Origin of the sequence: Pseudonocardia humida (genome assembly GCF_023898865.1) — a bacterium.
Classification (GTDB): domain Bacteria; phylum Actinomycetota; class Actinomycetes; order Mycobacteriales; family Pseudonocardiaceae; genus Pseudonocardia; species Pseudonocardia humida.
The window spans coordinates 55,549-111,997 of sequence record NZ_JAGSOV010000015.1 but is presented as its reverse complement, the minus strand read 5'-3'; the positions used below and the strand labels follow the sequence as shown (position 1 = coordinate 111,997).

54 protein-coding genes (2 of these 54 running past the window's edge) are annotated in these 56,449 nt (G+C 75.0%); 24 read left to right on the top strand and 30 right to left on the bottom strand.

The features are described from left to right. The 3 genes from KDL28_RS07230 to KDL28_RS07220 all read left to right on the top strand — a co-directional run. Positions 1-17: the end of a sensor histidine kinase gene (locus KDL28_RS07230; protein WP_252436508.1), read on the top strand. The gene continues 1,195 nt to the left of window position 1, outside the view; the window shows 17 of its 1,212 coding nt (coding positions 1,196-1,212); its start codon lies off the left edge, out of view; the stop codon is at positions 15-17. Beyond that, positions 14-703, top strand: a complete 690-nt coding sequence (locus KDL28_RS07225) for a response regulator (protein WP_252436507.1) — start codon at positions 14-16, stop codon at positions 701-703. Before KDL28_RS07230 ends, KDL28_RS07225 begins: the two co-directional genes overlap by 4 nt. 112 nt (positions 704-815) lie before the next feature. After that, the gene (locus tag KDL28_RS07220) at positions 816-3,428 is read left to right on the top strand and encodes a bifunctional FO biosynthesis protein CofGH (protein WP_252436505.1); all 2,613 of its coding nucleotides are present in this window, start codon (positions 816-818) and stop codon (positions 3,426-3,428) included. Positions 3,429-3,536: 108 nt separating this feature from the next. Here KDL28_RS07220 and KDL28_RS07215 read toward each other — a convergent pair whose 3' ends face one another. Then, the gene (locus KDL28_RS07215) at positions 3,537-4,400 is read right to left on the bottom strand and encodes an alpha/beta fold hydrolase (protein WP_252436503.1); all 864 of its coding nucleotides are present in this window, start codon (positions 4,398-4,400) and stop codon (positions 3,537-3,539) included. A gap of 176 nt (positions 4,401-4,576) precedes the next feature. Here KDL28_RS07215 and KDL28_RS07210 point away from each other — a divergent pair, with 176 nt between their 5' ends. From KDL28_RS07210 to yhjD, 3 genes are all read left to right on the top strand, one after another. Beyond that, the gene (locus KDL28_RS07210) at positions 4,577-4,804 is read left to right on the top strand and encodes a hypothetical protein (protein ID WP_252436502.1); all 228 of its coding nucleotides are present in this window, start codon (positions 4,577-4,579) and stop codon (positions 4,802-4,804) included. A gap of 13 nt (positions 4,805-4,817) precedes the next feature. Beyond that, complete coding sequence (gene trpS / locus KDL28_RS07205) at positions 4,818-5,837, top strand: tryptophan--tRNA ligase (protein WP_252436500.1); 1,020 nt, start codon at positions 4,818-4,820, stop codon at positions 5,835-5,837. Between the two features lie 93 nt (positions 5,838-5,930). Next, the gene (gene yhjD, locus KDL28_RS07200) at positions 5,931-6,929 is read left to right on the top strand and encodes an inner membrane protein YhjD (RefSeq protein WP_256501043.1); all 999 of its coding nucleotides are present in this window, start codon (positions 5,931-5,933) and stop codon (positions 6,927-6,929) included. A 13-nt stretch (positions 6,930-6,942) separates the two neighbouring features. Here the strand turns inward: yhjD and KDL28_RS07195 are convergent, their stop codons facing one another. Beyond that, entirely contained in the window at positions 6,943-8,157 is a 1,215-nt protein-coding gene (locus tag KDL28_RS07195; protein ID WP_252436497.1) for a D-alanyl-D-alanine carboxypeptidase family protein, read from the bottom strand. A 255-nt stretch (positions 8,158-8,412) separates the two neighbouring features. Between KDL28_RS07195 and KDL28_RS07190 the strand changes: the two genes are divergently transcribed. The 7 genes from KDL28_RS07190 (at position 8,413) to KDL28_RS07160 (ending at position 16,337) form a co-directional block, all read left to right on the top strand. Next, the gene (locus tag KDL28_RS07190; RefSeq protein WP_252436495.1) at positions 8,413-9,561 is read left to right on the top strand and encodes a BMP family lipoprotein; all 1,149 of its coding nucleotides are present in this window, start codon (positions 8,413-8,415) and stop codon (positions 9,559-9,561) included. Between the two features lie 72 nt (positions 9,562-9,633). Then, a complete protein-coding gene (locus KDL28_RS07185; RefSeq protein WP_252436494.1) occupies positions 9,634-11,319 on the top strand; it encodes an ABC transporter ATP-binding protein in 1,686 nt (561 codons plus the stop codon). Then, complete coding sequence (locus KDL28_RS07180; RefSeq protein WP_252436492.1) at positions 11,316-12,407, top strand: ABC transporter permease; 1,092 nt, start codon at positions 11,316-11,318, stop codon at positions 12,405-12,407. The genes KDL28_RS07185 and KDL28_RS07180 overlap by 4 nt, the downstream gene beginning before the upstream one ends. A gap of 52 nt (positions 12,408-12,459) precedes the next feature. After that, on the top strand, positions 12,460-13,731 hold the full coding sequence (locus KDL28_RS07175; protein WP_252436491.1) for an ABC transporter permease: 1,272 nt from the start codon (positions 12,460-12,462) through the stop codon (positions 13,729-13,731). Further along, positions 13,724-14,119: a cytidine deaminase gene (locus KDL28_RS07170; RefSeq protein WP_372496903.1), complete on the top strand. Its 396-nt coding sequence runs from the start codon at positions 13,724-13,726 to the stop codon at positions 14,117-14,119. Before KDL28_RS07175 ends, KDL28_RS07170 begins: the two co-directional genes overlap by 8 nt. Positions 14,120-14,174: 55 nt before the next feature. Continuing rightward, complete coding sequence (locus tag KDL28_RS07165; RefSeq protein WP_252436487.1) at positions 14,175-15,452, top strand: thymidine phosphorylase; 1,278 nt, start codon at positions 14,175-14,177, stop codon at positions 15,450-15,452. Positions 15,453-15,527: 75 nt separating this feature from the next. Next, a complete protein-coding gene (locus KDL28_RS07160) occupies positions 15,528-16,337 on the top strand; it encodes an NmrA family NAD(P)-binding protein (protein ID WP_252436485.1) in 810 nt (269 codons plus the stop codon). 51 nt (positions 16,338-16,388) lie between these two features. Here KDL28_RS07160 and KDL28_RS07155 read toward each other — a convergent pair whose 3' ends face one another. Next, complete coding sequence (locus KDL28_RS07155) at positions 16,389-17,465, bottom strand: PA containing protein (RefSeq protein WP_252436484.1); 1,077 nt, start codon at positions 17,463-17,465, stop codon at positions 16,389-16,391. 203 nt (positions 17,466-17,668) lie between these two features. Here KDL28_RS07155 and KDL28_RS07150 point away from each other — a divergent pair, with 203 nt between their 5' ends. Continuing rightward, a complete protein-coding gene (locus KDL28_RS07150) occupies positions 17,669-18,757 on the top strand; it encodes an adenosine deaminase (protein ID WP_252436482.1) in 1,089 nt (362 codons plus the stop codon). 77 nt (positions 18,758-18,834) lie between these two features. Here KDL28_RS07150 and KDL28_RS07145 read toward each other — a convergent pair whose 3' ends face one another. Further along, the gene (locus KDL28_RS07145) at positions 18,835-20,067 is read right to left on the bottom strand and encodes a SatS C-terminal domain-containing protein (RefSeq protein WP_252436481.1); all 1,233 of its coding nucleotides are present in this window, start codon (positions 20,065-20,067) and stop codon (positions 18,835-18,837) included. Positions 20,068-20,219: 152 nt separating this feature from the next. On the opposite strand from KDL28_RS07145, the gene KDL28_RS07140 reads away from it, so the two are divergent. Together KDL28_RS07140 and KDL28_RS07135 are read left to right on the top strand one after the other, a co-directional pair. Next, positions 20,220-21,119, top strand: coding sequence for an alpha/beta hydrolase family protein (locus KDL28_RS07140; protein WP_252436479.1), 900 nt, complete (start codon positions 20,220-20,222; stop codon positions 21,117-21,119). A 197-nt stretch (positions 21,120-21,316) separates the two neighbouring features. Then, a complete protein-coding gene (locus KDL28_RS07135; protein WP_252436477.1) occupies positions 21,317-21,946 on the top strand; it encodes a TetR/AcrR family transcriptional regulator in 630 nt (209 codons plus the stop codon). On the opposite strand, the gene KDL28_RS07130 is transcribed toward KDL28_RS07135, so the two are convergent. The 6 genes from KDL28_RS07130 to KDL28_RS07105 form a co-directional block, all read right to left on the bottom strand. Beyond that, complete coding sequence (locus KDL28_RS07130) at positions 21,933-22,277, bottom strand: hypothetical protein (protein ID WP_252436475.1); 345 nt, start codon at positions 22,275-22,277, stop codon at positions 21,933-21,935. The genes KDL28_RS07135 and KDL28_RS07130 overlap by 14 nt on opposite strands. A gap of 11 nt (positions 22,278-22,288) precedes the next feature. Next, entirely contained in the window at positions 22,289-22,876 is a 588-nt protein-coding gene (locus KDL28_RS07125) for a DUF3558 domain-containing protein (protein WP_252436474.1), read from the bottom strand. A gap of 106 nt (positions 22,877-22,982) precedes the next feature. Then, a complete protein-coding gene (locus KDL28_RS07120; RefSeq protein ID WP_252436473.1) occupies positions 22,983-25,769 on the bottom strand; it encodes a helix-turn-helix transcriptional regulator in 2,787 nt (928 codons plus the stop codon). Between the two features lie 61 nt (positions 25,770-25,830). After that, positions 25,831-27,192 carry an MFS transporter gene (locus tag KDL28_RS07115; protein WP_252436471.1) on the bottom strand — a complete coding sequence of 454 codons (1,362 nt, stop codon included), beginning with the start codon at positions 27,190-27,192 and terminating at the stop codon, positions 25,831-25,833. A gap of 46 nt (positions 27,193-27,238) precedes the next feature. Continuing rightward, positions 27,239-27,820, bottom strand: a complete 582-nt coding sequence (locus tag KDL28_RS07110; RefSeq protein ID WP_252436469.1) for an NADPH-dependent FMN reductase — start codon at positions 27,818-27,820, stop codon at positions 27,239-27,241. Positions 27,821-28,005: 185 nt separating this feature from the next. Next, a complete protein-coding gene (locus KDL28_RS07105; protein ID WP_252436467.1) occupies positions 28,006-28,242 on the bottom strand; it encodes a hypothetical protein in 237 nt (78 codons plus the stop codon). Positions 28,243-28,717: 475 nt separating this feature from the next. Between KDL28_RS07105 and KDL28_RS07100 the strand changes: the two genes are divergently transcribed. After that, entirely contained in the window at positions 28,718-29,629 is a 912-nt protein-coding gene (locus KDL28_RS07100) for a haloalkane dehalogenase (RefSeq protein WP_252436466.1), read from the top strand. 80 nt (positions 29,630-29,709) lie between these two features. After that, complete coding sequence (gene upp, locus KDL28_RS07095; RefSeq protein WP_252436464.1) at positions 29,710-30,333, top strand: uracil phosphoribosyltransferase; 624 nt, start codon at positions 29,710-29,712, stop codon at positions 30,331-30,333. A 59-nt stretch (positions 30,334-30,392) separates the two neighbouring features. Here the strand turns inward: upp and KDL28_RS07090 are convergent, their stop codons facing one another. The 4 genes from KDL28_RS07090 to KDL28_RS07075 form a co-directional block, all read right to left on the bottom strand. Further along, positions 30,393-30,992 carry a TetR/AcrR family transcriptional regulator gene (locus tag KDL28_RS07090; RefSeq protein WP_252436462.1) on the bottom strand — a complete coding sequence of 200 codons (600 nt, stop codon included), beginning with the start codon at positions 30,990-30,992 and terminating at the stop codon, positions 30,393-30,395. Between the two features lie 40 nt (positions 30,993-31,032). Then, complete coding sequence (locus KDL28_RS07085; RefSeq protein ID WP_252436461.1) at positions 31,033-32,646, bottom strand: phospho-sugar mutase; 1,614 nt, start codon at positions 32,644-32,646, stop codon at positions 31,033-31,035. Beyond that, complete coding sequence (locus KDL28_RS07080; protein ID WP_252436459.1) at positions 32,643-33,473, bottom strand: purine-nucleoside phosphorylase; 831 nt, start codon at positions 33,471-33,473, stop codon at positions 32,643-32,645. Before KDL28_RS07080 ends, KDL28_RS07085 begins: the two co-directional genes overlap by 4 nt. A 69-nt stretch (positions 33,474-33,542) precedes the next feature. Continuing rightward, positions 33,543-35,258, bottom strand: coding sequence for a serine/threonine-protein kinase (locus KDL28_RS07075; RefSeq protein ID WP_252436458.1), 1,716 nt, complete (start codon positions 35,256-35,258; stop codon positions 33,543-33,545). A gap of 344 nt (positions 35,259-35,602) precedes the next feature. Between KDL28_RS07075 and KDL28_RS07070 the strand changes: the two genes are divergently transcribed. Next, positions 35,603-36,844, top strand: a complete 1,242-nt coding sequence (locus tag KDL28_RS07070; RefSeq protein WP_252436456.1) for an amidohydrolase — start codon at positions 35,603-35,605, stop codon at positions 36,842-36,844. A 16-nt stretch (positions 36,845-36,860) separates the two neighbouring features. On the opposite strand, the gene KDL28_RS07065 is transcribed toward KDL28_RS07070, so the two are convergent. Then, the gene (locus tag KDL28_RS07065) at positions 36,861-37,238 is read right to left on the bottom strand and encodes a LysR substrate-binding domain-containing protein (protein ID WP_252436455.1); all 378 of its coding nucleotides are present in this window, start codon (positions 37,236-37,238) and stop codon (positions 36,861-36,863) included. On the opposite strand from KDL28_RS07065, the gene KDL28_RS07060 reads away from it, so the two are divergent. Next, complete coding sequence (locus KDL28_RS07060; protein WP_252436453.1) at positions 37,238-37,462, top strand: Rossmann-fold NAD(P)-binding domain-containing protein; 225 nt, start codon at positions 37,238-37,240, stop codon at positions 37,460-37,462. The genes KDL28_RS07065 and KDL28_RS07060 overlap by 1 nt on opposite strands. A gap of 1,059 nt (positions 37,463-38,521) precedes the next feature. Here the strand turns inward: KDL28_RS07060 and KDL28_RS07055 are convergent. After that, positions 38,522-38,971, bottom strand: coding sequence for a gamma-glutamylcyclotransferase family protein (locus KDL28_RS07055; protein ID WP_252436452.1), 450 nt, complete (start codon positions 38,969-38,971; stop codon positions 38,522-38,524). A 73-nt stretch (positions 38,972-39,044) separates the two neighbouring features. Here KDL28_RS07055 and KDL28_RS07050 point away from each other — a divergent pair, with 73 nt between their 5' ends. Beyond that, positions 39,045-40,448 carry an NAD(P)H-quinone dehydrogenase gene (locus tag KDL28_RS07050; protein WP_252436451.1) on the top strand — a complete coding sequence of 468 codons (1,404 nt, stop codon included), beginning with the start codon at positions 39,045-39,047 and terminating at the stop codon, positions 40,446-40,448. A gap of 36 nt (positions 40,449-40,484) precedes the next feature. Here KDL28_RS07050 and KDL28_RS07045 read toward each other — a convergent pair whose 3' ends face one another. Further along, positions 40,485-41,252, bottom strand: a complete 768-nt coding sequence (locus KDL28_RS07045; protein WP_252436449.1) for an AraC family transcriptional regulator — start codon at positions 41,250-41,252, stop codon at positions 40,485-40,487. A gap of 63 nt (positions 41,253-41,315) precedes the next feature. Here KDL28_RS07045 and KDL28_RS07040 point away from each other — a divergent pair, with 63 nt between their 5' ends. Together KDL28_RS07040 and KDL28_RS07035 are read left to right on the top strand one after the other, a co-directional pair. Beyond that, positions 41,316-41,699, top strand: a complete 384-nt coding sequence (locus KDL28_RS07040) for a VOC family protein (protein ID WP_252436447.1) — start codon at positions 41,316-41,318, stop codon at positions 41,697-41,699. A 72-nt stretch (positions 41,700-41,771) separates the two neighbouring features. After that, positions 41,772-42,128: a hypothetical protein gene (locus KDL28_RS07035; RefSeq protein WP_252436446.1), complete on the top strand. Its 357-nt coding sequence runs from the start codon at positions 41,772-41,774 to the stop codon at positions 42,126-42,128. A gap of 235 nt (positions 42,129-42,363) precedes the next feature. Here the strand turns inward: KDL28_RS07035 and KDL28_RS07030 are convergent, their stop codons facing one another. The 13 genes from KDL28_RS07030 to KDL28_RS06970 all read right to left on the bottom strand — a co-directional run bounded on the left by KDL28_RS07030 (position 42,364) and on the right by KDL28_RS06970 (position 55,982). After that, positions 42,364-43,269 carry an ESX secretion-associated protein EspG gene (locus tag KDL28_RS07030; protein ID WP_252436444.1) on the bottom strand — a complete coding sequence of 302 codons (906 nt, stop codon included), beginning with the start codon at positions 43,267-43,269 and terminating at the stop codon, positions 42,364-42,366. A gap of 136 nt (positions 43,270-43,405) precedes the next feature. Continuing rightward, positions 43,406-43,879 carry a hypothetical protein gene (locus tag KDL28_RS07025; RefSeq protein WP_252436442.1) on the bottom strand — a complete coding sequence of 158 codons (474 nt, stop codon included), beginning with the start codon at positions 43,877-43,879 and terminating at the stop codon, positions 43,406-43,408. 270 nt (positions 43,880-44,149) lie between these two features. Then, the gene (locus tag KDL28_RS07020) at positions 44,150-45,922 is read right to left on the bottom strand and encodes an acetyl/propionyl/methylcrotonyl-CoA carboxylase subunit alpha (protein ID WP_252436441.1); all 1,773 of its coding nucleotides are present in this window, start codon (positions 45,920-45,922) and stop codon (positions 44,150-44,152) included. A gap of 145 nt (positions 45,923-46,067) precedes the next feature. After that, positions 46,068-46,478 carry an SCO6045 C-terminal-like domain-containing protein gene (locus KDL28_RS07015; RefSeq protein ID WP_252436439.1) on the bottom strand — a complete coding sequence of 137 codons (411 nt, stop codon included), beginning with the start codon at positions 46,476-46,478 and terminating at the stop codon, positions 46,068-46,070. Beyond that, positions 46,475-47,284, bottom strand: a complete 810-nt coding sequence (locus tag KDL28_RS07010; RefSeq protein ID WP_252436437.1) for an MbnB/TglH/ChrH family RiPP precursor modification enzyme — start codon at positions 47,282-47,284, stop codon at positions 46,475-46,477. Before KDL28_RS07010 ends, KDL28_RS07015 begins: the two co-directional genes overlap by 4 nt. Continuing rightward, on the bottom strand, positions 47,277-48,170 hold the full coding sequence (locus KDL28_RS07005) for a TIGR04222 domain-containing membrane protein (RefSeq protein WP_252436435.1): 894 nt from the start codon (positions 48,168-48,170) through the stop codon (positions 47,277-47,279). Before KDL28_RS07005 ends, KDL28_RS07010 begins: the two co-directional genes overlap by 8 nt. A gap of 146 nt (positions 48,171-48,316) precedes the next feature. Then, positions 48,317-48,757 carry a SufE family protein gene (locus tag KDL28_RS07000; protein WP_252436434.1) on the bottom strand — a complete coding sequence of 147 codons (441 nt, stop codon included), beginning with the start codon at positions 48,755-48,757 and terminating at the stop codon, positions 48,317-48,319. Then, positions 48,754-49,644 (bottom strand): sulfurtransferase, encoded by an 891-nt coding sequence (locus KDL28_RS06995; protein ID WP_252436432.1) that lies wholly within the window; start codon positions 49,642-49,644, stop codon positions 48,754-48,756. Before KDL28_RS06995 ends, KDL28_RS07000 begins: the two co-directional genes overlap by 4 nt. Positions 49,645-49,653: 9 nt before the next feature. Then, positions 49,654-50,277, bottom strand: coding sequence for a Maf family protein (locus KDL28_RS06990; protein WP_252436430.1), 624 nt, complete (start codon positions 50,275-50,277; stop codon positions 49,654-49,656). Between the two features lie 41 nt (positions 50,278-50,318). Then, complete coding sequence (locus KDL28_RS06985; protein ID WP_252436428.1) at positions 50,319-50,885, bottom strand: GTP-binding protein; 567 nt, start codon at positions 50,883-50,885, stop codon at positions 50,319-50,321. 24 nt (positions 50,886-50,909) lie between these two features. After that, complete coding sequence (locus KDL28_RS06980; protein ID WP_252436427.1) at positions 50,910-51,311, bottom strand: roadblock/LC7 domain-containing protein; 402 nt, start codon at positions 51,309-51,311, stop codon at positions 50,910-50,912. Next, positions 51,311-54,418 (bottom strand): ATP-binding protein, encoded by a 3,108-nt coding sequence (locus KDL28_RS06975; protein WP_252436426.1) that lies wholly within the window; start codon positions 54,416-54,418, stop codon positions 51,311-51,313. Before KDL28_RS06975 ends, KDL28_RS06980 begins: the two co-directional genes overlap by 1 nt. Before the next feature lie 622 nt (positions 54,419-55,040). Next, positions 55,041-55,982 (bottom strand): LysR family transcriptional regulator, encoded by a 942-nt coding sequence (locus tag KDL28_RS06970; protein ID WP_252436424.1) that lies wholly within the window; start codon positions 55,980-55,982, stop codon positions 55,041-55,043. Between the two features lie 125 nt (positions 55,983-56,107). Here KDL28_RS06970 and KDL28_RS06965 point away from each other — a divergent pair, with 125 nt between their 5' ends. Beyond that, on the top strand, positions 56,108-56,449 hold the 5' portion of the coding sequence (locus tag KDL28_RS06965; protein ID WP_252436422.1) for an FAD binding domain-containing protein. The gene runs 534 nt beyond the window's last position; 342 of the gene's 876 nt are visible here — the first part of the coding sequence; its start codon is at positions 56,108-56,110; the stop codon falls past the right edge of the window.

Genomic DNA, 56,449 nt, shown 5'->3' with positions numbered 1-56,449 from the left:
CGGAGCAGACGGCATGACCGGGCCGCCGTCACCCGCGGACATCGGGGTGCTCCTCGTCGACGACCACCCCCTCCTGCGGGAGAGCTTCCGGGCCCTGCTGGAGGCGTCGCCGGGCTTCGCCCCGGTCGGCGAGGCCGGCACCGGCGCCGAGGCGGTGCGGCTGGCCCGCCTGCACCGGCCCGACGTGGTGCTGATGGACGTCCGGATGCCGGAGATGGACGGCATCGAGGCGACCCGGCGGATCTGCGCGGAGCCGGAGACCGCGGCCGTGCGCGTGCTCATCCTGACCACGTTCGACCTCGACGACTACGTCTACGCGGCCCTGCGCGCCGGGGCCAGCGGGTTCCTGGTCAAGGACGCCACGGCCGCCGAGCTGCTGGCCGGCATCCGGGTGGTCGCCGCGGGCGAGGCGCTGCTGGCGCCCCGGGTCACCCGGCGGCTGATCGCCGCGTTCGCCGGGCATGCCCCGCCCGCCTCCGCCGCCCCGCCCGAGCTGGGGCCGGTCACCGAGCGGGAGCGCGAGGTGCTGGTCCTGATCGCCCGCGGGCTGTCCAACACCGAGATCGCCCAGCACCTGCACGTGACGATAGGCACCGTGAAGACCCACATCGGGCGCCTGCTCGGCAAGCTGGGCGCGCGGGACCGGGCGCAGCTGGTGATCACCGCGTACGAGAGCGGTCTGGTGGTTCCGGTGCCGCGGTGAGCGCGCTGCGCGTGGACCTGCGTTTATTCCGGTCGCGGGCGCCCCGCGGTCGTGATCGTGCCCACGCCGGGGGAGTCGACCGGGGCTGTCGTGGCGACCTACTGTTCGGGTCATGGTCGACCTGCCGCCGCCCGTGGTTCCGCAGTCCGACACCGTTCCGGCCGACCCGGCCCCGACCCCCACCGCGCTGCGCCGGGCGCTGCGCCGAGCGCGCGACGGCGCCGCCCTCGACGTCACCGAGGCCGCGGTCCTGATCGGCGCGCGCGGCGAGCACCTCGACGAGCTGCTGGCGATCGCCTCCCGCGTGCGCGACGCCGGGCTGGTCGCCGAAGGTCGCCCCGGGGTGGTGACCTACTCCCGCAAGGTCTTCATCCCGCTCACCCGGCTCTGCCGCGACCGCTGCCACTACTGCACGTTCGCGACGGTCCCGCACCGGCTGCCTGCCGCGTTCCTGGAGCGCGACGAGGTGCTGGAGATCGCCAGGGCCGGAGCGGCGCAGGGCTGCAAGGAAGCGCTGTTCACCCTCGGCGACCGGCCGGAGGACCGCTGGCCCGCGGCCCGGCAGTGGCTCGACGAGCGCGGCTACGACTCCACCCTCGACTACGTGCGCGCGTGCGCGATCGCGGTGCTGGAGGAGACCGGGTTGCTGCCGCACCTCAACCCGGGGGTGCTGAGCTGGGCCGAGCTGACCAGGCTCAAGCCGGTCGCGCCGAGCATGGGCATGATGCTGGAGACCACGGCCGGGCGGCTGTGGAGCCAGCCGGGCGGGCCGCACTACGGCAGCCCCGACAAGGACCCCGCGGTCCGGCTGCGCACGCTGACCGACGCCGGCCGGGTGGGCGTGCCCTTCACGACCGGCATCCTGATCGGCATCGGCGAGACCCGCACCGAGCGGGCCGACTCGCTGTTCGCGATCCGCTCGGCCGCCCGCGCGCACGGGCACATCCAGGAAGTCATCGTGCAGAACTTCCGGGCCAAGCCGGACACCGCGATGCGCAACGAGCCCGACGCGTCGCTGGTCGAGCTGGCCGCCACCATCGCCGTCGCCCGGTTGGTGCTGGGGCCGGGGATGCGCCTGCAGGCCCCGCCGAACCTGGTGGGTGAGGAGTTCGCGCTGATGCTGCGGGCCGGCATCGACGACTGGGGCGGGGTCTCCCCGGTCACCGCCGACCACGTCAACCCCGAGCGCCCGTGGCCGGCCATCGACGAGCTGGCCACCCGCTCGGCCGCGGCCGGGTTCACCCTGCGCGAGCGGCTGACGGCCTACCCGAAGTACGTGCGGGCCGGCTCGCCGTGGATCGACACCCGGCTGCACGCCCACGTGGCCGCGCTGGCCGAGGCCGCGACCGGGCTGGCCGACGAGGGCGCCGAGGTCGTCGGCCGGCCGTGGCAGGAGCCCGACGGCGGCTTCGCCTCCAGCGGGCGCACCGACCTGCACACCGCCATCGACGACGAGGGCCGCACCGACGACCGCCGCGGCGACTTCGACTCCGTCTACGGCGACTGGGACGCCCTGCGCGACGAGCTGGCCGCCACCCGCCAGGCCGCCCCCGAGCGCCTCGACGCCGACGTCCGGGCCGGGCTGCGGCTCGCCGGGTCGGACCCGGCCGCGCTGCTCGACCCGGCCAACCACACCGCCGCGATGGCGCTGATCCTGGCCGACGGTCCGGCGCTGGAGGAGCTGACCGGGCTGGCCGACGCGCTGCGCGCCCAGGTCGTCGGCGACGACGTCACCTACGTGGTCAACCGCAACATCAACTTCTCGAACGTCTGCTACGTGGGCTGCCGGTTCTGCGCGTTCGCCCAGCGCGAGCGCGACGCCGACGCCTTCCGGCTGTCGCTGGACGAGGTCACCGCGCGGGCCGTGGAGGCCGCCGCCGACGGCGCCACCGAGATCTGCGTGCAGGGCGGCATCGACCCGCAGCTCCCGGTCACCTTCTACGCCGACCTGGTCCGATCGGTGAAGGCCGCCGTGCCCGACATGCACGTGCACGCGTTCTCCCCGATGGAGATCGTCAGCGCCGCGGCCAAGGCCGGGGTGTCGGTCCGGGAGTGGCTCACCGAGCTGCGCGACGCCGGGCTGGGCTCCATCCCCGGAACGGCCGCGGAGATCCTCGACGACGAGGTCCGCTGGGTGCTGACCAAGGGCAAGCTGCCGGCCGCGCAGTGGATCGAGGTGGTCACCACCGCGCACGAGCTGGGCATCGCGTCGTCCTCGACGATGATGTACGGCCACGTCGACGAGCCCCGCCACTGGCTCGGGCACCTGCGCACGCTCGCGGCCCTGCAGGACCGGACGGGCGGCCTCACCGAGTTCGTGCCGCTGCCGTTCGTGCACCAGCACGCCCCGATCTACCTGGCCGGCCTGGCCCGCCCGGGCCCCACCGAGCGCGACAACCGGGCCGTGCACGCGTTCGCCCGGCTGGCCCTGCACGGGCGCATCGACCACATCCAGTGCTCGTGGGTGAAGCTCGGCGACGACCTCGCGGCGCGGGTCCTGCGGGGCGGCGCCGACGACATGGGCGGCACGCTGATGGAGGAGACGATCAGCCGGATGGCCGGCTCGGAGAACGGCTCGGCCCGCTCGGTCGCCGAGCTGGCCGCGATCGCGACCGCCGCGGGCCGCCCGGTCCGCCAGCGCACCACCACCTACCGGGGCGAGCCGTCGCGGGTCGAGCCGGCCCCCGGCACCGCCCCCCGCCTCCTCCCCCTCACCCCAGCCTGACGCTCTCTCCCGCCCGCCCCGAGTTCAGGAAAGCCACGATGCTGCCCTCTGGGTTCAGCATCGTGGCCTTCCTGAACCCAACGGGGTGGGGGCGACCCGCGCGTGGGGTCAGGTCAAGCCGGCGATGATCTCGGCGACGCGGGCGGGCTGCTGGGCGTGCAGGTCGTGGTCGTCTCCGGGGAACTCCACCAGCTCGCCGTCCGCCAGGGCGGCGAGGGCCTCGGCGACCTGCTGGTGCTTGCGCGGCGGGCCGGCGGGGGAGAAGGCGGCGAGCAGCCGGACCGGGCAGCGGACCAGGCCGTACAGCGACCGCGGCCGGTGGCGCAGCATGCTGCCGAGGATCGCGCGGTGCCGCTCGCGGTCCAGCCGCGGGGTGACGGTGCCGTCCTCGCGTTCGCGCAGGTTGCCCATCGCGGCCTCGACCGCCGCCTCGGTCCACCCCGGGTGGCCCTCGCGCATGCTCTCGCGCAGCGCCTCGGCGCCGACCCCGTCGAACCGGGGCGGGGCGAGCATCCCCCACGCGTCGTCCAGGGTCGGCCACTGGTCGCCCAGGTGCAGCCACCCGCCTTCCACCAGCGCCAGTCCGTGGACCAGGTCGGGGCGGTCGGTGGCGAGCTGCAGGGCGATGTTGGCGCCCCACGAGTGACCGGCCACCACCGGCGCGGACCAGCCGAGGTCGGCGCAGACGGCGTCCAGGTCCTGCGCCGCGGTCCGGGTGGGGTCGGTGGGGGGCGCGTCCGGGTCGTCGGTGTCGGTGTCCGGGACGTCGGCGGACGCGCCGTGCCCGCGCAGGTCGACCGCGAGCACCGGGTGCCCGGCGGCGGCGAGGTGCCCGGCGACGCCGTCCCACAACCGGGCGTTGGACGAGAGCCCGTGCACGAGCACCACCGGTCGGGCGGAGCCGTCGGGCCAGGACCGGGCGCTGAGCGCCACCGGCCCGGCGTCCACTGCGATCACTTCGGGCCGGTCCACGAGCGGACAGCCTATGGGCCGCTCGGTCGGGGCATCCCGTGCGGGACCTCGTCGCGCCGGCCGCCCGCCCGCTCCCCGACCCGGTGTCAGGAAAGCCACCATCAGGACGTCCGGCGTCCTGATGGTGGCTTTCCTGACGTCAGGGGGCGCGGGGCGCGGGGCGTAGCGTGGACGGCATGGGCGTGCTGGGCGAGATGTTCCCCGGGCCGAGGATCCGCGACGAGTCCGCCGAGGCGGGCGACGGCGAGCAGCCGTGGCGGCTGGGCCCGATCGACCTGGACAACAACGTCGTCGAGGTGCACCGCGGTGGCGACGCCGAGCCGGTGCCGCCGACGCCGGGCGCCGACGTCCGGTCGGCGGTCCCCGGCGACGGCGCCCCCGGGGAAATCGCTCAGCGGGGCTGAGAGAATCGGCGCCATGACCGCCGCCTCCGACCGCCGCCCGCGGGTGCTCTCCGGCATCCAGCCGACCGCGGACTCGTTCCACCTGGGCAACTACCTCGGCGCGGTCCGCCAGTGGGTCGGCCTGCAGGACGACCACGACGCCTTCTACTTCGTGCCCGACCTGCACGCCATCACCGTCGAGCACGACCCGAAGACGCTGGCCCACCGCACCCGCAACGCCGCGGCGCAGCTGCTGGCCCTGGGCCTCGACCCCGACCGCTGCACGCTGTTCGTCCAGTCGCACGTGCCCGAGCACGCGCAGCTGGCCTGGGTGCTGGGCTGCCTCACCGGGTTCGGCGAGGCCAGCCGGATGACCCAGTTCAAGGACAAGTCGGCCAAGCAGGGCTCCGACCGGGCCACCGTCGGGCTGTTCACCTACCCGATCCTGCAGGCCGCCGACATCCTGCTCTACCAGGCCGACCGGGTCCCGGTGGGCGAGGACCAGCGCCAGCACGTGGAGCTGACGCGCGACCTGGCCCAGCGGTTCAACTCCCGCTTCGGGCGCACGTTCGTGGTGCCCGAGCCCTACATCCTCACCGGGGCGGCCAAGATCCAGGACCTGCAGGACCCGTCGGCCAAGATGAGCAAGTCGGGCTCCAGCCCCGGCGGCATCGTCGACCTGCTCGACGACCCGAAGGCGTCGGCCAAGAAGATCCGCTCCGCGGTCACCGACACCGAGCGGGAGGTCCGCTACGACCCGGTGGCCAAGCCCGGCGTCTCCAACCTGCTGACGATCTACGCGGCGCTCACCGAGCGGAAGGTCTCCGAGCTGGAGGCCGAGTACGCCGGGCGCGGCTACGGCGACCTGAAGAAGGATCTGGCTGACGTCGTCGTCGAATTCACTACTCCGCTCGCCGAACGGGTACGGCTCTATCTGGACGATCCCGCCGAGCTCGACCGGATCCTCGCCCGCGGGGCCACCCGGGCGCGCGAGGTCTCCAGCGCGACGCTGGCCGCCGTCCACGACAGGATCGGCTTCTTGCCACCGACGTAGAGGGGTACCAGCGTGTCCGCACCCGCCGCTGCTGATCACCATGACGCGGAGAAGGGCGCCGGGAAGGGTGGCGGAGCGGACGCGCCGTCCAAGCTGGAGCAGCTGAGGGCGCGCTACCACTGGCTCGACCACGTCATCAAGGCGGGCGGGCGCTACACCGAGCGCCACGGCGACCACTACGCCGCGGCGATCACCTTCTTCAGCGTGCTGTCGCTCGTCCCGCTGATCATGATCGCGTTCGCGGCGGCGGGGTACGTGCTGTTCTTCAACCCGGACCTGCTCGAGGAGCTGAAGGTCTCGATCGCGGAGAACGTGCCGCCCAGCCTGGCCGAGACCATCAACCCGATCATCAACCAGGCCATCGACCAGCGCGACGCGGTCGGCATCTTCGGCCTGATCGGCGCCCTGTACTCCGGGGTCGGGTGGATGTCGAACCTGCGCGAGGCGCTGTCCGAGCAGTGGGCGCAGGTCCCGGAGACCCCGGCCATGCTCAAGCGGCTGCTGTTCGACCTGCTCGCGCTGGGCGGGCTGGGGCTCGCGCTCGTCGGCTCGTTCGGCATCACCGGGTTCGCCTCCGGCTTCGCCACCGACGTGCTCAACATCTGGGGGTTCGGCGACCAGATCTGGGCCGAGGTCCTGCTGCGCGTGCTCGGCATCATCCTCGGCATCACCGCGAACTGGCTGATCTTCCTGTGGGTGATCGCCCGGCTGCCGCGCGAGCACGCGACGCTGCGCAGCGCGGCGAAGGCCGCCCTGCTCGGCGCGGTCGGCTTCGAGATCCTCAAGCAGGTCATGACCATCTACCTGACCTCGGTGACCAGCTCGCCCAGCGGGGCGATCTTCGGGTCGTTCCTGGGCCTGCTGGTGTTCGTGTTCTTCGCCTCGCGCTTCGTGCTGTTCGTGACGGCGTGGGCGGCGACCGCGAAGGAGAACGAGCAGCCGGAGGAGGTCCCGGTGCCGGGGCCCGCGGTGATCCGCCAGGAGGTCGAGGTGCGGTCGGGACCGTCCACCGGCACCGCGGCCGGGCTGCTGGGCGCCGGGCTGCTGGGCGGCCTGCTCGGCGGCCGCCTGCTGCTCGGCCGGAGGCGCTGACCCGGGTCGGGCGTCAGCGCCGGCGCCTGGTCGCGACCAGCGCCGCCACCAGGGCAAGCGCGGCGATCCCGGCCAGGCTGCCCAGCAGGACGAGCACCGCGCCCGCCGACATGCCGGTCGTGGGCGTGGCCGGGCGCGACCCGACCGGCTCCCGGTCCGCGACCGGTGCGGTCGTCGCGGCCGGGGGCGCGGGTGCCCGGTCGACCAGCACGCCGACGGGCGGGGTGCCGACCGGCTGCGCGAAGCCCCAGTCCAGCAGCGTCGCGGCCTGCCGCCACAGCGGTGCCGGCTGGTTCTCGCCGCGCATCACCGCCACCACCAGCCGTCGGCCGTCGCGCTGGGCCGCGCTGACCACGGTGTGCCGGGCGGCATCGGTGAAGCCGGTCTTGCTGCCCAGGGAGCCGGGGTAGCCGGTCAGCAGCCGGCTGGAGTTGAACAGCTCGAACGCGGGGTGCTCGGCGTCGTAGCCGGGGAAGAGCACCGACGGGGTGGCGATCGTCGTGGCGAAGAGCGGGTCGCGCATCGCCACCCGGTACAGCAGCGCCACGTCGTACGCCGAGGACGACATGCCCGGTCCGTCCAGGCCCGACGGGGTGGCCGGACGGGTGTCCAGCGCGCCCAGCTCGCGGGCCAGCGCCGCCATCCGGGCCACCGCGGCTGCGTCGCCGCCGAGCACCCTGGCCAGCGCCTGCGCGGTGTCGTTGCCGGAGTTGAGCAGCAGCCCGTGCAGCAGCTCGCGCACCGTGTAGCGCCCGCCGGGGCCGATGCCGGCCTTGCTGCCGACGACGCGCAGGTCCTCCGGCGTGCCGTCGACGACGAGGTCGGGGTCGAGGTCGCGCAGCACGACCAGCGCGGTGAGCACCTTCAGCGTGGACGCCGGGCGGTGCCGGGCGTGCGGGGCCCGGGTGGCCAGGATCCCGCCGGTGTCGAGGTCGGCCAGCACGAACGAGGCGGCGGCGATCACCGGCAGCGGCGCGGCCGTCGCCGCGATCTCCCCGCAGCCCAGCGACGGCCCGCCGACCGGCTCGTCCGGGACCGGCAGGGGCAGGGGCGCGGGCGCGGCCGACTCCTCGTCGGCGGGAGGGGGTGGCGGGACCACCTGATCGGGGCACGCCGCGGCCGGGGCGGCGGCGGAGATCGCGGGCGCGGCGACCGCCTCGACGGGGTGGGCGGCGCCGGTCACCGCACCGAGGGCCGCCACGATCGCCAGTACCGCGGCCCGTCGCACGCCGCCGACTCTACGGGCGGGCCGTCGCCCCCGGGGCCGCCGGCCTGGACACCCCCGACCACGGAACGTACTCGCGGGTGGTCGCGCTGCGCAGTGATCCGTTGACATGGGGTGACATCGCCGTCACGGACCGGAGCCGACGATTCGGTCACGCCGGTAGGTCGTTCACGTGAACCGGGCGGGACGTCGGTTACGTTGCCCGACGTCGTCGTGCCGGTGGTCATCGGGGCCGGTCGGAACAGGAGCTTGTGATCCATGCGGATGAGACGAGGATTCGTGTTGGCGGCCGCCGTGCTGACCAGCGCGCTGGTGCTCGTGGGCTGTGCCCGTGACACCGGGACCACCGAGCCCGCGGGTGGCGGTGGCACCAGCGGTGAGCAGTGCGCGCGCAACCCCGCGCCCACCGGCGGTGCCGCCGCGGCCACCCCGGCCCCGGCGCAGCCCAACGCCGACGGCAGCGGCCTGAAGGTCGGGCTGGCCTACGACATCGGCGGACGCGGCGACGGCTCGTTCAACGACGCCGCCGCGGCCGGCCTGGAGAAGGCGATCGCCGACCTCGGCGTGGCCCCCGGCAACGTCAAGGAGCTCGCGGCCGCGGCCAACGAGAGCGAGGACGCCGCCGCCACCCGGCTGCGCCAGCTGGTCTCCGAGGGCTTCAACCCGATCATCGCGGTGGGCTTCAAGTACGCCACCGCGCTGGGCGTGGTCGCCGCCGAGGCCCCGCAGGTGCAGTTCGCGATCGTCGACGACAGCTCCGTCGAGCTGCCGAACGTGACGCCGCTGATCTTCGCCGAGGAGCAGGGCTCGTTCCTGGTCGGCGCGGCCGCCGCGCTCAAGACCACCACCTGCAAGATCGGCTTCGTGGGTGGCGTCGAGCAGCCGCTGATCCAGAAGTTCGAGGCGGGCTACGTGCAGGGCGCCAAGGCCGTCGCGCCGGACATCGAGGTCGACGTCAAGTACCTCAGCCCGGCGGGCGACTTCACCGGCTTCAACGACCCGGCCAAGGGCCAGGTCGTGGCCGGGGGTGAGCTCGACGGCGGCGCGGACATCATCTACCACGCCGCCGGCGCGTCGGGGCAGGGCGTGTTCCAGGCCGTCAAGGCCGCGAACAAGCTGGCCATCGGGGTCGACTCCGACCAGTACAACATCCCGTCCTACGCGGACACCAGGGACATCATCATGACCTCGATGCTCAAGCGCGTCGACGTCGCGGTGTTCGACTACATCAACGCCGTCGCGGCCGCCGACCTGAGCACGCTGCCCGAGATCTTCGACCTCAAGGTCGACGGCGTCGGCTACGCCACCTCAGGCGGCAAGGTCGACGACATCGTGCCCGACCTCGACGCCTACAAGTCGGCGATCATCTCCGGCAGCATCACGGTCGAGACGACGCCCTCGTCCTGACCGGCAGTCCGTGATCGGGGGGCCGGGGTCCGCGCGACCCCGGCCCCCCGACCCGGATGGAAGGGTGGCCCGATGGTCGGATCCGACACCGGGACCGACGCCGAGTTCGCCGTGGAGCTGACCGGGATCACGAAGCGGTTCCCCGGCGTGGTCGCCAACAGCGACATCCACCTGAGCGTGCGCCGCGGCGAGGTGCACGCGCTGTGCGGTGAGAACGGCGCCGGCAAGTCCACCCTGATGAAGATCCTCTACGGGATGCAGCAGCCCGACGAGGGCACGATCGCCGTCGACGGGAAGCCGGTGCGCTTCCGCTCGCCGTCCGACGCGATCAGGGCGGGCATCGGCATGGTGCACCAGCACTTCATGCTCGCCGACAACCTGACCGTGCTGGAGAACGTGGTGCTCGGGGCGGAGGCCATGCACGGGATCGGCGCGAAGGCGCGGAAGCGCATCGCCGAGCTGTCCCGCACGGTCGGCCTCGACGTCGGCCACGACGTGCTCGTCGAGCGCCTCGGGGTGGCCGACCGGCAGCGCGTGGAGATCCTCAAGGTGCTCTACCGCGGCGCCCGCACGGTCATCCTGGACGAGCCCACCGCGGTGCTGGTGCCCCAGGAGGTCGAGGAGCTGTTCGAGACCGTGCGGAACATGCGGTCGGAGGGCTTCACCTTCCTGTTCATCTCCCACAAGCTCGACGAGGTCCGGGCCATCGCCGACTCGATCACGGTGATCCGCCGCGGCACCTCGGTCGGCACCGCCGACCCGCACACCGTCACCACCCGCCAGCTGGCCGAGATGATGGTCGGCAGCGAGCTGCCCACGCCGAGCACCACCGACTCCACCGTCACCGACCGGGAGGTGCTGCGGGTCTCCGGCCTGCAGCTGCCCGGCGAGGCCGGGGGGCGCGCGCTGCTGGCCGACGTCGACCTGGTGGTGCGCGCGGGCGAGGTGCTGGGCATCGCCGGCGTCGAGGGCAACGGCCAGACCGAGCTCGTCGAGACGATCATGGGGATGCGTCGGGCGGCGTCCGGCACGATCACCCTCTCCGGCACCGACATCAGCCGGGCCACCACGCTGCAGCGCCGCGAGGCCGGCATCGGCTACATCCCCGAGGACCGCACCCGGCACGGCCTGCTGGCCACCCAGCCGCTGTGGGTCAACCGCATCCTCGGCCACCAGAGCCGCCCGCCGGTGTCGCGCGGCGGCCCGCTCGGCCTGCTCGACCGGGCCGCGGCCCGCCGCGACACCGAGCGGATCGTGCGCGAGTTCGACGTGCGCACCCCCGGCGTCGACGTGCCGGCGGCCGCGCTGTCGGGCGGCAACCAGCAGAAGCTGGTGGTCGGCCGCGAGCTCTCCGGCGACCCGGTGCTGCTGATCGCCTCGCACCCCACCCGCGGCGTCGACGTCGGCGCCCAGGCGGGCATCTGGGCCGAGCTGCGCCGGGCCCGCGCCGCCGGGCTGGCCGTGCTGCTGATCAGCGCCGACCTCGACGAGCTGATCGGCCTGTCGGACACGATCAAGGTCATGCTGCGCGGGCGGCTGGTGGCCGACGCCGACCCGGCCACGGTGACCCCCGAGGAGCTGGGCTCGGCGATGACCGGCGCCGGCGGGCAGCCCGGTGGCGCCGGGGCGCCGCCCGAGCCGCCGCCCGATCCCCACCCGGACGACGGTGTCGACGACGGTGCGGGCGGCGGGCGCCACCGCGCCGCGGACGGGACCGGGGGCACGCAGGAGCCGAGGACGGGAGAGAGCACGGCATGACGCGCGTCCGCACGGTGCTGCTCCCCCCGGCGCTGGCCATCGTCTTCGCCGCGCTGCTCTGCGCGGTCGCGCTGCTGATCAGCGGCGACTCGCCGCTCACCGCGCTGCGGGTGATGATCACCCAGGTCGGCGAGGGCACCACCGCGATCGACATCCTCAACAGCGGCGCCATCTACTACATCGCCGGGCTGGCCGTGGCGATCGGCTTCCAGATGAAGCTGTTCAACATCGGCATCGAGGGCCAGTACCGGCTGGCCGCGTGCGTCGCGGCCATCGTCGGCGGCACGCTGGTGCTGCCGCCGGTGCTGCACACGATCGTCATCCTGCTGGTCGCGATGGTGGTCGGCGCGGCGTGGGCCGGGATCGCCGCGCTGCTCAAGGCGTTCCGCGGGGTCAGCGAGGTCATCTCGACGATCATGCTGAACTTCCTGGCCACCGGCCTGATCGCGTTCCTGATCCGGCCCGACTCGTTCGGCGTGCTGCGCGGCAACAACATCTCCACCGACCCGATCCCGCCCAGCGGCCAGTTCCCCGGCATCTCCTTCGGCTCGAGCGGGACGCTGTTCGGGATGGTGTTCGTGGCCGCGCTGCTCGGCCTGGGCTACGCGTTCCTGCTCGACCGCACCCGCTTCGGCTTCGAGCTCAAGGCGTCCGGCGAGTCCGACACCGCGGCCACCGCGGGCGGCGTGAACGCCCGCCGGATGACGATCATCGCGCTGCTGATGTCCGGCGCGGTCGCCGGCCTGGTCGGGCTGCCCGAGCTGGTCGGGCGCGACTTCGCCTACACGCTGACCTCCCCGCAGGGCTACGGCTTCACCGGCATCGCGGTGGCGCTGCTGGGCCGCAACCACCCGTTCGGCATCGCGCTGGGCGCGCTGCTGTGGGCGTTCCTGGACAAGTCCGCGCTGGCCCTGGACAACGTCGGGGTGCCGAGGGAGATCGTGCTGATCATGCAGGGCTCGGTGGTGCTGTCGGTGGTGGTCGCCTACGAGATCGTGCGCCGCTACGAGCTGGCCGCCGAGCAGCGCCGGGTCGCCGCGCAGCTGCGCGCCGCGTCTGCGGCGCCGGCCGAGGAGGTCAAGGCATGAGCGCGCCAGCGTTCCCCGACGGGGTCGCGCCGAAGGCGCCGGGAGGCACCGCATGACCACCGTGACCGACCGCCCCACCGCGGGCGCGCCCGCGACGAAGGCGACGGGTCGCCGGCGCATCCCGGCGTGGCTGCGGGCGGTGATCGTCGTGGCGATCGGCGTCGGCCTGCTGTCGCTGACCGCCACCCTCACCGGCCAGGTCCAGCTCACCTCGCGCGGCACCACCCAGGCCGCCGTGCTGCTGCTGCTGCCCATCCTGTTCGCCGGCCTCGGCGGGCTGTGGGCCGAGCGCGCCGGCGTGATCAACATCGGGCTCGAGGGCATGATGATCCTCGGCACCTGGGGCGCGGCGTGGGCCGGCTACCAGTGGGGGCCGTGGGCCGCGGTGGTCGGCGGGCTGGTGTTCGGCGCGCTGGGCGGCGCGCTGCACGCCGTCGCGACGGTCACGTTCAACGTCAACCACATCGTCTCCGGCGTCGCGATCACCCTGCTCGGCATGGGCGTCACCAAGTACCTGTCGACGCTGCTGTTCCTTCCGGTGTCGCAGAACCCGCGCCAGTCGCCGCGCGTCGATGGCTTCGAGACGTTCTCGGTGCAGCCGGTTGCCGACGGGCTGCTCGCGGTGGAGCGGGAGCAGCGGGTGCTGCTGTCCGACGTCGCCGGCCTGCTCGGTGGGCTGATCAGCGGCCTGACCCCGCTCATCGTGATCGGCTTCGCGCTGGTCCCGATCAGCTACCTGGTGCTCTGGCGCACCCGGTTCGGGCTGCGGCTGCGCTCCTGCGGGGAGAACCCGGTGGCCGCCGAGTCGCTCGGGGTCAACGTCTACCTGCACAAGTACATCGCGGTCATCGCCTCCGGCGCGCTGGCCGGGCTGGGCGGGGCGGCGCTCGCCCTGAACCCGGGCCAGCTGGGCTACCTGGAGGGCCAGACCGGCGGCCGCGGCTACATCGGCCTGGCCGCCATGATCTTCGGCAACTGGCGCCCCGGCGGGCTGCTGGCCGGCTCGGCGCTGTTCGGCTACGTCGACGGCGTCCAGTTGCGGGCAGGCGGGGAGGCCGTGCACGCGCTGCTCTACGGCGCCACGGTGCTCGCCGTCGGCGTCGCGCTGTGGTGGGCGGCCCGGCGCAACTGGCGCGGCGCGGCCGTCGCCGCGATCGCCGGGGTGCTGGTCTACGCGGTCTACATGACCATCGAGACCGTGCCGCGCGAGTTCGCCGCCTACGCCCCGCAGCTGGTCACGCTGCTGGTGCTGGCGGTCGCCTCGCAGCGGTTGCGACCACCGGCCGCCGACGGCGTCGAGTACCGCAGGGGTGAGGGTGACTAGCGCGAGCACCGACTGGGAGTCCCTCCGGGCCAAGGCCGTCGAGGCCGCCGGATCGGCGTACGCGCCGTACTCCGGCCTGCACGTCGGGGCCGCCGCGGAGTGCGACGACGGGCGGGTCGTCGTCGGCTGCAACGTGGAGAACGCCAGCTACGGCCTGGGGCTGTGCGCGGAGTGCACGATGGCCGGGCAGCTGCGGCTCACCGGTGGCGGCCGGTTCACCGCCGTCGCGTGCCGCTCGGGCTCGGGCGAGCTGCTGATGCCGTGCGGCCGGTGCCGCCAGGTGCTCTACGAGCTCGGCGGCCCCGACTGCCTCATCGACACCCCCCGCGGCGTGCTGCCCATGCGCGACGTCCTCCCCGACGCCTTCGGCCCCGAACAGCTCCCCTGACCCGCACGAGGGCCTCGGCTCGCCCCGCCCGGCCCCCGGCTGGAAGGGTGATCGGGTGGCCGAGCACAGTGCTGTTGAGATCATCGTCGCCAAGCGGGACGGCTCCCGGCTGAGCGACGCCCAGATCGACTGGGTCGTCGACGCCTACACCCGCGGCGACGTCGCCGACGAGCAGATGGCCGCGCTGGCCATGGCGATCCTGCTCAACGGCATGGACCCGGACGAGATCAGCCGGTGGACCGCGGCGATGATCGCCTCCGGGGAGGTCCTCGCGCTGCCCGACGTCGGCCGTCCCCTGGTCGACAAGCACTCCACCGGCGGCGTCGGCGACAAGATCACCCTCCCGCTGGCCCCGCTGGTCGCGGCGTGCGGTGCCGCGGTGCCGCAGCTGTCCGGCCGCGGGCTCGGCCACACCGGCGGCACCCTGGACAAGCTGGAGTCGATCCCGGGCTGGCGGGCGTCGCTGTCGCTGGAGGAGATCAGCGCCCAGCTCGCCGACGTCGGCGCGGTGGTCTGCGCGACCACCCCGACGCTGGCCCCCGCCGACCGCAAGCTCTACGCCCTGCGCGACGTCACCGGCACCGTCGAGTCGATCCCGCTGATCGCCAGCTCGATCATGAGCAAGAAGATCGCCGAGGCCACCGGCGGCCTGGTGCTCGACGTCAAGGTCGGCTCCGGGGCGTTCATGCGCACCCTGGAGCGGGCCAGCGAGCTGGCCGAGACGATGGTGCGCATCGGTGGCGACCACGGCCTGCCCACCGTCGCCCTGCTGACCGACATGTCGGTCCCGCTCGGCCGGGCCGCTGGCAACGCCCTGGAGGTCGCCGAGTCCGTCGAGGTGCTGCGCGGCGGCGGCCCGGCCGACGTCGTCGAGCTGACCGTCGCGCTGGCCCGCGAGATGCTCGCGCTGGCCGGCCTGACCGACGTCGACCCGGCCGCCGTGCTGGCCTCCGGGGAGGCGTACCCGGTGTGGGAGCGCATGATCGCCGCCCAGGGCGGCGACCCCTCGGCCCCGCTGCCCAGGGCCACGCACGTGGAGACGCTCACGGCCGACCGCGCCGGCGTGTTCGCCTGCGACGCGCTCGCCGTCGGCACGGCGGCCTGGCGGCTGGGCGCGGGTCGCGCCCGCAAGGAGGACCCGGTGCAGGCGGCGGCCGGGATCCTGCTGCTGGCCGACGCGGGCGACGAGGTCGAGGCCGGCCAGCCGCTCCTGGAGCTGCACACCGACACCCCCGACGCGGTCGCCTGGGCCCGCGCCGCCCTGGCCGGCGGCGTCGCCGTCGTCGACGCGCCCCCGCCCCGCCCCGACCTCCTCCTCGCCACCGTCCGCTGAGCCGAAATTCTTCGTACGCTGTACCCAGTTCTCGCGTACGCTGTACCCAGTTCAGGTGCGGATGGGGAGGCGACCGTGAAGATCCTGGTGACGGGGGCGACCGGCAACATCGGGCGCAAGGTGGTCGACCACCTGCTCGACGCGGGAGCGCAGGACGTGCGCGCGCTGACGGTCGACCCGGTGAGGGCGGCGCTCCCGGAGGGGGTCGAGGTCGTCCGCGGCCACCTGCGGCGACCGGAGACGCTGGCGGCGGCCCTGGACGGCGTCGGGCGCCTCTACCTCGCGCCCACGCCCGACACGGTCGTCGACGTGCTCGCGCTCGCCCGGGAGGCGGGCGTCTCCCACGTGGTGGACCTGTCCGGCGAGCCGGAGAGCTGGTGGGGGAGCGTCGCCACCGCCGTCGAGGGCGCCGGGCCCGCCTGGACCCACCTGTGGCCGGGGGACTTCATGGAGAACGCGCTGTCCTGGGCGCCCGGGATCGCCGCCCGGCGGGCCGTGCGCGAGCCCTACCCGCAGGGCCGCAGCGCCCCCACGGCCATGGACGACATCGCCCGGGTGGCGGCGGCGTGCTTGCTCACCGACGCCCACGCCGGGCAGGCGCTGTCGATCACCGGTCCCGAGGTGCTCACCCGCGTCGAGCTGGCCGAGCGGATCGGGGAGGCGCTCGGCCACCGGGTCGTGTTCGAGACCGTGACGCGCGACGAGGCCGTGGCCGAGATGGCGCAGTCCATGGGGGCCGACGCCGAGTGGTACGTCGACACCATCCTCGCCGGGAGCGTCGACAACCCGGTGCAGGTCAGCACCGCGATCGAGGACGTGACGGGGAAGCCGGCCACCACGTTCGCGCAGTGGGCGCGGGCCAACGCCGCCGCGTTCCGCGGCTGACGCCACCGGCCCGCGCGCCCCGACCGGACCGGCCGGGGCGCGCGGAGCGGCTCAGCGGTCGTCGTCGTCGGGGTCGTCGGTCACGGTGTCGGCGGCCGAGTGGCCGTTCGCGGACTTCACCGCGATGGCCTTGCGCCCGCGCCGGGCCGCCGGGCGCGGCAGGGGCGGCGGCCCCTGCACCGAGGCCGACCGCCCGAGGATGAGCTCGGCGAAGGTGGCCATGGCCTCGTCGAGCTGGCCGGCGTTGCGCCGCTCGGACTGCTCGTTGGCCCGCTCCATCAGCGTCTTGACGGAGTTGGCGTCGGGGCGGTCGCTGAGCACGCCCTCCAGCTTGCCGATGCGCTCCTCCAGCGAGCCGCCCAGCATGCCCAGCCGGCCGCCGAAGCCCTCCTCCAGGAGGTCGAGCCGGGCCACCAGCTCGTCGAGCTTGCCGCCGAGCGACTCCAGCCGGGTGGCCAGGGCGTCGAGGGGCTCGGTCGGGTCGACGGCGGGGCGCCCGGCCAGCTCCTCCAGCCTGCGGTGCAGGCCGATGCTGGTGTCGCCGAGCAGGTTGCGCAGGCCCTCGCCGGTCTCGTCGAACGCGCGGCTGGTCTCGGAGAGCTGCTCGCGCAGGCTGCGGTCGATGCCCTCGACCCGCTCCTTGATCGGGTTCCCGACCGAGGCCGGCATCGCGTCGAGCCGCATCTCCTGGCGGTCCATCCGGGTGCCGACCTCGTCGAAGCGCTTGTGCAGGCCGCCGAGGCGGTCGTCCAGCCCGTCCATGCGCCCGGAGACGCCCTCCAGGCGGCCGGCCATGCCGTCGAGGCGGCCGTCGAGCTGGGCGAACTGCTTGGCGAGGCGGTCGGGGAGCGCCTCCACCGCGCGCATCACCGAGGTGAGCGTGGCGTCCTGGGCGTCGAGCTTGGCGACGGTCTCGTCCAGCCGCTCGGCGAGCACGCTGACCTCGGTGCGGTCGGGCAGCTCGGTGAGGCGCTTGCGGACCGTGCCGATGGCGTCCAGCGCGGCGAGGCGGGCGTGGATCTCGTCCAGCGAGTCGAAGATCTGCTGCTGCTCGCTGTCGCGGATCTCGGCGGCCCGCACGAGCATGCCGCGCATGCGGTCGAAGGACATGTTCGAGTCATTGCTCATGGCGGCGGGGAGCTCCCTCTGAGCTGTGGGTGGACCGGGCCCGGGTGGGGATCGGGCCGAGGCCATGGGGTGGGGCCACGGAAGCGTAGCGAGAGGCACCGCCGCTCTTTCGGCGGCACCCCATTCGGCCGTATCCTCGCTCTTTCGGGCCAGTGACGCCGTCGGAGGGGGACACGGCCGGTAGGTGCTCTAGCGTGATCGGGGTGGCTGTACCGCTGAACGTCGAGACCGTCCGCGACGCACCGAAGGTCCTGCTCCACGACCACCTCGACGGCGGCCTGCGCCCGGCGACCGTGCTCGAGCTGGCCGAGGCCGTCGGCTACGACGCGCTGCCCAGCCCGGACGCGAGCGGGCTCGCCGCCTGGTTCCTGGCGACGTCGCACTCGGGGTCGCTCGTGCGCTACCTGGAGGGCTTCGGCCACACGGTCGCGGTGATGCAGACGCCGGACGCGCTGGTCCGGGTGGCCGCCGAGTGCGCGGAGGACCTGGCCGCCGACGGCGTCGTCTACGCCGAGGTGCGCTTCGCCCCCGAGCTGCACGTCAGCGGGGGCCTGGAGCTCGACGCGGTGGTCGAGGCGGTGCTGGAGGGCTTCCGGGTCGGCACCGCGCGGGCGGCCGAGCGCGGCCGCCGCATCCGGGTGGGCTGCCTGCTCACCGCGATGCGGCACGCCGCCCGCTCACGGGAGATCGCCGAGCTGGCCATACGCTTCCGCGACACCGGCGTCGTCGGGTTCGACATCGCAGGCGCCGAGGCGGGCTTCCCGCCCACCCGCCACCTGGACGCGTTCGAGTACCTGCGCCAGCAGAACTCGCACTTCACCATCCACGCGGGCGAGGCGTTCGGGCTGCCCTCGATCTGGGAGGCACTGCAGTGGTGCGGCGCCGACCGGCTCGGCCACGGCGTGCGGATCGTGGACGACATCACCGTCGCCGAGGACGGCACGGCCACCCTCGGCCTGCTCGCCGCCTACGTCCGGGACAAGCGCATCCCGCTGGAGATGTGCCCTACGTCGAACGTGCACACCGGCGCGGCCAAGTCGCTCGCTGATCACCCGATCGGCCTACTCGCCGACCTGCGCTTCCGGGTGACGGTCAACACCGACAACCGGCTGATGTCCGACGTATCGGTGAGCGGCGAGATGACCGCGCTCGCGGAGACGTTCGGCTACGGCTGGGACCGCCTGCAGTGGTTCACCGTGAACGCGATGAAGTCGGCCTTCATCGGCTTCGACGAGCGGCTGGCCCTGATCGACGACGTGATCAAGCCCGGCTACGCGGCCCTCATGGCCTGACCCCACCCCGTCGAGAACGAACCTGTTGTCGTGTGGACCGGTCCAAAACGACAACAACTTCGTTCTCGACGGGGGCGTCAGTGCTGCTGGAGGCGCTCCAGCAGGTGGTCGATCAGCTCGCGGAAGCGGGCGGCCTCGGCGTGGAACGGCGGGCTGGGGGCCAATCGGGTCGGGTCGGGCCGGACCACGAACGACACCAGCCAGCCCAGCGGCTGCGACTCGGCGAGCGCCTCGCGCGGCTCCTCGTCGTCGGCCCAGTCGCCCACGTCGAGCAGCAGCTCCGTCGCCTGCTCCAACTGGGTGGCGTCGATCGTCAGGGTGCCCTCGGCGATGTCGTCCTCGAGGCCGGTGAGGTCGTAGACGTTGAGCTCGTCGACGATCACCTCGAGATCGCCGACCGTCGCCTTGTCGACGATCTCCGGCCAGGTCGACGCCTCGACCAGGTCGTGCCCGTCGGCGCCGTCCTCGGCGATCCAGCGGGTCAGCGCCCGCTCGCCCCGGACGACGTCGATCCGGCCGTCGGTGCCGAGGAAGACCGGCGAGTCGTTGAGGTAGCAGCGCAGGGTGAGGACCTCGCCGTCGCGGCTGATGATCCGGACGGGGTCGATGCCGACCTCCTCCCAGAACGTCCGCGGTCGCTCCTCGGCGGGCTCGTCGGTCTCCTCGCCGGCGTCGACGTCGGTCTCGACCTCGGTCTCGGCGTCGACGTCGTCGGCGACCTCGACCTCCTTCTCCGCCGCGGCCAGCGCCGCCGCGTCGACCTCGGGGGCCTCCACCAGCTCGTCGAGCGAGTCGACGACCTCGTCCCAGCGCTCGGCGATGGTGTCCATGAGCTGGGTCCACAGCCGCTTGCCCTCGCGCCCGACGAACGGCAGCGTGCCCTGCGAGAGCAGGCCGAACGCGGGGGCCGCGTCCAGCACGGCGGTGACCCGCTCGAGCTCGCAGACGTCGGCGATCGACCGGACCATGTCGGTGATCTCGGCCAGTTCGCCGATGGTCCAGGTGTCGGGCTCGCTCGCGGCCAGCTCCGGCACGCCGACGATGTCGTAGCGCTGGGTGTCGTCGGGCGTCAGCTCGGAGACGGTCAGGTCGGGCACGACCGACCAGGCGGGGTGGTCGATCAGGTCGTGCTCGGTCGCCGTGCGCACGAACGCCGCCAGCCGGGGCACGGACGGGAAGGCGAAGAGGGCGTCGTCGTCGCCGAGGAACGCCTCCCACTCCTCGCCGTCCTCGCGCCACCGGGGCGCCCAGAGCGTGACGAGATCGCCCTCGGTGAGCGAGAGCTGGATCGGGACGATGTCGCTGGCCACGGGCGGCAGCCTAGGACGCCGCCGAACCGGCCGTGGACGGGGTGCGGCGGGACGGCTTGGGCTGCGCGCACATTGACGGGCGCCGGGGGAAATATGCACCATCAGTGCACCTTCAGGACCCCCACTGGAGGGGACAACCGAACGGAGTCACGATGACGACGTCGTCATTACGTCCCGCCCGTCGCCGCGTCGTACGGGCGGTGGCGCTCGCCGCGCTCACCGCGGCCGCCATGGCGGTGGTCCCGGGCACCGCCGCCGCCCAGGCCAACCCCTTCCAGCGCGGCCCGAACCCCACCGAGGCCGGCATCGAGGCCAGCCGCGGCCCGTTCGCGGTGGCCTCGGAGTCGGTGTCGGACCTGGCCACCCCCGGGTTCGGTTCGGCCAATATCACCTACCCGACCTCGACCTCCGAGGGCACCTTCGGCGTCGTGGCCATCGCCCCCGGCTACACCGCGAGCGAGTCGACCATCGCCTGGCTGCGCCCCCGCATCGCCTCCCAGGGCTTCGTCGTCATCAGCATCAACACCCAGACCACCGTCGACCAGCCGGCCCAGCGCGGCGACCAGCTGCTGGCCGCGCTCGACTTCACGATCCAGCGCGCCTCGGTCCGCAACCGCATCGACCCCGCCCGCCAGGCCGTGATCGGCCACTCCATGGGTGGCGGCGGCACCCTGGAGGCCGCGGCCGACCGGCGCTCCATCGAGGCGATCGTCGGGCTGACCCCGTGGAACCTCGACAAGAGCTGGTCGGAGGTGGACTCGGCGGCGCTGATGATCGGCGCCGAGCGCGACAGCGTCGCCCCGCCCGGGCAGCACGCGATCCCCTTCTACAACTCGCTGACCGGCGCTGAGGAGCGCGCCTACCTGGAGCTGGACGGGGCCAGCCACTTCGCCCCGAACACGTCCAACACCGAGATCGCCAAGTACACGATCTCCTGGCTGAAGCGCTTCGTCGACGACGACACCCGCTACACCCAGTTCCTCTGCCCCGCCCCGCGCACCGGGCTGGGCAGCGACCTGTCCGACTCGCGGGTCAGCTGCCCCCTCGGCTGACCGGCACCCCGCCGGACCGCCCGCTTCCCCAGCGCGGGCGGTCCGGCGCGGCCCGGGCGGGCGGACCCGACGCGGGGGGCCGCCGCCCCCCCCCCCTCCCCCGCGGGGGGGGCCCCCCCGCGGCCGTGGCGGACGGACCCGACGAGGGGTCCGTCCGCCCTCGTCCGCGGGAGGGCCGAGGTCGGACAATGGGTGCCGTGACGACTCTGGAGCCGCCGAACCCCCCGGCCGTCGACGGGCGTCGCGCCCGCGGGGAACGGACCCGCGCCGCGATCATCACCGCCTTGATCCAGCTGCTGGAAGGCGGCGAGCTCAAGCCGACCGGCGCCCAGATCGCCGCCAGGGCCGGCATCTCGATCAGGGCGCTCTGGGCGAACTTCTCCGACCTGGAGACCCTCTACGACCTGACCGGCCGGGTGCTGCTGTCCCGCGCCGACCAGTACACCGTCGTCATCCCCACCGACCTGCCCCTGGCCGAGCGCATCGACCGCTTCTGCGCCGTGCGCGCCGCCGCCTGCGAACGCGTCGCCCCCTTCGCCAAGGCCACCCGCCTGCGCGAGCCCTACTCCGCGGCCCTGCGCACCAACCGCCGCCGCACCCTGGACCGGCTCGTCGCCGCCATCGAGCAGGCCTTCGCGCCGGAACTGGCGGCAGCGGGGGAGCGGCGCGCCGACCTGCTGCTCTCGCTCACGGCGTCGACGAGCTGGTCGTGGTGGTCGGTGCTGCGCGACGACTACGGGTTGGAGGTGGCGCGGTGCACGGCGGTCCTGCGGGAGACGGTGACGCGGCTGCTGGGCGAGACGGGGGTGACGATCAGGACTTCGTGAACGAGTTCGCCGCTTCGGCCTCGGCTCGGAGGTACTCGGCATACGTCCGCTGGAGAGCGTCGCGTGCAGCGACGAGTTCTCGTTCGTAGAGTTTCAGCGCACCGTAGGTGCAGTACGGCGACGTTCCGGTCAGGTCGGGGCCGAAGATCTGCTCGTTGTAGTGCGCGGCCATTGCGACGCTGACCCTGTCCTGTGCCCACGGCTCGATACGAGCACTGCGTCGAACGCGGTTGAGGATGGCGCCGAGCCGGTCGAGTACCTGGTCGTAGGTCGCGACGGCGCGGGGGATCGCGTCGTAATCGATCCGGAATCCGGAGTCCGGAGGGGCCATCGGTGATCCAATCAGGGTCGAAGTGACTGCAGCGTTCCTACGACCTGCTCAGCGATCTCCACGACATCTCGGCAGAGGGACTCCTGCGGTACCGGCTGCGCCCCTCCACCATCGGCGAGCTGGACGTCGATGAATTGGTCTGGTGCCACGTCGATGTCGACCGAGCAGAAGTCGAGCACACGCGGCCGAGCCAGCACGGCGGGGAACCCGTCCACCGTGATCGGCTCCAGATCGTCGTTCACCGCGCCGGGCGAGGTGATCACTTCGATGCCGTTCTCCGTGGCCAGCGCGATTCCGATGACGACCGGTTGCGGTTCGTAGCCCCGGAACGTGCAGTTCCGTCCGGTGAAGATCGGCTCGTTGCTCGTTTCGCTCACACCCTCGCCCTGAAGGCCCAGCTCGGCCCGTTGCTGAGCGGTGAGCAACGCGCACGGATCGATGCCGTCCAATGCGATGTCGCGAGGACGGGTCGGAAGGGGCACGCTGCCGGGTTGGGTGGAGGAGGCGGCTTCGCTCGGCGCCGCTTGACCGGGCACCGCGGTGGTGGAGCAGGCGGCCACTGTCGCCGAAACCAGGAGCAGGAGCAGGAGCCGGCGCACAACTCGACGCTAATGCATGTGTCATGGAGCGCGGGCCCGAACGGAAAATCCCAGCAGGGATCCCACCGGCGTCGCGAGTCGTGGGCTGCGACGCGGTAGGAAGATCTCAGGCCGGCAGGTCCAGCCGGGCCAGCTGCGATCGTGTGGTCACCCCGAGCTTCGGGAAGGCCTTGTGCAGGTGGTACGCCACCGTGCGCGGGCTCAGGAACAGCTGCGCGCCGATCTCGCGGTTGCTCAGCCCACCCGCCGCCAGCCGGACGACCTGCAGCTCCTGGGGTGTGAGGGCGCCGAGGCCGTCGGGTGGGGGTTCGGCGCGGCTCTCGCCGGTGGCTCGCAGCTCGGCGCGGGCGCGGGCGGCCCACGGGGTGGCGCCGAGGTCGTCGAAGGTCTCGCAGGCCGAGCGCAGCGGCGCGCGGGCGGCGGTGCGCAGGCGGGCCCGGCGCAGCCACTCACCGTGCAGCAGTTCGGTGCGGGCGCGCTCGAAGGGGCGGGAGCCCGTGGGTGAGGCGGCCGGGTCGGTGCCGGCCGCCTCGCTGCGGTGCACCGCCACGGCCTCGGCGAACAGCCTCCCGGCCTCCGGCCCGTCGGCGACGAGGGCCCGGCAGCGCAGGGCGACGGCGCGGGCCCACGGCAGGTCGACGCAGGCGGCCCAGCGGGAGAACCGCTCGGCGGCGGCGCGGGCCTGGTCGGGGCGGCCCGCGCGGGCGGCCGCTTCCACCAGGTCGGGCAGCCAGGCGCGGGCCTCGGGGGCCGCCGCGGCGACCAGGCCGGCGAGGCGGTCGGCGGCCTGCTCGAACCGGCCGGCGCCCAGGTCGAGCAGGCTGCGGGCGGTGGCGGCGGTCGTCGGGGCGACGGTGGCGGGGCGGTGGGCGGCCACGTCGACCAGCGCCGCCTCGCAGCCCACCTCGTCGCCGGACACCGCCGCGAGCTGGGCGAGGACGTCGGAGAGCGCGCCGACGGCCTTGGGCCGGCCGATCTCGCGGGCGATCCGCAGCCCCTCGGTGGCCGCGGCGACGGCGTCGCGATGCAGGCCGAGGTGCCAGCGGGTGGCGGCCAGGACCGCGAGCGTGTCGGGCAGCACGCCGAGCTGGCCGCGGCTGCGGGCGTCGCGCTCGGCGGCGGTGGCCAGCTCGTGGGCGCGGCGGTCGTCGCCCAGCGCCAGGCTCCAGCGGGCCGTCTTGGCCAGCGACCGGGGCGCGTCGGAGATCCGGCACACCAGCGGTGGCGGCGCGTCGGGCGGGCGGGCCGGCCGGTGGGTCTCGTCGAGCTGGCCGGAGACGATCTCGGCCAGCGCGATGACGTGCTCGGCGTGGCTGAGCCCGAGGTCCCGCACGGCCTGTACGACCCGTCGTACGGGTGCGGCGTCGCGGGTGGTCCAGGCGGCCTCCACGATCCAGACGAGCATGTCGCCCGCCAGGACCGGATCGGCGCCCGCCACGGCCAGCGCGGGCTCGAAGAGCAGCTCGGCTGCCTGGTCGGCGCGGTTGTCGGCGTCGGCGAGCGCGGCGTCGATCAGGGCGAGCCGGGCGCGGGAGACCGGGTCGTGCAGGTGCTCGGCGGCCCGGCGGCTGAGGTCGGCGGCCCAGTCGCAGCGGCCGGCGTCGACGGCGGCCGCCGCGGCCGCGGCCAGCCGGGTGCCGCGGTCCCGCGGTCGGGCGCTCAACCGGGCCGCCCGCTCGTAGGCGGCCGCGGCCGACTCGGGGCTGCCGCGGTCGCGGGCGCGCTCCGCGGCGGCCTCCAGCGCGGCGGCGGTCCGCTCGTCGGGGCCGATCGTCGCGGCGGCGCGGTGCCAGGCCGTGCGATCGGGGTCGATGGCCTCGTCGATGGTCTCGGCCAGGGCGCGGTGCGCGGCCTGCTTCGCGGCGAGGGTCTCCCGGGCGTAGACGGCCGCCCGGATCAGCGGGTGCGGGAACCCGAGGCAGCCGGAGGTGAAGGCGATCAGCCCGGCCCGCTCGGCGACCTCCAGGTCGGCGAGCGTCGCGCCCAACCGGGCCGCGGCCGCCAGCACGAGGCCGGTGTCGCAGCTGCCGTCGGCCGCCGCGACCAGCAGCACCGTCCGGGCTCCGCGCGGCATCGCGGCGACACGGGCGGCGAACTCGGCCTCCACCCGTCCGCCGCTGGGCGGGGTGCCGCCGTGCCCGGCGTCCGGCGGGCCGAACGGGTACTCGGTCAGCCGCCCGGCCCGGTGCGCCGCGACCAGCTCGACGAGGGCCAGCGGGTTGCCGGCCGCCTCGCGCAGCAGCAGGTCGCGCACGTGGCGGGGGAGGTCGTCGGCGTGCGCGCCCAGGACCGACCGGGCGGCGTCGTCGTCCAGCCGGCGCAGGGCCAGCTCGGGCAGCCCCGGCGCGCGGAAGCCGCCGTCGTCGCGGGCGGCGAACAGCATCGCCACCGACTCGGCGGCCAGCCGGCGCGCGACGAACGCCAGCACCTCGACGGTCGCGTGGTCGAACCAGTGGACGTCGTCGACGAGGCACAGCACGGGCCGCCGGTCGCCCAGCTCGGCCAGCAGCGTGAGCAGCGCCAGGCCCACCAGGTAGCGGTCGGCGGGCGGCTGCCCCGCCGTACCCCGGCCCAGCGCCTTGCCGAGGGCGTCGGCCTGCGCCGGGGGCAGTGCGGCGGTCTCGGCGTCGGTCACCCCGCGCAGCAGCAGGTGCAGCCCGGCGAAGGGCAGCTCGGCCTCGGCCTGCACCCCGATCCCGGCCAGCACCCGCATGCCGGACGCCGCGGCCGCCGCCCGCGCCAGCAGCGCCGACTTGCCGATCCCGGCCTCGCCGGTCAGCACCAGCGCGGCGCCGGCGCCGGCCCGGGCGGCGTCCAGCAGCCCCAGCACGGCGGTGATCTCCTCGGCCCGCCCCGACAGGACGGGCCCCGCCCCCACGGCCCGCAGGCTCATCGCCGTCCCCTCCCCGGCGGGGTGCGGCTCCCGTTCCGGACCGGTCCGCGCGCGACGCCGCTCACGCCTTCACCCGTCGTCCCGTCGGCACCAGCAGCGCGGCCAGCCCGACCACCATCACGGCCCCGAGCACCAGCACCCCGGACCGGAACCCGGCCAGCCCCCCGCCGGCCAGTGCCCAGCACAGCGCCACCACGCCGGGGGCGACGGTGGTCGCGAGCGTGCGGGCGGTCATGGCGATGCCGCCCGCGGTGCCCTCCATGCCCGTGGGGGCGGCGGCGAGGGTGGCGGCGTTGATCGCCGGGTTGAACAGCCCGGCGCCGATCCCGAGCACCGCGAGGCGCCAGGCGAGTCCGACGGGGCCCGCGTCGGCGTCGACGGTCAGCATCAGGGCCAGGCCGACGAGGGTGACGGTGCTGCCGATGACCGCCACGACGCGGGTGCCGAAGCGGTCGGAGAGCGCACCGGCCAGCGGGGACACCGGGGCCACGGCGCCGGCGAAGAACAGCAGGACCGTGCCGGTGACCTCGGGGCTGCCGCGCAGGACGTCGGAGACGTAGAACGGCAGCAGGAAGGCGACCAGGCCGATGGTGAAGCTGGCCGCCAGCAGCGCCACCAGCACCGGGCCGAACACCCGGCCGCGGATCATCGCGACGACCGGGGCCGAGCCGGGCAGCCGGGTCCAGCCCCACGCCGTCACCGCGCCCACCACGACCAGCGCGCCCGCGACGAGCGGCGCGTCGTCGACGAAGTCGACGGCCAGCATCAGCGCGCACACCGCACCGCCGAGCAGCGCCGCCTCGCCCAGCAGCCCCGGCCCGGGCCGGGGCAGGCCGCGGCCGTCGCGGGGGAGGGTGCGCAGGGCGACCCAGGCCACCGCGACCAGCAGCGGCAGCTTCATCAGGAAGACCCCGCGCCAGTCGAGCGCCCCGGCCACGAACCCGCCCAGCGGCGCCCCGATGACCCCGCCCACGGTCATGATCGTGATGATGAAGCCGATGGCCCGGCCGCGCTGCTCCGGGCGCACGCTGACCATGACGATCGGCATGTAGACCGCGATCACCAGCGACGCGGCCAGGCCCTGCAGCAGCCGCCCGACGACCACCACCCAGAACGCCGGCGCGACGGCGGTCAGCACGCTCGCCACCCCGACGCCCACCATCGCCGCCACGAGCGCCGCGCGGGCGCTCGCGCCGTCGGCCCACCGGCCGGCCGGGATGGCGACCGCGGCCATCGGCAGCGCGTACCCGAGCAGCACCCAGGCCGTGGTCGCGGGGGAGATGCCCAGGTCGGCGGCCATCCCGGGGAGCGTGACCGCGGTGACGGTCATCTCCGCGGTGACCACGAACATGGCCAGCCCCAGTGCGACGATCGGTGCCCAGCGGGTGCGTTCGGTGGTCCTCGGCGCAGTCGTCACATCCATGCCGCCGACGCTAGGAGCTGAAGCTGGCTTGAGGTCAAGACAGCCATCACGCCGCGTACGGGCGGGCGCTGCGGGCGGTCCGCAGGGCCTCACCCCACCAGGCCAGCTGGTCGAGCATGGCCTTGGCGGCGCTCCGGCAGCCCTCGGCGTCCAGCGGCCGGCGGTCGGGTCCGAAGCGCTCCCAGGCGCCGTGGAAGCTGACCGTGTCGCGGATGGTGACCGAGTGCGTCTCGGCGAAGACCGCGCGCAGGTGCTCGACGGCGCGCAGTCCGCCCGCCATCCCGCCGTAGGACACGAACGCGACCGGCTTGGCCCGCCACTGCGGCGTGTGCCAGTCGATCAAGGTCTTGAGCGGGGCCGGGTAGCTGTGGTTGTACTCCGGCGTCACCACGACGAAGGCGTCGGCGGCCGCGACGCGGGGTGACACGGCCGCGACCTCGTCCGGTGGCGCGGCGCCGAACGCGGTGAGGCGGTCGGGCAGAGCGGCCTCGGCGACGTCGAGGACGTCGACCTCCATGTCGGTGCGGCCGACCAGTTCGCCGACGAACCAGTCGGCGACGGTCGGGCCGAACCGGCCGTCCCGGTTGCTGCCGATGATCACCATCACGCGGAGCGGGTTCTCGCTCATGTCGTCTCCTCCTGGTCGTCGCGGACGTCGACGACGCTAGGGAGACCGCGCGCTGCGGGAATCCGTCAGGTGACCGGGGTGTGGGGGGGGGGGGGGGGGGCCCCCCCCCCCCCCCCCCCCCCCGGCCGGCTCTCCAGGAGGCGGCTGTGCCTGGTTCTGGGGGGAGCGGTTGAGTAGGGTCGGGGTTAGGCCGAGTGGTGCAGCCTGACGACACCCACCGTGACGTCTTCGAGACCGCCGCGGTCGAAGTCGTGGCGCAACCGATCGGCCTTGATGGTCGCGGTCAGCCCGTCGTAGGGGCCGTGCGCGTCGACCTCTCCGGTCTGGGGATCGACAGCGAGCACGACGTACCCGTCGCACTGCGTGAGTTTCTCCGCGGCCGCGACCAAGGTCGCGTCGCCGGAGCTCGTTGATTCCGGCACTGGATCACCTCCTGTTCTCCCTAAGTACAGCGCTGGGAGGCTGCTCGGCGTGACAATCTGGCGGCCAGACCACCCGTTCGGGCCAGGTGAATCTCATCGATGATCACCACCGGTGCTGACGACCGGACCCTCAGCGCATGATCCGGTGGTCGCGGCTCGCCAGCGCGTCCCGGCTGGCACTCCGCGTAGCGCCGCTGCACAGCGTCGTCGCCGCGGCTCGTGGCGCCGGGGCGGGAGCATCGCGCGGCGGCCCGTACGGCATCCCGGCGGGCGGTTCGGGCGCACGATCCGTCACCCAATGGTTGTTCGACCATTTGCCGCACAGCCGCCCGCACACCCGCAGCGCCGGGTCCACCGCTCCGACCTGGCCCCGACCGGGGTCGCGGCGCCGCGCCGGCCCGCCGTGTGCGAGGGCCCGACCGTACGGACGGCCGGTACGGCGAACAGCGGCGCCGATCCCCGGCATCATGCGGGTATGCGCACCCTGCGGACCCCCGACGAGCGCTTCGCCGACCTGCCCGGCTTCCCGTACGAGCCGCACTACGCCGACGTCCCCGACCCCGACGGCGGCACCCTGCGGATGGCCTGGGTGGCCGACGGCCCCGACGACGGAGCGCCGGTGCTGCTGCTGCACGGCGAGCCGAGCTGGTCCTTCCTGTACCGCTCGATGATGCCGGTGCTGGCCGCGGCCGGGTTCCGGGCGATCGCGCCCGACCTGGTCGGTTTCGGCCGCTCCGACAAGCCGGCCGAACCCGGCGACCACAGCTACGCCCGCCACGTGGAGTGGGTGCGCTCGCTCGCGTTCGACGTGCTCGACCTGCGCGGCGCCGCGGTCGTCGGGCAGGACTGGGGCGGGCTGATCGGGCTGCGGCTGGTCGCCGAGCACCCGGAGCGGTTCGCTGCGGTGGTCGCGTCCAATACCGGCCTGCCGACCGGCGACACCGACATGCCCGACGTGTGGTGGCGGTTCCGGCGGGCCGTGGAGGGGGCCGCCGAGCTCGACGTCGCACGGCTCGTGCAGTCGGGCTGCCGCACGCCGTTCACCCCGCGGGTGCGGGCGGCCTACGACGCGCCGTTCCCGGGGGAGCCGTTCAAGGCCGGGCCGCGGGCGATGCCGGGCCTGGTGCCGACCCGCCCCGACGATCCCGCGACCGTCGCCAACCGGGCGGCGTGGGACCGGCTGCGCGGGCTCGACCTGCCGGTGCTGGTGGCGTTCAGCGACGGCGACCCGATCACCGCCCACATGGCGCCGGTGCTGCGCGCCGAGCTGCCGGGAGCGGCCGGGCGGGACCACCCGACGATCACCGGCGCCGGGCACTTCCTCCAGGAGGACGCCGGCCCGGTGCTCGCCGCCGCCGTCGTCGACTTCCTGCGCGCCGCCCGCTGACCCCGCGCCGCCCGGACACGCGGGAGCGGGGTCGTGGCGGGTGTGGGCGGGCTGGAGGGGGAGCGCCTAGCCTCTGCGGCATGGACGTCCTGGTCGTCGACCACCCCCTGGCCAAGGCCCGCCTGTCGACGATGCGCGACGCCCGCACGGACAACGCGGCCTTCCGCGACGCGCTCGACGACCTCACCCTCATGCTGATCTACGAGGCGACCCGCGACGCCCCGGTGGCCACCTCGCCCCTGCACACGCCGGTCGCCCGCACGATCGGCTACCGGCTGGCCAGCCCGCCGCTGCTGGTGCCGGTGCTGCGGGCCGGGCTGGGCATGGCCGACGCCGCGTTCGGGCTGATGCCCGAGGCCCAGATGGGCTTCGTCGGGCTCGCCCGCGACGAGCAGACCCACCAGCCCAAGCCGTACATGGAGTCGCTGCCCGAGTCGCTGGCCGGTCGGCCGGTCTTCGTGCTCGACCCGATGCTGGCCACCGGCGGCTCGATGGCGCACGCCATCGGGCTGCTGACCGAGCGCGGCGCCACCGACGTCACGGCGATCTGCGTGCTGGCCGCCCCGGAGGGCATCGCGCACCTGCGCGAGACCGGGCTGCCGGTGCGGGTGGTGACGGCCAGCGTCGACGAGCGGCTCAACGACTCCGCGTTCATCGTCCCCGGGCTCGGCGACGCGGGCGACCGCCAGTTCGGCGCGGTGTAGCCCCACCCCCTGGTCCTGAACCTCGGGGGCGGGGGCGGGGGTGGGAGCGGGGGAGAGGTTCAGGGCTGCGGGGCTGCGGGGCGCCAGGCGTCGACGACGGCGCGCAGGGCCTTCTCGAACAGCGCGTCCGCACCGGGCGGCAGGAACCCCCGCAGCTGCAGGGCGACCCAGCCGTGCACGGTCGCCCACAGCGTCACCGACGCCGCGACCGGGTCGGTGTCGGCGCGGAGCGCCCGCTGCTCGACCGCCCGCCCGACGAACTCCCGCAGCGGGCCGAGCGCGGTGCCGGTCGCGGTGCGGGCCTCGGCCGAGGCGGGCAGCACCGTCGCGCTCTCGAACATCACCGCGAACAGGTGCGGGTCGGCCAGCGCGCCCTCCCGGTACGCGGCGGCCAGCCGGACCAGGTCCTCCACGCTGTCGCCGCCGGGCCGGACGGCGGCCAGGTGCCGCCCGAGCTGCCGGAACGCGTCGTCGAACAGTGCGGTCAGCAGCCCGCGCTTGCCGCCGAACAGCGAGTAGACCGCGGTCGTCGAGGTGCCGCACTCGGCGGCCAGCGTGCGCAGGCTCAGCGCCGCCGAGCCGTGCGTGGAGAGGGTGGCGCGGGCCCGGGTGAGCAGCGTGGCGCGCAGCGCCTCGTCGTGGACGCGGGGGCGGGGCATGGCGGCCGGCTCCTTCCTCGACGGTCGTCGCGCGGGGCCGCTAGGGCCCGGTCGGGGGGTCGAGCAGGGCTGGGACCGCGGCGCGCAGCTCGGCGAGCCGGTCGGCGGCCCTGGCCCGTGCGGAGGCCAGGTCGTCGTCGGTGACCGGCTCGACGACCTGCAGGTACGCCTTCAGCTTCGGCTCCGTGCCGGACGGGCGGATCACCAGCCGCTCGCGCTCCCGGCGCAGCACCAGCACGTCCGGGGCGGGGAAGCTGCTCTCCCACCCGGACGGCGGCCCGGCCCGCAGCCGCTCGACGGCGGCGTCGCGGGCGGCCGGGGCGAGCCGCACCGAGACGCCCTCCGTGCGGTGCACACCGTGGGCGAGGGCGAGCTCGTCGAGGCGGTCGTCGATCGTGCGGCCCCGCGCGGCCAGGCCCGCGGCGAGGTCGCAGGCGAGCACGGCGGCGGCGATGCCGTCCTTGTCGCGGACGGTGTCCGGGTCGACGCAGTAGCCCAGCGCCTCCTCGTAGCCGTACACCAGGCCCGGGCCGCCGCGGACGATCCACTTGAAGCCGGTCAGCGTCTCGGCGTAGCGGGCGCCGTGCGCCTCGGCCACGCTGCGCAGCATCTCCCCGGAGACGACGGTGGTGGCCACCAGCGGGTCGGTGTACCCGCCCGCGCGCAGCAGGTGGTCGCCGAGCAGGGCGCCGGTCTCGTCGCCGGTCAGCATCCGCCAGCGCCCGGCCGCGCTCGGCACGGCCAGCGCGCAGCGGTCGGCGTCCGGGTCGAGCGCGACGGCGAGGTCGGCGCCCACCTCGGCGGCCAGGGCCAGCAGCGCGTCGGTGGCACCGGGCTCCTCCGGGTTCGGGAAGCCGACGGTCGGGAAGGCGGGGTCGGGCTCGGCCTGCTCGGCGACGACGTGCACGTCGTCGAAGCCGGCCCGGCGCAGCGCCTCGACGGCCGTCGCGCCGCCGACGCCGTGCAGCGGGGTCAGCGCCACGCGCAGCCCGCGGGCCGCACCTCGGGGGAGGCGGGCCACCCGCTGCAGGTACCGCTCGGTGACGTCGACCGTCTCGACGTCGTCGCCGATCGGGATGGCCGCCGCCCCGGGTGCCGCCGCGATGGCCGCCTCGATCTCGCGGTCCGACGGCGGGGCGAGCTGGGCGCCGTCGGCCAGGTAGACCTTGTAGCCGTTGTCGGCGGGCGGGTTGTGCGAGGCGGTGATCTGCACCCCGGCCACCGCCCCCAGCTCCCGCACGGCGAAGGCCAGCACGGGGGTGGGCAACGGCCCGGGCAGCACCCGCACCGCGAAGCCCGCTCCGGCCAGCACGCCCGCGGCCGCCTCGGCGAACTCGGCCGACCCGTGCCGGGCGTCGCGGCCGACGACGACGGTGCCGCGCTCGTCGCGCCCGGCCAGCCAGGCGGCCAGCCCCGCCGTCGCCCGCCGGACGACGGCCACGTTCATCCCCGACGGCCCGGCCCGCACCGGCCCCCGCAGCCCGGCGGTGCCGAACACCAGCGGCCCGGACATGCGCTCGGCCAGGTCGGCGGCGGCCGTCGAGCTGGCCACCGCGGCGGTGAGGAGCTCCTGCAGCTCGGTGCGGGTGGCGGGGTCGGGGTCGTCGGCGATCCAGCGCAGGGCGGCCTGGCGCGCGGACGGCGGCCGCCTCACGGCCCGACCCGCGCGATCAGCTCGCGCAGCAGCTCCCCCATCCGCCCGGCCGACGCCTTGCCCGCCGCCAGCACCTCCTCGTGGTCGAGGGGCTCGCCGGTCATGCCCGCGGCCAGGTTGGTCACCAGCGACAGCCCGAACACCTCCACACCCAGCGCCCTGGCCTCGATGGCCTCCAGCACCGTCGACATGCCCACCAGGTCGGCGCCCAGCCCGCGCAGCATCCGGATCTCGGCCGGGGTCTCGAAGTGCGGTCCGGGCAGCCCGGCGTACACGCCCTCGTTCAGCCCGGGGTCGATCTCGCGGGCCAGCGCGCGCAGCCGCGGCGAGTAGAGGTCGGTCAGGTCGGTGAACCGGGGCCCGACGAGCGGGGAGGTGGCCAGCAGGTTGAGGTGGTCGCTGATCAGCACCGGCTCGCCGACCCGCATCCCCTCCCGGATGCCGCCCGCGGCGTTGGTCAGCACGATCGTGCGGCAGCCCGCGGCGGCGGCGGTGCGCACGCCGTGCACGACGGCGTCGGTGCCGTGGCCCTCGTACAGGTGGGTGCGCCCGAGCAGCACCAGCACCCGGCGCTCGCCCACCACGACCGACCGGATGGTGCCCCCGTGCCCCTGCACCGACGGCGGGACGAAGCCGGGCAGCTCGGCCACGGCGACCTCGTGCGCCGCCGCGCCGATGAGGTCGGCCGCCGGCCGCCACCCCGAACCGAGGACGACGGCGACGTCGTGGGTCGCGGCGCCCGTCCGGTCGGCCAGCACCGCCGCGGCGGCGGCCGCGGCGTCCGGGACGGCCTGGGGTTCGGCGGCGGGGTTCGGCTCCGTGCTCATGGGCCGGAAGCCTAAGCGGTGCCGCCGATCATGCTGCGGTGGATTCACCGACGCCGCGGGGGCCTCCGGTCAGCCGGTGATGACCACGAAGCCGGAGGAGAGCCGGTCGAACAGCTCGGCGGAGCGCTCGTCCGCGGTGTCGGCGGGCACGGTCAGCGTGACGATCCAGAACTCGCCGCTCGCCGTGGGCACGATGCGCCGCCACGAGCTGCGGTCGTCGCTCTCGAACGTCAGCTCGCGGCTGCCGTCGGGGCGGTCGGTGACCGCGGAGGGCCGGGAGTCGCGCCGGGTCAGCGCCTCCTGGTCGGTGGCGACCCGCTCGACGGCCAGTTCCTCGGAGTGGTCCGGGCTGACGAAGGAGGCGGTCGGGGTGCCCGGCTCGCGGCCGGTGCCGTCGACCTCCCAGTCGCGGGGCACCTGCATGGTGAAGCCCAGCGGGTCGATGTGGGTGTTCACCGCGACGGTGGGGCTGGTCACGTTGAGGGTGGTGAACATCGACTGGCCGCCGACCATCCGGGTGACGCTCCAGCCGATGAAGGCGCCGATCAGGACGGCGACCGCGCCGGCCGCGATCAGCATCCAGGTGGTCTGGGTGCCCGAGGCCCGGCGGCGGGACGCCGAGCGCCGGGGCACCGGGTCGACGAGGTCGGTCGGGCGGGCCGACGGTGGCCGGGCCAGTGCGCCGGGCAGCGGGCCCGGGCTGGGGGCCAGCGGCGTGGGCGAGACCTTGGCCTGGGCCCCGGTGGGCGCGGGCGGCAGCAGCGCGGCCGCGGCCCCGGTGAACTCGGTGCGCCCGCCGGTGTAGGTCGGGGCCTCGGCGCGCGGCGCGGGGCGCCCGCGCATCTGGGTGCTCCCCTGCGCGTGCCCGTGCGTGGGGGCGTGGTTCGGCGCGCCGATGGCCATCGCGGCCATCGTCGGCGCGTCCGGGGAGCCGGGGTAGACCGGGTCGTCCGGGTCGTCGATCAGCGGGCGCAGCCGGGAGCGGACCTCCTCGAGGGAGATCCGGGCGTCCGGGTCCTTGACCATCAGCAGGCTGATCACGTCGGCGACGGGCCCCATGCTGCGCACGCGCGGCACGTCGCCGTCGACCACCTCGGTGATCGTGGAGACCGGGTCGCCGTGCACGTCGTAGGGCGGACGGCCCTCGACGGCGGCGAACAGCGTGGCGCCCAGGCCCCACAGGTCGGCCGCCGGTGTGACGGCCTGGCCCGCGGCCACCTCGGGCGCGATGTAGGCGGGCGAGCCCAGCACCAGCCCGACGCTGGTCATCGGGGCGTCGGCGACGTTGCGGGCGATGCCGAAGTCGGTGAGCTTGACCCGGCCGTCGTCGGCGACCAGCACGTTGCCGGGCTTGACGTCGCGGTGGGTGATGCCGGCCCGGTGCGCGGCACGCAGCCCGCCCGCGGTGGCGAACCCGACGACGGCGGCCTGGGCCGCGGTGAGCGCGCCCTGCTCGCCGATCATGGTGGCCAGGTTGCGGGACTGGACGAGTTCCAGCACCACCATCGGGTCACCGTCGACCTCGACGACGTCGAACACGGTGATGATGTTGGGATGGGAGAGCCCACCCAACGCCCGCGCCTCGCGCATGATGCGCTCGCGGGCCTCCACGGCCTCGTGCGTCGGCACGCCCGCCGGGATCTTGAGCTCCTTGATCGCCACGCGGCGCTGGAGCACGTCGTCGAACCCGGACCACACCGTGCCCATGGCGCCGCTGCCGAGCAGCCCTGCCACCCGGTAGCGGCCACCGACGAGGCGCTGCTGGCCGTCCCTCAGGCTGGACACCCCCCTATTCTCACCAGCGCCCGTTCACCGAGCGTCGCCACCCCCCATGAACGGCCCCGACCGGGTGCGGGCCGGTCGCGTTCCGACCCGCCGGACGGGGTACCCCGACCCATGGCGAACCATATGGTGCGACGAGCGGCGCGGAAGCCCGTTCGGCGCGAGTGGCCAGAACCGTTCGCCCCTGAGGGTCCGCCCGCCCGCAGCAGATCCGCAACCCCTCGCCGAGGAATCCGCCGTAGACCACTTTTTGGGTTGGTACACCGCCGAGCGGGTGAGCACCATTGGCCGATGCACGACGAAGCAGCGACGGTGCCGCCGTCGCCCACCGTCGGCGGTGGTGTCCGGTGACCCTGCTGGATGCGCACACCGACCTCGTGGAGTCCAGCGGACAGCCCGTCGCCGATCTCGGCGCCGGCAGCGGTCCGGCCTGGTTGGACGCCTGGCTGGCGGCCAACACCGGTGAGGTCGTCGCGACCCGCCGGTCCCTGCACGCCGCCCCCGAGCTGGGCCGGCAGGAGTACCGCACGACCGAGCTGGTGGCCCGTCGCCTGACGGCCGTCGGTCTCGAGCCGCGCACGCTCCCGTCGGGCACCGGCCTGGTGTGTGACATCGGCTACGGCGAGCGCTGCGTAGCCCTGCGCGCCGACCTCGACGCGCTGCCACTCGCCGAGGACACCGGCCTGCCGTACGCGTCGACCGTGGACGGCGTCATGCACGCCTGCGGGCACGACGCGCACACCGCCATCGTGCTCGGCGCCGGCCTCGCGCTGGCCTCCGCGCCGTCGCTGCCCGGCCGGGTCCGGCTGATCTTCCAGCCCGCCGAGGAGGTCCAGCCCGGCGGCGCGCTCGACATCGTCGCCGACGGCGCCATGGAGGGCGTGCAGCGGATCTTCGCGCTGCACTGCGACCCGCGGCTGGCCGTGGGCAGGGTCGGCACCCGGGTGGGGCCGATCACCTCGGCGTGCGACCTGCTGGAGGTCCGGCTCAAGTCGCCGGGCGGGCACACCGCCCGCCCGCACCTGACCGCCGACCTCGTCGAGGCGCTCGGGCTGCTGATCACCCAGCTGCCGCTGTTGCTCACCCGCCAGGTCGACCCGCGCTCGGGCACCGTGCTCGTCTGGGGCGCGGTGCAGGCGGGCGAGGCCGCGAACGCGATCCCGCAGCACGGCGTGCTGCGCGGCACGCTGCGCACCGCCGACCACGCCACCTGGGGCGAGCTCGAGGGCAAGATCCGGATGCTGGTCGAGCAGCTGCTCGCCCCCACCGGCGTCACCTACGAGCTCGACCACGTCCGCGGCGTGCCGCCGGTGGTGAACGAGGCCGTCAGCGCCGGGATCCTGGCCGACTCGGCCATCACCATCCTGGGCCCGGACGCGGCCACCAGCACCGAGCAGTCCAGCGGCGGCGAGGACTTCGCCTGGTACCTCGAGCACGTGCCGGGCGCCATGGCCCGGCTGGGCGTCTGGCCGGGGCACGGCCCGATGCGCGACATCCACCAGCCCACGTTCGACCTGGACGAGCGTGCCCTGCCGTTCGGCGTCCGCGTGCTGACCCAGGCCGCGCTGGCCGCCCTCACCACCCCGTGAACCTCGTGGGTGGGTATCACGGTCCCGACCGCGATACCCACTCACGACCGGGGAGCAGGGCGTTCGCCCCGGCCGGCTCCACGGCCAGCTCGACCAGCGCCCGCACCAGCGGGCGGGCGTCGTCCGGGCGCCAGGCCACGACCGTCGACACGCGGTCGTCGACGAGCGGGACGAACGCGACGCGCGCGTCGCTCAGCCCGCGCGACGACGCGGCCAACCGGGTGACGCCCACGCCCGCCGCCACCAGCCCCAGCAGGGTGGGCACGCCGGCCGCGCGGGCGACGACGTCGGGGACGAACCCGGCGGCCCGGTAGTCCTCGTCGTAGCTCGCGTGCCACGGCGGCCACGACTCGTTCCAGGGCCGCGAGCTGCTGGGACGGTGACTGCTGGGCAATGTGCAGCGACCGGGCGGCCGCGGTCGACGCGATGGACCGGCGGCAGCCCGGCGACCCCGCCAAGGCCGCCGCGGCGGTCCTGACGGCACTGGACAGCGACGACCCGCCGGGGCGGCCGGCGCTGGGCAACGACGCGGTGGACGCGATGCGAGCCCAGCACGAGGCGTTGGCGGCCGAGTTGGCGGCGTGGGAGGAGCTCTCCCGCTCCACGGACTTCGGCTGACGGAGGAGCCCACCGCGCACACCCAGCGTCCACCGCGCACATGTCCTGACGTGTGCGCGGTGGCCACACGGTGCGCGCGGTGCCCTGGACCCCCGCCGGGGGCTCCGCCGTGAGCGAGTGGCGCGCCCGCACGACGAGGTTGGGCGACCGCGCCACTCGCTCGGGCGGGTCGGGGTTGCGCCCGTTCCGCGATGACCACGCACACCCGGTCGCCACCGCGCGCACCTACTCGCCACCGCGCACATGTCGGGACGTGTGCGCGGTGGCCACGTGGTGCGCGCGGTGCCCAGGGACCCATCCGGCCGGACCCCTGCGGACCTCGCCCCCGCCGGTCCTCCGGAGAAGTGCCCCCCTGCCGTCGCGTCGGCACGCGCAGCGTGCATTGCCGGCACGGCCCCCGCCACACCGCGCCAACCCGACCCCGGTACCACGCTGGCGGGGGTCGGGACGGCCATGCCAACCTTCGTGGGACGACGCGACGGCAGGGGGCACTTCGGCCCCCCTGCTGGAGCCGAGGCCCGCCGGAGGCGCACTTCCCCCTCTCGCCGATGGGCTCTTCTCCTGGAGCGGACGCGCGCGGACGCCCTCGGTAGGCAGGAACGTTGCCGGGCGGCGTGCCCAGCCTCGGGCGAGCGGGCTGAGTCACTGGCGGGGTGAAGAGCGCCTCCGGCGGCGCCTCCGCGGCGAGCGCCCTCGGATCGAGCAGGGGTCCGGCCCCTGCCGTCACGTCGTCACGTCCAGCGAAGCACGTCCGCCGCGACCCCCGCACGGTTGGGAGCGTCGGCCGCCGGTTGGCGAGGTGGGGTGCGGGGGTCGCGTCGGCCGCGCTCTGCCGTGCGCGCCGAGGTGACGGCAGGGGCCTCGGGGGAGGAGTGGCGCTGCGCGCCGCCGTGCGTGGGCCCGACCTCGCCCCACCGCGCACACCGCTCGGCACCGCGCACACCCAGCCGCCACCGCGCGCACGTCGGGACGTGTGCGCGGTGGCCACACGGTGCGCGCGGTGCTGGGGCCCCCGCCGAACCGCGCCGGTTTGAGCGAGAGTGGCTTTCGTCCGGAGGGCTAGACGGACTTGCTGCTCGGGCGGGTGCGCAGGGCCGAGACGTAGTCGTCGGGGGCGCCGGCCTGTTCGGCGGCGTCGGCGATCACGCCGAGGTAGCGGGCCGATGGGAGGCCGCCCTCGTAGGCGTCGAGGACGTAGACCCAGGCCAGGGCGTCGCCGTCGAGGGTGTGCACGCGCAGCCGGAGCTTCTTGTGCAGGCCGAGCTCGCCGCCTTCCCAGCGGTCGAGCTGGGCGGCGTCGAGGTCGGAGACGTCGTAGAGCACGACGAAGACCTGGGAGTCGGGCTCCTCGACGACGGTGGAGAGGGCGCCCTCCCAGCCGTAGTCCTCCCCGCCGAAGGTCAACCGCCAGCCCATGAGCCACCCGGTGCCCGTCATCGGGGAGTGCGGAGCGCGCTCCTTCATCTGCTCGGGGTCCATGTTCGACCCGTAGGCGGCGTAGAGGGGCACCGCTACAGGGTAGTGCGACCGCCTCCGCGTACCGTGATCGGGGAAGACGGACGGCCGGAGGAGGTGGCGTCGGGTGGCGCGGATCGTGATCATGGGTGGTGGCCCGGCCGGCTACGAGGCCGCGTTGGTGGCGGCGCAGCACGGCAGCGACGTCACCGTCGTCGAGCGCGACGGCATGGGCGGGGCCTGCGTCCTGGACGACTGCGTGCCCTCCAAGACGTTCATCTCCTCGGCCGGCATCCGGGTCGACCTGCACCGGGCCCCCGAGCTGGGGCTCGTGGCCGACCGCAAGGCGGTCGCGGTCGACCTGCCGACGGTCAACCAGCGGGTCAAGTCGCTGGCGCTGGCCCAGTCGGCCGACGTGCGGGCGCGGGTGGAGCGCGAGGGCGTTCGGATCATCCGCGGTACCGCGACGTTCGGCGGCGAGTCGGTGCCGGGCGCGGTGCACACCGTGCACGCCGAGACCGCCGACGGCGGCCACGAGGCGCTGCCCGCCGACGTGGTTCTCATCGCCACGGGCGCCACCCCGCGCGTGCTCGACGACGCCCACCCCGACGGCGAGCGCATCCTCACCTGGCGCCAGCTCTACGACCTGACCGAGCTGCCCGAGCACCTGGTGGTGGTCGGGTCGGGGGTCACCGGCGCCGAGTTCGTCTCCGCGTACGTGGAGATGGGCGCCCGGGTCACGCTGGTGTCCAGCCGCGACCGGGTGCTGCCCGGCGAGGACGCCGACGCGGCCGCCGTCCTGCAGGACGTGTTCGCCGACCGCGGCGTCGAGATCCTGGCCCAGGCCCGAGCCGACTCGGTCCGCCGTGAGGGCGACGGCGTCGTCGTCACCCTGTCCGACGGCCGCACGGTCTCCGGCTCGCACGCGCTGATGACGGTCGGCTCGGTGCCCAACACCGGCGACCTCGGCCTGGACAAGATCGGCGTGGAGATCGGGCGCGGCGGGTTCATCCCGGTCGACCGGGTCTCGCGCACCGCCGTCCCCGGCGTCTACGCCGCGGGCGACTGCACCGGCGTGATGATGCTGGCCTCGGTGGCCGCCATGCAGGGCCGCATCGCGATGTGGCACGCGCTGGGCGAGGGCGTGGCGCCGATCAAGCTGAAGACGGTGGCCGCCGCGGTGTTCACCCGCCCGGAGATCGCCACCGTCGGCATCAGCCAGAAGGCGATCGACGCGGGCGAGGTGCCCGCGCGCACGATCATGCTGCCCCTCTCGACCAACCCGCGGGCCAAGATGCAGGGCCTGCGCCGCGGCTTCGTCAAGCTGTTCTGCCGCCCGGCGACCGGTGTGGTGATCGGCGGGGTGGTGGTCGCCCCGGTGGCCAGCGAGCTGATCCTGCCGATCGCGATGGCCGTGCAGAACGGGCTGAGCGTCGCCGACCTGGCCCACACGTTCTCGGTCTACCCGTCGCTGTCGGGCTCGATCACCGAGGCCGCCCGCCAGCTGATGCGCCACGGCGACCTCGACTGACCAGAACGAACCCGTTGGATCGACAAGGCCTGGTGGTCACGACGACCTCGTCCTCGACGGGGTGGTGCCGAGGTGGGCGCGGTACATGGCGGTGAACGCGCTGGGCGTCGCGTAGCCGACGGCGGTCGCCACCGCGGTCACCGGCTCCCCGGCGGCCAGTAGCTCGGTAGCCAGCAGCAGCCGCAGCCGTTGGCGCCAGCGCGAGATCGTCAGCCCCGTCTCGGCCAGGAAGAGCCGCTCCAGGGTGCGGTGCCCGGCGCCGGTGCCCTCGGCCAGCCGGCGCAGCGGCGCGGTGCCCGCGGGGTCGGCGCGCAGGGCGTCGGCGAGGGCGAGGGCCCGTCGGTCGGTGGGCAGCGGGAGGACCTCCGGCGCGGTCGGGGCGCGGACGAGCCGGTCGCCGAGCACGTCGAGCAGCCTGCGGTGCTCGGGTGAGTCGCGCAGCAGCGGGCTGTCGCGCACGGCCTGCAGGATCAGCTCGTGCAGCAGCGGCGCCACGTCGACGGCGAGCGGCCGGGCCGGCAGCCGCGGGGGCTCCGTCAGGTAGAGGGTGCGCAGCGCGACCCGGCGGTGCACGCCGATCCGGGCGCGCCAGCCGTCGGGCAACCAGAGCGCCCGGTGCGGCGGCAGCACCCGCACCTCGGCCCGACCCGGGCCGAGCGCCCCGCCCGTCTCCACCCGCACCGACCCGGCCGAGGCGTGCACCAGCTGGTGCCAGCCCGGCTCGGTGGGCAGCGCGAACGTCCCGCCGGGCATGGTCACCGAGAAGGACCGGGCCAGCAGGTCGTCATCGGTGACCTGACGCATCCGCGACAGTCTGCGCCGATCGAACGACGGTGCGCCAACCCCGTGCGGGGTCATGCTGGGCCCATGAGTTCGGTCCTGCGCCACTTCGCCCTGAACGCCACCGACGTCGACGCCGCGCGGCGCTTCTACGCCGCCACCTTCGGCTGGTCCTTCGACCCGTGGGGCCCGCCGGGCTTCTTCCACATCCGCGACGGCTCCGACGGCGGGGGCCGCATCCAGGGTGCCCTGCAGCGCCGCCGCGAGCTGCTGCCCGGCGGGCGCATGCTCGGGCTGGAGGGCACCTTCGGCGTCGACGACCTGCCCGCCGTGCTGCGGGCCGCCCGGGCGGGCGGTGGGCGGGTGCTGGCCGAGCCGGCCACCATCGCCGGCGTCGGCACCCTGGCCTGGCTCGCCGATCCCGACGGCAACGCGGTCGGCGCCATGCAGTACGACCCCGAGGCCGGCTAGCCGCCGCGACCGGGGTCGGGCTCGGGGTCATCCCCGATACCCGGGCTCCCGGTCGGGGCGACGATAAGTGCCATGACCACCTCGCTGAGCACCTCGACGGCGGTGAGCACCGGGTCGGTCCTGCTGGCCGGGACCGGTGCCCAGTTCGTCGACGACGTCGCCATCGCCGTGCTGCCCTTCGACGCCGTCCTCGCGCCGCTGAGCGGCCTGGTCGCGATCCTGCTGACCGCGGGGGCGGCCCGCTTCCTCACCCGCGACAAGCAGGGCGCCGCCATCGCCCGCACCGGCCTCGCCGTCGGTGGCGTGTCGGCCGTCGTCGGGCTGCTGGTCGGCGGGCTCGGCCTGGTCGCGCTCCTGCTGGGCATCGTCACCGTGGTGGCGGGCGTCGCGGGTGCGGTGGCCGGGCGCCGGCAGGTGGGGGCGCAGTAGCCACTGAGCGGAGGCCGCTCGCGAGGTGGGGACCCGCGAGCGGCTGACCTGGGGGGAGTCGACCCCGCCGGCATGGGGAGCCGGCGGGGTCGACGCGTTTCGTGGGGATGGACGCGATCGGGTCGCGCCACCGCGCGCACCCAGCCGCCACCGCGCGCACGTCAGAACATGCGCGCGGCGACCAGACGGTGCGCGCCGTGCCCCGCAACTCCGGAGGTGCGGCGGCTTCGTGCCATCAGGCGGGCAGGGCGTCCGCGGGCAGGGCGTCGCGCGGGATCGCGCCGGCCAGCAGCTCGCCCAGTCGGTGGCGCAGGCGGCGGTCGTCGGTGGGGGCGACGGTCGTCCACTCCACGCCGTCCTCGCCGGTGCTGCGGGTGATCAGGTAGCGGCCGCGGGCGCCGTCGAGCACGCCGAGGACGCCGCCGGCGCGGGTGGTGCCGCCCCAGCGGTCGCCGGTGAGGGCGACGAGCTGGGCGCGCTTCTCGGTGCTGCCGAGCATCCGGGCCAGCAGGCCGGCGTCGGCGGCGGCGACGCCGTGCGCGACCAGGGCCGAGCGCAGGCCGCCGACCGTGGCCAGGGGCGACGTCCCCCGGGATGGTCCGGGCGGTGGGCCGCCGGGCGCGGCGCCGAGGGCCGCGGACAGCACCGACGTCGGCAGGGTGGTGGCCCGGCCGGGCCCGGCGGGGGCGGACGGCAGCACCCGCAGCAGGGCCGAGGGCAGGGAGCCGCAGGCGCGCACGGTCAGCGAGCCGTCCTGGCGGACGGCGAGGACGCCGGCGTCGGAATCGCCCGCGGCGACGGCCCGGACGGTGCGGCCCCACCAGCCGCGCAGCTCCAGCGCGACGGACGGGCGGGCGAGCAGGTGCAGCAGCCGGGTGAGCTCGGGGTGGGCGCCGGTGGGCCCGGCCAGCCCGCGCCGGCGCAGGGCCTGCCAGCCCGCGGCCTCGATCTCGCGGCGCTCGGTGCGGGTGCGCCCTGGCGAGTCGAGCCGCAGCACGACGGGCGTGGGGCCCAGGCCCAGGCGCTCCCACAGCACGTCGAACTCGGCGGCGGTGAGCACGTGGCGCTCGTCGGACGGCTCGGCGACCCGCAGCGTGCGGGCGCTGGTCTCGGTCATCACGGCCTCCCCGGTCGTCGGCATGGCGCGGACGGTAGGTCGGCGGTGCGCCTGCCCCGGGCGGAACGGGGGAAATCGTGTGCACCCGCGAACGGGCCCGGACGCGCCGACGGCCGGTGCGGGATCCGCACCGGCCGTCGGGTCGTGCCGGGTGGCTCGGTCAGCTGATCCGGGCCAGGGCCGCCGCGCCGTGGCACCCGGCGAGCGGGCACATCGTGCGGCATTCCAGCTGTTCGTGCAGGTCCGCATCGGTGAGCGTGGCCTCGAACGGCCAGCGCCCGGTGAACCGCTGCAGGTACCAGTAGAGGAACAGGTAGTCCGGGTCGGTCGTGTCGGCGACGAACACCGGTCGGCCGTGGAGCTGGTCGACCCAACTGGCGTAGGCGTTCATCGCGACGGCGGGTGGGCGTGCGGCCCGGCGGGTGCAGAGCCAGTCCTCCGGTCGCCTCCGCCAACTCTGGAGGGAGACCGGGTGGAGCGTGGCACCGGGCAGCACGCGCAGGTTGATGCTGATCGAGTCGGTGACCGTGCCGCCGGGAAGGTGCGCGGCCGAGGTCAGGGTGAGCAGTGAGTGCGGGCCGGGGATCGGCCCGTCGGTGTGGACGTGGCTGGTAACGAGCAAATCGGTACGCATGACGGATCCTGGTCGCCGTAGTGAGGGGGGCGTGTCCGCGGCGCGGCCGAAGCCTGCGTGGCAGACGGATCCGCGGCGCGGCACTCCCGCGTGGCGGAGGAACCGGGCCCCGTGGAGTGGAAACACGGGTGCGTCACTGCTGTCCGCTGTGCACTTGTCAGTACGGTGCGGGGTCGCTGTGGAATGAACCTGGCCGCCCCAGAATACGGCGCGCGGGACCGGCCGGTGATCGTCGCGTTACCGGCTGGCGCAAACCCGCCAGCGGGCGGGTCAGTCCTTGATCTCGCAGATCACGGTGCCCTGGGTGACCGAGTTGCCGGCCGCGGCGGCCAGGCCGGTGACGGTGCCTCCCTTGTGCGCGGTGACCGGGTTCTCCATCTTCATCGCCTCCAGCACGACCACCAGGTCGCCCGCGGAGACCTGGTCGCCGTCGGACACCGCGACCTTGATGATCGTGCCCTGCATCGGGGCGGTCACCGCGTCGCCGGACGCCGCCGCGGTCTTGCCGCCGCCGCGCTTGCGCGGGGCGGCCTTGGCCGCGCCCGCGGCGGCACCGCCCCCACCGCCGAGCGCGAGGTCGCCGGGCAGGGTGACCTCCAGCCTGCGGCCGCCGACCTCGACCACGACGGACTGCCGGGGCGCGGGCTCCTCCGCCTCGGCCGCGCCCTCGAACGGGGTGACCGTGTTGTCCCACTCGGTCTCGATCCACCGGGTGTGCACGGTGAAGTCGTCGCCGGTGGCCGCCGCGAACGCCGGGTCGTCGACGACGAGCCGGTGGAACGGCAGCACGGTGGCCATGCCCTCGACCTGGAACTCGGCCAGCGCGCGCCGGGAGCGCTCCAGCGCCTGGGCCCGGTCGGAGCCGGTGACGATCAGCTTGGCCAGCAGCGAGTCGAACTGGCCGCCGACGACCGAGCCGGCCTCCACACCCGCGTCCACCCGCACGCCGGGCCCGGCCGGGAACGAGATCGCGCTGACGGCGCCCGGGGCGGGCAGGAAGCCGCGCCCGGCGTCCTCGCCGTTGATCCGGAACTCGATGGAGTGCCCCCGCGGCTCGGGGTCCTCCAGGAGGTTGAGCACCTCGCCCTCGGCGATCCGGAACTGCTCGCGGACCAGGTCGAGCCCGCTGGTCTCCTCCGAGACCGGGTGCTCGACCTGCAGCCGGGTGTTGACCTCCAGGAACGAGATCAGCCCGTCCTGGCCGACCAGGAACTCGACGGTGCCGGCGCCGTGGTAGCCGGCCTCCTTGCAGATGGCCTTGGCGGCCTCGTGGATGGTGGAGCGCTGCTCGTCGGTCAGGAACGGCGCGGGCGCCTCCTCGACCAGCTTCTGGAACCGCCGCTGCAGCGAGCAGTCGCGGGTGCCGACGACGATGACGTTGCCGTGCGTGTCGGCGAGGACCTGGGCCTCGACGTGGCGCGGCTTGTCGAGGTAGCGCTCGACGAAGCACTCGCCGCGGCCGAACGCCGCGGTGGCCTCGCGGACCGCCGAGTCGAACAGCTCGGCGACCTCCTTCATCTCGCGGGCCACCTTCATCCCGCGCCCGCCGCCGCCGAACGCGGCCTTGATGGCCACCGGCAGCCCGTGCTCCTCGGCGAACGCCACGACCTCGTCGGCCCCGCCGACCGGTTCGGACGTGCCGGGCACGAGCGGGGCGCCCGCGCGCGTGGCGATGTGCCGGGCGGTGACCTTGTCGCCGAGGTCGCGGATGGCCTGCGGGGTGGGGCCGATCCAGGTGAGCCCGGCGTCGATGACGGCCTGGGCGAAGTCGGCGTTCTCGGACAGGAAGCCGTAGCCGGGGTGCACGCCGTCGGCCCCGGCCTGCTTCGCGGCGCCGATCAGCTTGTCGATGTCGAGGTAGGACTCGGCCGCGGTGCTGCCGCCGAGCGCGAACGCCTCGTCGGCCAGCCGCACGAACGGGGCGTCGCGGTCGGGGTCGGCGTACACGGCGACGCTCGCCATGGCGGCGTCCCGGCAGGCCCGGATGACGCGGACGGCGATCTCCCCGCGGTTCGCGACGAGAACCTTGGTCAGGCGCGGCACGATCGGCCTCCCTCGTGGCTCCGGGCGGCGCCTCCGCGCGCCGCCGGGTGGTTACCGCGGAGTTTAGGCATGTTCGGCGCCTGCGCCGGGTCCGACCGTGGGGGGTGTCACTGCCGGGGCGAGCGCATCCGCGCCCGGTGCCCGATCAGCGTCGGCGGCGCAGCCCGGAGATCGTCCGGCGCAGCGGGGCCAGCGCCCGGGGGCGCGGGGCGGATCGGCCGTCGTAGCGCAGCTCGGCCTCCCTGGCCGCCAGCTCGACGGCGGCCGCGCCCGGGAGCTCGGCGCGTCGGCGCAGGTTGCGGGCCAGGTCCCAGCCGTCGCGCAGGCCGCCCGCGGGCTCGGTGCCCGCCCGGTCGGCGGCGAACGCGGGCACCCAGTCCGGGCCGAGGGCCGCGGCCAGCACCGGCCAGGCCTTCGCGGCCTCGCCCGCCCGCTTGCGCAGCAGCGCCCGGCGCGCCGCCTCGACGCGGACGGCGTCGAAACCGGCCGGCAGCGGTCCGCCGGCGACGAGCGCGGCCACCAGCTCCGCCTGCCGGGCGGCCAACCCGGCGCTCATGCGGCCCGCACGGCGCCGGCGATGGCGGCCAGCTCGGCGGTCAGCTCCGCGGCGGGCGGGAAGGCTCCGTCGCGCTCCAGCATCACCGGGGCGGCGCGGTCCAGCCGGTCGAGCAACCCGACGACCTCGCGCGGGACCGGCGCGGTGTGCGAGTCGTGGTAGAAGCCGTCGTGCTCGACGCCCCCGGCGACGTGCGCGTAGGCGACGCGGTCGAGCGGGAACCGGGCCAGCACGGCGTCCGGGTCCTGGCCGCGGTTGACGGCGTTGGCGAAGACGTTGGCCACGTCGAGCAGCAGCAGGGCGCCGGTGCGCTCGAGCAGCTCGGTCAGGAAGTCGCCCTCGGCGTAGCTGTCCTCCGGCCAGTCGAACAGGGTGGCGATCGGCTCCAGGGCCAGCGGCACGTCCAGCTCGGCCTGCGTGCGCCGCACGTTGCCGACCAGGACGTCGAGCGCCTCCGCGGTGCGCGGCACCGGCAGCAGGTGCCCGGCCTCCCGCCCGCCGGCCCGCACGAACGCCACGTGCTCGCTGACCAGCGGTGCGTCCAGCGCGCGGGCGCACGCGGCCAGGTGGGCGACGCGCCGCGGGTCGACCGGGTCGGTGCCGCCGAGCGAGAGCCGCACCCCGTGCGGCACGACGGGCACGCCCCGCTCCCGCAGTTCCACCACCCCTCGAGGTGGAACTGCGGGAGCCAGGGCCTCTGCGATCACTTCGCAGAAGGCCAGGTCGGGCACCGCGCTGACGACCGCGGCGATCTCCGGCCGCCAGCCGATCCCGACCCCGGCCGGGAGCCCGATCGGCTCAGCCACCGCAGCCGCCCCCACCGCCGCAGCCGCCACCGCCCCCGCCGCCGTCGCTCCCGCCGTCGCCCCCACCGCTGCCGCTGCTCCCGCCGTCGCCGGACGCCTGGCGCTGCAGGGCCAGCTCGTCGGCGAACACGGGGTCGGACGCCCACAGCGCGCTCATGCCCCAGATCCCGATGCCCAGCGCCGCGCCCTCCGGGCCGTAGACGGTCCAGTCGGGGCGGTTGGTCGGGGACAGCCCGTGCTGCTCGGTGCGCAACCGGGCCAGCAGCCGGTCGCCCGCGCGCGCCCGGCGCGGCGCCCGCGCCAGCAGGAAGACCGCGATCGCGGTGACCACGCCCATCATCGCCGTGACGAACCCGACGGGCTGCGCGTTCGACACGCCGGCCAGCACCCGCAGCAGCCCGAGGACCGCGACCGCCACCATCCACAGCCCGACCCGGCGGATGCGGCCGCGCTGCTCGTCCGACAGCAGCAGACCGGCCTTGACCAGCCGCTGCTTGGACGCGTCCAGCACCGTGCACACCGAGTGGTGGGTGATGAGCCGGTTGCGGTGCACCCCGTTCGAGGCGGCCCGGTGGATCGACCGCTCGAGGTCGTCGCCGCCGGGGTCGAGCCGCCCCGCGGCCCGCACCGTCCCCCGCTCGGAGGTGATCGTGCCGCGCAGGTTCATCGCGCTGAGCGCGGAGTAGACCGCCAGCGGCGGACCGCCGTTGAGGAAGGCCAGGTCGTGCGGGTGGCGCCGGGTGTCGGGTTCACCGACCGCCCCGCGCGGGTCGGTCAGCGCGCGCCGCGCGCCGCGGCACGCCAGCAGGACGGCGACCGCCAGGACGGCGTAGGTCATGAGGAACGAGCCGCTGCTGATCCCCCAGGTGTCGGCTGCGTCGATCATCCGTGAACACCCCCCGGCGCTCTGTGTGGTGAGGCACAGTCTCGCGCCGGAGCATGACCTGGACCACGTTCTTCACCAGGACTTGAGGTTGCCGGTCCGGCCCCGTCGGGCAGTGGCGATCTCCCGAGGGGGCCGGTGGCGGTGGGTCACGCGGCGGTGGCCGAGCGCACCTGCTTCTTGATCCGGGCCAGCATCGCCGCCATCCCGCGCAGCCGCAGCGGGCTCACCGCCTGCGCCAGGCCCAGCGCCGTGTAGAAGTCGTCGGGCACGGCGAGCACGTCGGCGGCGGGCTCACCGTCCAGCCCGGTGACCATGATCCCGGCGAACCCCCTGGTGGTGGGGGCCTCCGGGGGCGCGGAGAAGAACAGGTGGACGCGGTGGTCGGCGTCGTCGTCGACCTCGACGGCCAGGAACAGCGGCGACTGGCACTCGTGGACCTGCTCCATCGTCGCGGCCGCGTCCCGGTAGCGCTCCGGCAGGTCGGGCAGCTCCTGGGAGAGCTCCAGCAGCAGTTGCAGCCGGTCCTTGGGGCCGACGTCGGCGAAGTCGTCGACCAGCTCCGCGAGTGCGGGGGGCAGATCGCTCATGAGGTTCCGCGCTCCGGTCCCTGCACGATCGGCACGCGCACCGAGTTGCCCCACTCGGTCCAGCTGCCGTCGTAGTTGCGGACCTTCTCGAAGCCCAGCAGGTGGGTCAGCACGAACCAGGTGTGGCTGGAGCGCTCGCCGATCCGGCAGTAGGCGACGACGTCGTCGGACGCCGACAGGCCCTGCTCCTGCTCGTAGATCGCCGACAGCTCGGCGCGCGGCTTGAAGGTGGCGTCCTCGGCGGCCGCCCGCGCCCACGGCACGCTCGCCGCGCCCGGGATGTGGCCGCCGCGCACGGCGCCCTCCTGCGGGTAATCGGGCATGTGCAGCAGCTCGCCGGAGTACTCGCCGGGCGAGCGCACGTCGACCAGCGGCTTGCCCAGGTGGGCCAGCACGTCCTCCTTGAAGGCGCGCAGCGTGCGGTCGTCGCGCTCGACGACCGGGTACTCGGCGACCTCCGGCTTGGGCTGCTCGGTGGTCATCTCGCGGCCCTCGGCGACCCACTTGGCCCGGCCGCCGTCGAGGATGCGCACGTCGGCGTGGCCGAACAGGGCGAACACCCACAGCGCGTAGGTGGCCCACCAGTTGTTGCGGTCGCCGTAGAAGACGACCGTGCTGTCGCGGGAGATGCCGCGCTCGGCGCAGATCTGCGCGAACCGCTCGCCGTCGACGTAGTCGCGGGTGACGGGGTCGTTCAGCTCGGTGTGCCAGTCGAGCTTGACCGCGCCCGGGATGTGGCCCGTGTCGTAGAGCAGGACGTCCTCGTCGGACTCGACGACGACCAGCCCGCGGGTCCCCAGGTTCTGCGCCAGCCACCCGGTGGTGACCAGACGCTCGGGGTGGGCGTACTCGGCCAGCTTGGCATCGGTGTCAGCGGGAAGCGCCATACCGCCAAGTTAGTCCCTCTTCCAGAGGTCCGTGACCCGCACGCCGACCGCGGCCAGCAACTTGCGGGTGAGCGGCAGGCTGATCCCGATGACGTTGGACGGGTCGCCGTCGATGCCCTCGACGAACCACCCGCCCAGCCCGTCGAGGGTGAACGCCCCGGCGACCACCAGCGGCTCGCCCGTCCCGACGTAGGCCGCCAGCTCGGCGGGGTCGGGCTCGGCGAACCGCACCCCGGTGACCGCGTGCCCCTCGGCGGCCCGGTCGATGTCGCCGTCCGCGGTGCGCAGCACGGCGTGCCCGGTGACCAGCTCGCCGCGCCCGCCAGCCATGGCCCGCCACCGCTGCGCCGCCCGCTCGGCGGTGCCCGGCTTGCCGACCAGCTCGCCGTCGATGTGCAGCATCGAGTCGCAGCCGATGACGACGGCCTCCGGCACGGTGCCGGCGATGCGCCGCGCGATCGTGGTCGCCTTGGCCGAGGCCAGCATCGTGACCTTGGTGGCGGGGGAGGCGTCGGGCATGCCGTCCAGCAGCGCGTCCTCGTCGAGGTCGGCGATCTCGACCGCCGGGTCGATGCCGGCGGCGCGCAGCACGGACAGCCGGGCGGGGGAGGCGGAGGCGAGCACGACCTTCACGGGCGGACCCTAGACGACGGCGTGGTCGACGGCGGGTGCGGTCAGGTCGTCGCGGCGATGCGGTTCAGGGCGTGCTCGACGAGCCGGACGAGGGTGTCCAGGCCGGAGTCCTGGTCGCGGGCGTCCATGTGCAGGACGGGGGTGTCCGGGGGGAGGGCCAGGGCCTCGCGCACCGCGTCGGGGCTGAACCCGGTGGTCAGCGGGAAGCCGTTGATCGCCACGACGAACGGCAGCCTGCGGTTCTCGAAGTAGTCCACGGCGGCGAAGCAGTCGTCGATGCGGCGCAGGTCGACCAGCACGACGGCGCCGACGGCGCCGCGGGCCAGCTCGTCCCACATGAACCAGAACCGGTCCTGGCCCGGGGTGCCGAACAGGTAGAGGATCAGCGACTCGTCGACGGTGATCCGGCCGAAGTCCATGGCGACCGTGGTGGTGGTCTTGTCCGGGACGGCGTCGTTGTCGTCGACACCCAGCGAGGCGGAGGTCAGCGGCTCCTCGGTGAGCAGCGGCGGGATCTCCGAGAGCGCGCGGACGAGGGTGGTCTTGCCGACGCCGAAGCCGCCGGCCACGACGACCTTCAGCGGCACCGGGCCGCGGTCAGCGCGCACGGCGCACCTCCCGCGACGGGCAGGTCAGCGGGAGCGGTCGCCCGCGGCCGCCCGGGTCTGCGGGGCGAGTGCGTGTCCGACGCGGGCCGCGAGCAGGGTCATCTCGTAGCCGACGCTGCCCATGTCGCAGTTGCGCTCGGCGTGCACCGCGAGGCTCGCGCCCTGGGTGATCGCGGTGACGAAGAGGTAACCGCGGTCCATCTCCAGGATGGTCTGGCTCACCGGTCCGGCGTCGAGCAGCGCCGCCGTCCCGCGGGCCAGGCTGACCAGCCCGGACGAGGCCGCCGCCAGCTGGTCGGACAGCTCCGGGTCGAGGTCGGGGGACGTGGCCAGCTTCAGCCCGTCGGCCGAGACCAGCATCGCGTCGCGCACCCCGGCGGTCGCCCGGCTGAAGTCGGTGAGCAGCCAGCTCAGGTCGTCGGCCATCAGCGCTCGCCGCCCGTCGCGTCGTCGGCCGGGGCGTCGCCGGACGGAGCGGCGTCGTCGCGGGCCGGGTCGGGATCGTCGCGGTCCATCGCACGATTCTCACCCGTGGCCGTTCCGTCGCTCACCGCGCCCACCGGTGCGGCCGCGGTGCCCGCCGCCGGCCGCGCGGGAGCGTCGGCCGTCGGCCCAGGTCGGGACGCGTGCTCCGGTGCTGTTGATGGGTCGTCTCCTGCCGCGTCGAGGGGGACGTCGTCGAACCGGTGGGTCGGCTGCGGCCGATCGGTGCCGGGTTCCGGGACTGTCTCGCCCGAACGGGCCGGTGCGTAACGTTCGGCGGCAGGATTCGTCGCGATCGGGCGATATGGTAGCGCCGAACGGTCGTCGGTGGCGGGTCCGTGGTGGTCGTGAACGGCGGTCCGGGCCGCCTCCCGGCTGGCCTGGTAGCGCGACAGCGCGGAGGCGGCGGCGCGGGTGTGGCCGTGCGGCGCGGGCGTGATCGGGTCCGGGGCCTGCGGTGCGGCGCGCAGCTCGGGGACCAGGTTGGTCTGCGGGACCCGCCTGCGCAGCTCGGCGCCCGGGTCGAACAGGGCAGGACCCGACGGCGGGTCCGCACGGTGTGCGCGGTCGCGAGCGGAGTCGGGCGGGTCGACCCAGGTGATCGGGCCGGTGGACGGCGTGGGCCGGGCCGGGCCGGGGGGTGCGGCCACGGGCGGGCGGGGTCGCGGCGACGGCCCGCGGCCGGTGTCGCGGCCGACGACCGGCCACGGTCCCGTGGTGGCGGGGGCGGTGGCCGCGACGGGGGAGGGCGAGTCGCCCCGGGACGCGGTGTCGCCGCGCGACTCCCACCAGCCCTCCCAGCTGCCCGTCGACCCGAACGGCGCGGGCAGCGGCTCCGACTCGGGCGTCCGCCGGTCGGACGACCGGCGCGACCCGGCCGCGACCGGGGCCCGACCGGCGGGCGCCCCGGCCGGCCGCGGGTGGGTCGGCTGGCCGGCCTCGCCCACCCGGTCCGCGGACGGACCGGGCTGCTCGGGGTCGGGGGAGGTGCGCGGGCGCTGGGGCTCGGTCCGGCCGGTGGCCGGCGGCGTGCCGTGCGCCGGGGTGCTGGTCTCCGCGGGGCGCCGGGTGGCCGGCACCTCGGACGGCGGCTCCACCGCGGGCACCTCACCGGTCCGGTCGGATGCGGGCGCGCCTCGGGAGGACGTCTCCGCCGGTGACGGGTGCGGCGGCGCGGCGGCGGCGGACGGGCGGGTGGTCGGGATGCGGGCGGTCGCGGTCTCCGCGGCCGCGGGGCGCGCGGTCGACGGGTCGGTGGTCGGGATGCGGGTCGTCGGCGGCGACTGCGGTGCCGCATCGGCGACCCGGGCCTGCGCGGCGCTCGGGACGCCGGTGGCCGGCGTGGCCGGTGGGCGGGCCGCCGGGACGCGGGCTGTGGCGCCGGTGGCCGGGAGGCGCGGGTCCGAGGCGTCGCCGCGCTCGCGCGGCGACGTGGACGGGCCCTCCCCCTCCGGAGAGGTGGGCCGCCCGACCGCCGGCAGCCGGGGGTCGGAGGCCGACATCGGGATGCGGGGATCGGTCGGTCGGACGGCGGCCGCGGAGTGGACGACGGGCAGCGCGACCCGCGCCGTGAGGGCCTCGGCCGGGCCGCCGGCCTGTGCGGACGCGGCCCGCGCGGTGACCGGCGCCTCGCTGACCTGCGTCGGCGCCGTCGCGGGCGGAGCGGGCGCGGTGCCGCGTACGGCGTCCGGGGCCGCCGCGGCCGCGGTGACGGGGAGGCGGGTCGTGCCGGCCCCGTCGGCCGTGTCCGCGGGCGGCGGCTCGTCGGCGGCCGGGGTCGCGCCCGCCTCGAACAGGCCGTCGGGCAGGACGATCGAGCAGACCGTGCCGCTCTCGGCGCCCGCGCTCAGCCGGACCTCGATCCGGTGCCGCGCCGCGAGCCTGGCCACCACGTGCAGGCCCAGCCGCTGGCTGACCGACAGGTCGAGCTCCGGCGGGGCGGTGAGCAGCTCGTTGGCCTCGGCGAGCGCCTCCTCCGGCATGCCCACGCCCCAGTCCTCCACGGTGACCACGCGGCCGAGGCCGCCGTGGTCGGGCCGCGAGCGGACGGTGACGACGCTGTCGGGAGGGGAGAACCGGACCGCGTTCTCGATCACCTCGGCCAGCAGGTGGGTGAGGTCGGCGACGGTGCGACCGGCGACCGTGCGCTGCTCGTCGACGACGAACAGGACGCGGTCGAGGTCCTCGGTCTCGGCGATCGCGGCGCGCACCACCTCGCGCAGCGACGTCGGCCCGGCGCCGGTGCGGGGCGCCTGCTCGCCGGCCAGGACCAGCAGGTTGCCGGCGTTGCGGCGGACCCGGACGGCCAGGTGGTCGAGCCGGAGGAGCTCGGCGAGGAGGTCCGGGTCGCGTTCGGCCTCCCGCAGCCGCCCCAGGATCTCCAGTTGCCGGTAGACCATGCCCTGCGAGCGGCGGGCCAGGTTGACCAGCAGCTCCGAGACGAACCGCCGCTTGCCCAGCTCGGCCTCGGTCAGCTCGGCGCCGACCTCGTCGCGCTCGCAGCGGTAGCGCTCGGCGATGCCCCACAGCAGCGCGGACACCAGCGCCAGACCCAGCACGCAGCCGCCGAACAGGACGGCGGGCAGCCACGCGCCGGGGTCCTGCGGGTCGGCGGTGGTGGGCAGCCCGGGGCGGGGCGCGAGGACCTGCCCGGCCACGGCGAGCACCGCAGCGGACAGCAGCGGGGCCCACGACTGGTACAGCGCGACCAGCCCGATCACGACGAACACGTGGAACCGGGCGGCGCCCAGCCCGGTCAGCCCGATCAGCGCGGCCGAGGAGCACACGAGCCCGACGGCGACGGCGACGGCCGCGACGGCGGACCGCTCGGGCGCGAGGACCCCGGCGCCCAGGCACACCGCGGGCGCGACGACGGCCAGCAGGACGGCGGTCGGCGGGTGGCCGAGCCCGATGCCGAGCCCGGCGAGCCCGGCCACGTGCGCGGCGAGGACCCACAGCAGCAGCCGGTGGACCGGCCGCCAGTCGGCGGTATCCAGGACGTGGCCGCTCGGGCGGCGGTCGCGCAGCGCCTTCCACATGGGTCTTCGCACCGATCTCCCCGGTGATCATGGGGTCAGCCATTCGGGGAATGACGCTGAGTGTGATCACGCGGAGTAACTTCAAGCCAGCGGGGAGTGAGGAGAGTACTGCGTCGGCGCGTCACCGTGTCCATACCCTCAGCGACGTTGCCCCGGATCGGCCTACGGCCGCCGCGCCGTACCTCGCCGCCCTCGTCCCACCTGGTTGGGCGAAAGTGACTCTCGTCCAACGTGGTTCGGGAAAGCCACTCTCGCTCCGCCGAGGCGGCGCGCCAGCGCCGCGAGGCGAGCCCAGGCGAAGCGGCGCGCAGCGCCACTCCCCTCCCGAGGCCCCTGCTTGATCCGAGGTCGCCCGCCGCGCAGGTGCCGCCGGAGGCGCTCGTCACCCCGCCTTTGCCCACGGGTAGTCATGAGGCTGGGCGCGTCGCCCGGTGGCGTTCCTGCTTGCTGAGGGCGTCCGCGCGGCGTCCGCTCCGGGAGAAGAGCGCCTCGGAGGAGGGTGAAGAGCGCCTCCGGCGGGCCTCAGCTCGAGCAGGGGGCACTTCTCCAGGGGACCGGCGGGGGTTCGGGAGATGGCGGGGTTGTCGGGTGTCCCGGGGCACCGCGCACACCGTCTGGCCATCGACTCGCCGGATCAGCTCCAGATGGTCACGTGCACCGGCGGGCGGAAGGTCGACGCCGGGACCCCCGAGCCGGGACTGCTGAGCAGCCGCATCGCCTCGGGCGTGCCCAGGAACCGGTGCAACGCCGACGCCGCCGGGTGGCGCCGGTCGGCCGGGAGCGTGCTCGCGTACCAGTACCGCTCCACCGGGGTGCGCGGCACGTCGAGCACCTGCAGCTCCCGGCGCCGCAGGTGGTGGGCGGCCAGGTGGGACAGCCCCGGCGCCACCCCGCCACCGCGCGCGGCGGCGTCCCACGCCGCGGCCTGGTTGGGGAACACGGTCAGGCGCGCGTCGGGGACGCCGAGCGCCCGGAGCAGGTGGCCGATCTCGCCGTCCGGGTCGGTGCCGCTGGGGCCCACGCACCAGTGCCACTGCGCGGGCCGTCCGAGCGGGGCGTGGCCGGGGGCGCCGAGCACGACCAGCTGGCAGCGGAAGATGCGCTCGCTGACCAGGCCCGGCACGCCGCTCAGGTCGGGGCCGATGGCCATGTCGACCAGCCGTTGCGCCACCAGCACGCCCATCTCGGCGACGCCGGCGACACCGGTGGTCAGCGCGACGGCGCCGGCGCTGCGGGTGCCGAACGCGTCGAACAGGGGACCGGCGACGAACTCGGCGACGTCGGTGGAGGTGACCAGGCGGAGCCGGTCGGGGGCGCCGCTGGCCGACCGTACGGCCGACTCGGCCTCCACCCCCAGCCCGACGATCTGGGCGGCGATGGTCACCAGCCGCTGCCCGCCCTCGGTCAGCTCCATGCCGCTCTCGCCGCGCACGATGAGCTGGTCGTCGAAGTGCTTGCGCAGCGCGGCGAGGGCCTGGGAGACCGCGGGCTCGCTGACGTCCAGCGTCGTCGCCGCGGCCTTGACCGAGCCCAGCCGCGCCACCAGCACGAAGGCCGTGAGCTGGTTCAAGGTCATTCACGCGATTGTGGTGCTCGACACCGGCTTAAGGGAACGCTTAGCCGGTGGTTGTCCGGGCCGCCGGACCCGGCCACGCTGCTCGCAGCGCCGGACACGGGGGTCCGGCCCGAGGGGAGCCCGCCATGCAGGTGCCTGCCCAGTTCGACTACGAGAGGGCGACGGGAGTCCGGCACGCGATCGCCCTGCTCACCCGGTACGGCCCGGAGTCCCGGCTGGTCGCCGGCGGCCACAGCCTGATCCCGATGATGAAGCTGCGGATCGCCAACCCGGAGACGTTGATCGACATCAACGACCTGGACGAGCTCACCGGCATCAGCATCACCGACGGCGCGCTGCGGATCGGGGCGATGGTCCGGCACGCCGAGCTGCTCGACTCGCCCCTGGCCGTCGAGCACTTCCCGATCCTGGTCGACGCCGAGCGGGTGATCGCCGACCCGGTCGTGCGCAACCGCGGCACGATCGGC

Excerpts from the sequence above, each read along its gene's own strand:
- KDL28_RS07225 (WP_252436507.1), top strand. The coding sequence starts at position 14 with ATGACCGGGCCGCCGTCACCCGCGGACATCGGGGTGCTCCTCGTCGAC.
- KDL28_RS07220 (WP_252436505.1), top strand. The coding sequence starts at position 816 with ATGGTCGACCTGCCGCCGCCCGTGGTTCCGCAGTCCGACACCGTTCCG.
- KDL28_RS07210 (WP_252436502.1), top strand. The coding sequence starts at position 4,577 with ATGGGCGTGCTGGGCGAGATGTTCCCCGGGCCGAGGATCCGCGACGAG.
- trpS (WP_252436500.1), top strand. The coding sequence starts at position 4,818 with ATGACCGCCGCCTCCGACCGCCGCCCGCGGGTGCTCTCCGGCATCCAG.
- KDL28_RS07190 (WP_252436495.1), top strand. The coding sequence starts at position 8,413 with ATGCGGATGAGACGAGGATTCGTGTTGGCGGCCGCCGTGCTGACCAGC.
- KDL28_RS07185 (WP_252436494.1), top strand. The coding sequence starts at position 9,634 with ATGGTCGGATCCGACACCGGGACCGACGCCGAGTTCGCCGTGGAGCTG.
- KDL28_RS07180 (WP_252436492.1), top strand. The coding sequence starts at position 11,316 with ATGACGCGCGTCCGCACGGTGCTGCTCCCCCCGGCGCTGGCCATCGTC.
- KDL28_RS07175 (WP_252436491.1), top strand. The coding sequence starts at position 12,460 with ATGACCACCGTGACCGACCGCCCCACCGCGGGCGCGCCCGCGACGAAG.
- KDL28_RS07155 (WP_252436484.1), bottom strand. The coding sequence starts at position 17,465 with ATGAGCAATGACTCGAACATGTCCTTCGACCGCATGCGCGGCATGCTC.
- KDL28_RS07140 (WP_252436479.1), top strand. The coding sequence starts at position 20,220 with ATGACGACGTCGTCATTACGTCCCGCCCGTCGCCGCGTCGTACGGGCG.
- KDL28_RS07130 (WP_252436475.1), bottom strand. The coding sequence starts at position 22,277 with ATGGCCCCTCCGGACTCCGGATTCCGGATCGATTACGACGCGATCCCC.
- KDL28_RS07120 (WP_252436473.1), bottom strand. The coding sequence starts at position 25,769 with ATGAGCCTGCGGGCCGTGGGGGCGGGGCCCGTCCTGTCGGGGCGGGCC.
- KDL28_RS07115 (WP_252436471.1), bottom strand. The coding sequence starts at position 27,192 with ATGGATGTGACGACTGCGCCGAGGACCACCGAACGCACCCGCTGGGCA.
- KDL28_RS07110 (WP_252436469.1), bottom strand. The coding sequence starts at position 27,820 with ATGAGCGAGAACCCGCTCCGCGTGATGGTGATCATCGGCAGCAACCGG.
- KDL28_RS07100 (WP_252436466.1), top strand. The coding sequence starts at position 28,718 with ATGCGCACCCTGCGGACCCCCGACGAGCGCTTCGCCGACCTGCCCGGC.
- upp (WP_252436464.1), top strand. The coding sequence starts at position 29,710 with ATGGACGTCCTGGTCGTCGACCACCCCCTGGCCAAGGCCCGCCTGTCG.
- KDL28_RS07090 (WP_252436462.1), bottom strand. The coding sequence starts at position 30,992 with ATGCCCCGCCCCCGCGTCCACGACGAGGCGCTGCGCGCCACGCTGCTC.
- KDL28_RS07080 (WP_252436459.1), bottom strand. The coding sequence starts at position 33,473 with ATGAGCACGGAGCCGAACCCCGCCGCCGAACCCCAGGCCGTCCCGGAC.
- KDL28_RS07060 (WP_252436453.1), top strand. The coding sequence starts at position 37,238 with ATGTGCAGCGACCGGGCGGCCGCGGTCGACGCGATGGACCGGCGGCAG.
- KDL28_RS07045 (WP_252436449.1), bottom strand. The coding sequence starts at position 41,252 with ATGCGTCAGGTCACCGATGACGACCTGCTGGCCCGGTCCTTCTCGGTG.
- KDL28_RS07040 (WP_252436447.1), top strand. The coding sequence starts at position 41,316 with ATGAGTTCGGTCCTGCGCCACTTCGCCCTGAACGCCACCGACGTCGAC.
- KDL28_RS07035 (WP_252436446.1), top strand. The coding sequence starts at position 41,772 with ATGACCACCTCGCTGAGCACCTCGACGGCGGTGAGCACCGGGTCGGTC.
- KDL28_RS07030 (WP_252436444.1), bottom strand. The coding sequence starts at position 43,269 with ATGCCGACGACCGGGGAGGCCGTGATGACCGAGACCAGCGCCCGCACG.
- KDL28_RS07025 (WP_252436442.1), bottom strand. The coding sequence starts at position 43,879 with ATGCGTACCGATTTGCTCGTTACCAGCCACGTCCACACCGACGGGCCG.
- KDL28_RS07015 (WP_252436439.1), bottom strand. The coding sequence starts at position 46,478 with ATGAGCGCCGGGTTGGCCGCCCGGCAGGCGGAGCTGGTGGCCGCGCTC.
- KDL28_RS07005 (WP_252436435.1), bottom strand. The coding sequence starts at position 48,170 with ATGATCGACGCAGCCGACACCTGGGGGATCAGCAGCGGCTCGTTCCTC.
- KDL28_RS07000 (WP_252436434.1), bottom strand. The coding sequence starts at position 48,757 with ATGAGCGATCTGCCCCCCGCACTCGCGGAGCTGGTCGACGACTTCGCC.
- KDL28_RS06995 (WP_252436432.1), bottom strand. The coding sequence starts at position 49,644 with ATGGCGCTTCCCGCTGACACCGATGCCAAGCTGGCCGAGTACGCCCAC.
- KDL28_RS06980 (WP_252436427.1), bottom strand. The coding sequence starts at position 51,311 with ATGGCCGACGACCTGAGCTGGCTGCTCACCGACTTCAGCCGGGCGACC.
- KDL28_RS06970 (WP_252436424.1), bottom strand. The coding sequence starts at position 55,982 with ATGACCTTGAACCAGCTCACGGCCTTCGTGCTGGTGGCGCGGCTGGGC.